We start from the raw sequence: 56,802 nt of genomic DNA, 5'->3' as shown, positions 1-56,802 counted from the left end.
AAACTTAGTTCCTGCTATCAAAGAGCCCAAATCAAGTTGTATAATTCTTTTGTTTTTTAAAATCTCAGGAACATCTCCAGCTACTATCCTCTGAGCTAATCCTTCTACGATGGCTGTTTTACCTACACCTGGCTCTCCGACCAACACCGGGTTATTTTTGGTTCTTCTACTTAAAATATGCATAACCCTTCTTATTTCTTCGTCTCTTCCTATCACAGGGTCAAGTTTTCCGGCTTTGGCAAGAGCAGTAAGGTCTCTACCAAATTTTTCTAAAGATTGATATTTTTCTTCTGGATTTTGGTCAGTAATCCTTTGTCCTTTTCTTATTTTGTTGATAACCTCTTTTGTGTTGCTAAAGGTAACCCCACGTTTTCTTAAAATTTCTCCTGCTTTAGTTGGACTATCTATGATAGCCAAAAATAGATGTTCTGTTGAAACATACTCATCTCTCATTTCTCGGGCTAATCCCTCGGCTTTATCTAAAATTTGCTTAAGATTTAAAGAAAGATATAGCTGATAAGCTCCTTGGGTAAGTTTGGGAAATTTATCTAAAATTTCCTCAAGCTCAGAAGCAATGATTTTGGAGTTTACCCCCAGCCTGTCCAGGATGGTAGGGATAATCCCACCTTCTTGGGTAACCAAAGCTAATAAAAGGTGCTCTGGTTCTAACTGAGGATTGTTTTTAGACTCGGCTAACTTTTGGGCTTCTTGTAAAGCCTCTTGAGCTTTAAAAGTATACCTATCAAGCTTCATTCTTTGACCTCCAAATGTTAGTATTTATTAGTTAAAAATTAAATACGATATTTTGACTTTCAACAGTTATCACAGATTTTTTTATTGAAATTTTTTTATAAACGGATACTTGAAACTTTTAAAGTGTATACTTATTTTTAATTTTGAAAATAAAAAAATAAAGTAAAAAGGAGGTGATAACTATGGCAGATTTAATCCTTTGGCGTCCATTACAAGACTTAAAAAAGGAAATGGATCGTATATGGCAAGAATTTTTTGGTAAAGAATTGTTAACAGAAAGATGGGAAGGTATAAGTTGGGCACCTGCTGTAGATGTTTCGGAAACAGATGATAAAGTTATCGTAAAAGTTGATGTACCAGGTGTAAATCCTGAGGATATGGAAATTAGCTTGATGGAGAATGTTTTGGTTATTAAAGGAGAAAAGAAAAGAGAAGAGGAGGAGAAAAAAGAAAACTTCTATAGGATTGAAAGATTTTATGGAAGTTTTATGAGGTCTATACCTATTCCTTGTGAGGTTGAAGAAGATAAGATAGAAGCTACCTATAAAGATGGTGTTTTGAAGATAATTTTACCTAAAAAACCTGAAGAAAAGAAAAAACTTATCAAGATCAACGTAGAGAAATAATCCTTTAGGAGGGTAACCTCCGGGGGGGGACCCTCGGGGGTTTTTTATTAAGTTATTTTAAGATTAAAGTGGTCAAACCCTTTGGGTTTTAGCTTTAATCTTTCTTTTTTTTCGTTAACCAAATATAGATTCTTTTCAGGCAAAATTTTTCCTATGCAGAAAAACTTCCTTTTTAGTTTGGTTTCGATTTCACCTATTTGGTGTAAGTTAGAGGGAGAAACAGTAAAAAGAAGGGCATAGTCTTCTCCTCCTGAAAGGGCATCTTCTAAGGTAGCTCCGGGCTCTATAGGTATAGCCTCTTGTAATAATTCAGCCCCAACTGAGTTTTCTTCACATATCCTCCAAAGGTCAAGTAAAAGACCGTCGGAGATATCTATGGCTGAGGTAGCTAAATTTTTCGAAGAGAGTTCTTTACCTAAGATTATTTCTGGTTCTGGGTAAAGATGGGCTTTTTTGAGATTTTCAGGTATTTCTTTTAAAGGAGAGGTTTTAACCATTCTTAAAAAAGCAGAACTTCCTCCTAAGGGTCTTGAGACAAAGATCAAATCTCCTTCCTTTGCTCCTTTTCTTAAAATAGGGAAGTTGGTTTTACCAAATAAAGTTAGGTTAAAGAAAAAGAAGGGACTTTTAACTGTGTCTCCACCTACCAAATGGGCACCAAACTTATTTAAGCTTTGATTAAGTCCTTGTAAAAACGGCTCTGCCCAGTTAACATCTACAGGGATCGGACTTCCTAAGGTAAGGAGAGCCCATTCAGGCTCCCCTCCACAGGCAGCGATGTCGCTTAAATTAGAGTTAGCTAATTTAACGCCTAAGTCAAAAAAAGAGTAATAATCTAATTTAAAATGGATTGTTTCTACTAGCGCATCAGTTGTAATAAGTAAAAATTCCTGCTCCTCTTTTTGAATAACAGTACAGTCTTCATTATAGGTTTTAAAAACAGGAGGTTTTTCAAAAAGATGTTTTTTTAAATAAGTTATCCATTCCTTTTCAGTCATTATTCAGCGCTGAGAAGTTCATACTCACTAAAGAAAAATGGTATTTCCTTAGCGGCAGATTCAGGGCTGTCAGAACCATGAACGGTATTTTTTTCCTTGTCTATCGCAAAAAGTTTTCTTATGGTACCTTCTTGAGCTTCTTTAGGGTCGGTTGCTCCCATGATTTCACGTACCCTTTTTATAGCCTGTTCTCCTTCTAAAACCATAGCCACCACTGGACCAGAACTCATGTAATCTGTTAGACTTTCAAAAAAAGGACGTTCTTTGTGTACGACATAAAATTGTTTTGCCTGCTCCTTAGATAGTTTAACTTTTTTTAAAGCAACCACCCTGAGACCCTTTTCTTCAAAAATACTAATAACCTTTCCTATAAGGTTTCTCTGGACCCCGTCAGGTTTAATCATAACCAACGTTCTTTCCATCTGATCCCTCCTCCTCATAACTAATTTTTGCTCCATTATAAAACCTTTTTGTTATTTTCCAACAACAGAAAAAACCTTTATTTTTTGGCAATTTATAACGATTAAGGTATAATTATACTTTAGCTCTTTTAGAGAGAAATTTAAACAGGAGGTAATTATGGCACAAGATAAGATTGTATTTGTTTACATAACTTTTCCCAATTCAGAGGAGGCTCAAAAAGTTGGAAGGATACTCCTTGAGAAAAGACTTTGTGGTTGTGTTAACCTTTTTACTAACATTAACTCTATGTATTGGTGGGAAGGTAAGATAGAAGTTTCTCAAGAAGCTGTTTTAATAGTAAAAACCCGCGAATCTCTTTATCCTGAGGTAGAAAAAGAGGTACTTAAAAACCATTCTTATTCTTGCCCTTGTATCGCAAAAATAGAGGTTTCTGAGGTTACCCCCTGTTTTTATAGATGGCTTTTACAAGAAACAGGGGTTGAAATTTAAAAATTTTTTATTATTTTACTGCGAAGCTAAATTTAAGGATATAGGAGGGGAAGGGTATGCCTATTTATGAATTTAGGTGTTATGATTGTGGGAGGATTTTTGAAAAACTTATTTTTAGTAAAACAGAAGAACAAGAGGTAAAATGTCCCTTTTGTGGTTCAGAAAAGGTAGAAAAGGTAGTATCTAATGTATGTGCGATGATGAAAGGGGTAGGTGATTATAAGAAGAGTTCTTGTGGAGGAGGATTTGGTTTTAGCTGAGCTTAAAAAGAGAAAAAGGCAGGTTGCCTTTTAAAAAAGTGTAAAGGGGTTTTACATGTTAAGTAAAAGAATAATCGTATGCCTTGACGTAAAGGATGGTAAAACGACTAAAGGGATAAAGTTTAAAGACAATGTAGAGGTAGGCGACCCTGTAGAGATGGCTGAAAAGTATTATCAAGAAGGGGCTGATGAAATAGTTTTTTACGATATTACTGCCAGTGCAGAACATCGAGGGATCATGATAGACGTGGTTAGAAGGACTGCTGAACGGATTTTTATTCCCTTTTCAGTGGGAGGTGGAATTAAGTCAGTCGAAGACATGAGACAGGTCTTGCTTGCAGGAGCAGAGAAGGTTTCGGTTAATACCGCGGCTGTGCTTAATCCCAAACTGATTTACGAAGGGGCTAAGGCCTTTGGTTCTCAATGTATCGTACTTGGTATGGATGTGAAAAAGGTTGAACCTTCTTCTAAAATCCCCTCTGGATATGAGGTTTGGATAAAGGGTGGAAGACAACCGATGGGAATAGATGCTGTTTGGTGGGCAAAAGAAGCAGAAAACTTAGGGGCAGGGGAGATTTGTCTTAATTCTATAGATGCAGATGGCACTAAAGAAGGTTATGAGTTAACCATTACGAGGATGATAGCAGAGGCGGTAAACATTCCGGTTATCGCCTCAGGTGGTGCAGGTCACCCTGAACATTTGTATCAGGTTCTTACCGAAGGTAAAGCTGATGCAGCGCTTATAGCCTCTATGGTTCACTATGGAATGTATACCGTGAAAGAAATCAAGGATTACTTAGCTAAAAAGGGGGTAAAGGTAAGAACTAAGTGGTAGGATCTTTTTCTAACCAACCTTCAATTCTTTTTTTAATCACCAAAAAAATTAAAAAAACTATAACAAAAGTGAAAGTTACTAAAATTATACTTTGAGGATGCCCACCGTATACTACATCCCCCTGAAGGGAAAGGGCAAAAGTGCCTGGTATTCTACCTAAAAAACATACCACCGTGAAACCTTTTAAAGAGACAGGCATAAAACCGAGTAAATAGTTTAATAAATCCTTTGGAAAGCCAGGAAAAAGATAAAGTAAAAACATCCCGGTAAGCCCATGTTTATAAAAAATTTTCTTTACCTTCAAATAGGTTGGAAATTGACAGTATTTTTTAAAAAATTTTTTTCTTAAAAACCTTGCTATATAAAAAGAAATTAAAGATCCTATCATCAAGCCTGCCATACTTAACATAAACCCATAGATCCCTCCGAAAAGAAAACCTGCAAAAAATCCTGTCACTTCTCCAGGGAGGGGGGCTATTATTACTTGTAAAGCTTGTAAAAAAACAAATAAAATACCTCCGGCTATGGGATGATTTTTTACAAAAACCCTTATTTCTTCTCTGCTATCCCAAAGGTTTATAAAATCTTCAAACATAGGATTTTATATTTTTCTACTAAAAGATTTTTTCACAAACTTCTAAAAGCTTTCTACAAGGGATTATTTCTAATGATAGGTTATGCTTAGGAAGGTTTAATCTTTCTGGAACAAAAGCTCTTTTAAACCCCTTCTTTTCTGCCTCTTTTAGCCGTAGGGCTATTTCTCTTACTGGTTTTATCTCACCGGAAAGCCCGATTTCTCCTATAAAAATAGTTTTGTCTGGAAGAGGTTTTTCTAATAAACTTGACACCAAAGACACAGCTACTGCCATGTCTGCAGAAGGGTCGGTTATCTTGAGCCCCCCGGATATTTTAACATAAATGTCTTGATTACTAAAATTGAAATTTAGTTTTTTTTCTAAGATAGCAACAAGTAAAGATAGCCTTATAGGGTCAAATCCAACTGCTGTCCTTCTTGGTAAAGCAAGAAAACTTTTGGCAACCAAGGATTGCACCTCTACCAGCAAAGGTCTGGTTCCTTCTATCACACAAAATACAGCCGCGTTTTCTTCTCCTGATAGAAAGAGGTCTTCACATTGGGAGTGAGGAACCAATCCTTTGGAGGTCATCAAAAAGACTCCGATCTCATTTACCGGACCAAAACGATTTTTAACTGCTCTTAGAATCCTAAATCCTGTTTCTTTCTCTCCCTCCAAATAAAGTACCACGTCTACCAAATGTTCTAAAACTTTTGGTCCTGCAATCAAGCCTCCTTTGGTAATATGGCCTACCACAATTGTTACCACCTCCTGTTCTTTAGCAAATCGCATAAGGAGATTCGCACACTCTCTTATTTGAGAAACCCCACCTGGAGGGCTTTCTAACTCAGGTAAAAAAACTGTTTGGATGGAGTCTACTATCAGAAGGTCAGGTTTTATGGTTTTCAACTCTTCTATTATCGTGGAAAGTTCAGTATCTCCTATAAAAAGGACTTCATCTCCCAACCCCAGTCTTTCAACCCTTAACTTAACTTGTTCAGCAGATTCTTCGGCAGATAGATAAACTATTTTTAGCCCCTTTTCTGCAAGCACACCTGCTACTTGAGTAAGAAGGGTAGATTTCCCTATTCCTGGATCTCCTCCTATAAGGATAAAAGACCCAGGCACAAATCCTCCTCCTAATACCAAATCAAGTTCGCTAAGACCTGTTAAAATCCTTGGTTTTACTTCATACTTTATGTCTGAAAGTTTTAAGACCTTTATCGGTTTATTGCTTATTCTGCTTTTGTTTTTTGGTTTTATCGAGCTTTCTTTTTCTTCTATAAAGGTATTCCATCCCCCACATTCAGGACAGCGTCCTAACCATTTAAGGCTTTTATAACCACATTCCTGACAATAGTAAGCCATGTTTTATCCTTCCTTTTCCCAAATTCCTTTCCAGATAAAAAACTCTTTATAAGTTTTTTGAGATATTTTAACCCGAACTTCACCAAGTTTAACAGGGTTTCTAAGGTTTTTAGGAGGGATAGGGTTCTTTTGGATAAAGATAACCTCTTTTCCTGATAAATCTGAGTCTTTTCTCCATAGATGGTATTGATTTTGTGGGTAAGGGTGCTTTTGTACTACATAAATGTTTTCTGGATGAGACTTTAGATAAAAAGCTAAAGAGGAAGCTATATCTCGATAAGAGACAACGATAGGAGTTTTCCCATCATAAAAGGTCTCAACATAAGAGGCAAGTTCTCTCCATCCTATAAATTTCTTTAAAAGGTCTCGGGTAAACTCTGGAAATCGGTCAAAAAAGGCTCCAAATGACAAGGCCAGTATAAGGAAACAAATACCATAAAGGAGGTTAAACCTGAGAAAAGTGATAAATTTAGGAAAAGGAGGGGTATAAACTACCCAGATTAGTCCTGAAACCATAAAAGGTAAGATCCAGTTTGCGTTTATTTCTACCATAAAAGAAAGCCCCAGGAATAATAAAGACGGAAGCCCAAGAAAATAAATAAAATCTCTGGTTTTGTATATCTCATCTTTTAAGTTTTTTAGTGCCATGAGTATAAAACCTAAAGCTAAAGGGGTATAAAGTAGTAAGGTCTCAAGAATTGTTTTTAGTCCCTTGGATAACTCTATCCCGGTTCTTGAAAAATGTTCCTCTGTATGTTTAAACATAACAAAACCATTTATCCAGTTCCAGTAAAGATTGGGTAGAATCATCAAGAAAGGTAATCCAAACATAAGAAAAGTTACAGGTTTTTTTAAGGCAGGTCTTTTAAACCATAGGATATATCCTATGGCAATCGCTATAAAACCCAACATCGTCTGTTTGGTAAGAAGACCTAAGCCCATAAAAAGACCAGCCAAGAAAGCGTGTCTTACCTTTAGCGTTTCTAGATAATTTATAAAAAAATAGGTAGCTCCAGTCCAAAAAAGTATAAGAGGAGGGTCTATGGTCATGATAAAACTGTATACAGTAAGTAAAGGGATTAAGCTAAGACAGATTAGACCTAAAAAAAGTTCTTTTTCATAAGGAATGCGTTTTTTTAGGATTAGATAAAAAAACAAGGTGGTAAAGGTAATAGAAAAAAGTGCAGGTAACCGGACTGCCCATTCATAATTTCCAAAAAAACCAGTTGAAATCTTAATTAACCATGCAACCATCGGTGGTTTACTGTAGTATCCCCAAGCAAGATTTCTTGACCAGTCCCAATAATAAGACTCGTCATAAGAAAGAGGGAGGTCTAAAAGTAGGAGATATAAAAGTTTTATCAAAAACAAAGAGAATAAGAAGAAAAGTGGTTTAAGCAGAAAGTTTTTTTTCATGTCTTAATTTTTTAAGAAGGGTTTTTACCAAAAGATAAAACGTCCATCCCCAAAAACCACCCCAGAAAAAACCAAACAGCACATCAAAGGGATAATGGTGCCCAAGGTATATCCTTGACCAACCTACCAACAACATAAACAATATCCAGCCCCAGGCAAAAGGAGGATAAAAAAGACTTAAGTAAATGGAAGCAAAAGAGACATTTGAAGCATGATTTGAAGGAAAACTGTAGGAAGTTTCTTTTTTTAAAGGTTGGTTAAGGTAACGATGTTTTTGATCAGAGTAATAATAAAGGTTTTCCTGAGATACAAAAGGCCTTGGTCTTTGGAAATAAGGCTTAAGAATTTTAGCACAACTAAAATCTACCCATACATACCCTAAGATTAAAAAAATCCAGATTATCAAACTTTGTAATAAAGTTTTCTTTTTAAGGATAAGCCATCCAGACGTAACAAAAAAGACATAAATAAGGTCTGGATGGCTAAAATAAGGTAAGGTTAAATCTAATAACCTATGTCTAAATTGGTTGATAACATAAAATAATTTGAGGTCTAACTCACATAAAAACAAGGCAACCCTTAAAACTCAGTCTTTTACAGGATAGAAATATTAGCTTTTTTAGCATCCTCTAAAAATTTAGCAAGACCTATGTCTGTGAGAGGATGCTTAAACATCTGTTCTATTACTTTAAAGGGAATGGTAGCAATGTCTACCCCTAAAAGAGCACATTTTCTTACATGATCTAAATGACGTATACTTGCAGCGATGATTTCAGTTTCAAACCCATAAGCTGCATAAATCTGAATAATTTCTTCCAGGACAGATATTCCATCATAGGAGATGTCATCTATTCTTCCTACAAAGGGAGAAACAAAGGTGGCTCCTGCTTTGGCAGCAATAAGAGCTTGCATAGGACTAAAAACTAAGGTAACATTTGTAGGAATTTGCTCTGCAGCTAAGGCTTGGACAGCTTTTATTCCATCCACAGTAAAGGGGATTTTAATAACTACATTATTTCCCATCTTAGCCAGTTCTTTCGCTTCCTTAACCATGCCCTCAGAGTCAGTAGCTAAAACCTCTAAAGAAACAGGCAAATCTGGGACTTCCTTTAAAATCTCAAGGGCAGCTTCTTTCCAAGGTTTCCCTGTTTGAGAAAGAAGGGTAGGGTTGGTAGTTACTCCGTCAAGGATACCCCATTCTTTAACCTTTCTGATTTCTTCGATCTTAGCGGTGTCAACAAAGATTTTCATGCTTCCTCCTCCTTCGATAGGTTGTAAATTTTTAATCTCAATCCTTGAAGTCTTATAAAACCTTCTGCGTCCTTAGGATTGTATCCTTCTTTTTCTTCAAAACTTACCAAACGTTTTTTATATAAGCTGTTAGGACTTTTCCTCCCTGCTATCATTACATTCCCTTTATAAAGTTTAACTCTTATCGTTCCAGAAACCCTTTCTTGAGTTTGTTCTACCATGGTTTTCAACGCCTGAAACTCAGGACTAAACCAAAAACCATAATATATCATTTCTGCTATCTTAGGCATAAGACTATCTTTAAGCCTCATTACTTCTCTATCAAGGGTAATCTGTTCTAAAGCTCTATGGGCTATGTGTAAGATGGTTCCTCCTGGGGTTTCGTAAATGCCTCTGCTTTTAAGTCCAACAAACCGGTTTTCTACCATATCGATTCTGCCAATCCCATGTCTTCCTCCTATTTCATTGAGTCTCTTTAGAAGGTTGGCAGGGCTTAATTTTTCTCCGTTAACTGCTATCGGTTCTCCTCTTTCAAACTCTATCTCGATATATTCTGGTTTATCAGGTGCCTTTTCAGGAGATACCGTCATAAGAAACATATCTTCTGGTGGCTCAGTCCACAGGTCTTCTAAAATACCTCCTTCATAGCTTATATGGAAAAGGTTGGCATCGATGCTATAAGGTTTTTCTGGGGTTACTGGAATTGGGATACCATGTTTTTGGGCGTAAGCAATCAGGTCTTGCCTTCCTTTAAAATCCCATTCTCTCCAGGGTGCAATCACTTTAAGATGAGGAGCTAAGGCGGAAAAAGTAAGTTCAAACCTTACTTGATCGTTTCCCTTTCCTGTTGCTCCATGGGCTACGGCATCAGCCCCTTCTTCAAGGGCAATCTTTATCTGTTCTTTAGCAATCAGTGGACGAGCAAGAGAGGTTCCCATTAGATACCAGTCTTCATATCTTGCTCCAGCCTTTATGGCAAAAAATACATACTCTTTTACAAATTCCTCTTTAAGGTCCCTTATGATAACCTTTTCAGCTCCACAACTAAGTCCTTTTTGTTTAATCTCTTCCCAGTCTTCTTCTTGTCCAAGGTCTGCACAAAAAGCAATCACCGGACATTGATACCTTTCTATAAGCCATTTTAAAATTACTGAAGTATCAAGGCCACCAGAATAAGCTAAGACAATTTTCTTAGGCATCTGAGAAAGACCTCCTTCTTAGACAGTACTTAAAGGTTCGTTGATCTTCTTTTGTACCGATTCGACTTTTCCTTTGATACGACCTGATTTGCCTTTTCTGTAGTCGATTTTTATGTTAACGATGATCCTGTTGCAATCTACTTCCAAAGCTTTGAAACACTCTTCGGCAAGCTTCAAAGCCTCTTCTATCGATTCTGTTTCTACCACCGTTTCCATAGGAGTAACTACATAAGGATAGTTATACTCTTTTATTGTCTTTACAGCCCGAGCTACAAAACTACTTAAACTTTCTCCCTTATCTACCGGAAAGATGCTTATCGCCATCAACACACTCATGATTAAAAATCATTTTACCACAGGTTTTTGAGATAGCAACTCAATCTGTTTGCTTTTAGCAGGCTCCACAGAGTTTACATTTCCCAGGATGGCAAAAACCAGTTAGTTTTAAGTTTTTTGCCTTTTGCCATTCATTCCATAGGAACTCTTTCTTTACCCCTAACTCAATCTTATCCCATGGGAATTCTGTCTCTAACGAATCTTGTGGACATAAACTTTCTAAAACCTTAGGCATACTTTTTATAACCTTTTTTAGATTTTGACCTTGAGCTAAACTAATTAAAAAATCTTTTAATTCTTTGCTACCTCGGGCTATCAAAGTTTGTAAAAGTGCTTCCTCTGGAGGTTCAACCTTTAGGTTTTTAACATGCCCTAATTCTTTTTTTATCCATTTCTCTTTTTCTTTTAAATTTTTTAAATCTGAAAGTTCTGCCCATTGGAAGGGGGTATGAGGTTTAGGAACAAAGAAAGAAAAGGTAAAAGAAAGATTAAGGTTGTATCTTCGTGCGAGTATCTTTTTTATAAATTTCACCGTTTCTTCTAAATCCTCTTGGGTTTCAAAGGGTAATCCTAACATAAAATAAAATTTTATGTTTTTTAAACCCCTTTGCTGGAATTTTTCTAACACCTCAAAGATTTCTTCGTGGGGTAGGTTTTTGTTGATAACTTTTTTAAGTTTTTGAGACCCTGTCTCAGGTGCAATGGCAACACTTTTTGTTCCTTTTAAAAGTTCTAAAAAATCTTCGTTTAAAGCATCTATCCTAAGAGAAGAAAAGGTAAGGATACAACTTTTTTCTAAAAGTTTTTTTCCAAACTCAAGGATTTCTTGTTTATTAGCAAATTCAAGCCCCACTAAACCAACTTTAGAGTTTTCTGGTATGTTTTCGAGTACGTCAGATAGAGATTTTTCTGGATAACCTCTGGGAGGACGATATATAAAACCTGCTGCACAAAATCTACAACCTCTCCCACAACCTTTGGCTACTTCTATGAGATAGGTTTCAGAAAATATTGCTTTTTGACTGATAAGATCTGAATAGACCACCTTTTCTGGTTTTTTTATTTTGGCTACTTTTATTTTCTTCTGGTCAGAGGACAAAGGAAGGTAAACAAAGTCTAAAGTGCTTAATTTTTCAAGAAGTAATTTTTTGTCGTTAGAATGTTCTATAAAAATAGGAACTACATGTTTTTCTATTTCTTCCCATTCTCCAAGTAAAAAAGCATCAACAAAAGAAGCGATTGGCTCTGGATTTAACCAAGTAGCCACTCCTCCTGCTAACACAGGTTGTGTCCTTTGAGTAGGGTTTAACCCAAGTTCTCCTTTTTGTAAGATTTTTACCACGTTTATATAGTCTACTTCAAAGGGTATGGAAAAAAGTACAAGGTTAAAATCTTTAAGAGGACGAGAACTTTCAATAGACCTTATTTTTTCATCTTTTTCTGGTAAAAAAACCCGTTCGCATACTATTTCTTGATAAAAGTTGAGTCTTTGATATACATAAAGAAATCCTAAGTTAGACATACCAACCTGATAATGATTAGGAAATACTAAAGCTATAGAAATTCTTCCTGTCCATTTTTTACGGAAAAAGTTTTTTTCAAACCTTGTATAGTCCATAAGATTTTTCATAGGGTTGCAAGTATGTCAAATTGATTATAAAATACTTTTTAAAAAATTGAATTTCTAAGAAAGGTAATGGTTATGAAGAACAGGTTTTTAATCATAGCAGGGCCCTGTGTTTTAGAAGACCTTGAGTTGACCCTTTACATAGCCAAGGAGCTTAAAGATCTTCTTACTAAGTATGATTTTGAGTTTGTGTTTAAGGCCTCTTTTGATAAGGCTAACAGGACCTCTATTTTTTCCTACCGAGGACCTGGGCTTGAAAAAGGTCTTGCCTGGTTATACGAGGTAAAAACCCAAATAGGAGTTCCTGTTACTACCGATGTACATGAAACCTGGCAGGTTAAACCTGTAGCTGAGGTAGTGGATGTTATTCAGATTCCAGCCTTTCTCTGTAGACAAACTGACCTGATAGTGGAAGCAGCAAAAACTGGAAAAGTGGTCAACATCAAAAAAGGTCAGTTTGTTTCGCCCTGGGATATGAAATACGCAGTAGAAAAGGCTAAGCAGTTTACTTCTCAAGAGGTATGGACTACCGAACGAGGCTATACCTTTGGGTACAGAAACCTGGTGGTAGATTTTAGAGGTATTCCTATAATGCAGAGATTTAGTGATAAGGTTATTTTTGACGCTACCCACAGCGTTCAGCTTCCTGGAGGAGGGGAAGGTAAATCTGGAGGGGAAAGAGAGTTTATCCCTTATTTGATGAGGGCTTCAGTAGCAGTAGGAGTAGATGGGATTTTTATGGAGGTTCATCCAGAGCCGGAAAAAGCCCTTTGTGATGGAGCCAATTCTTTACCTCTTAGTTGGTTAGATCCTCTACTTTCTCAAATTAGAGACTTAAGAGAGGTGTTAAAAAAACATGGACTTTCCTCAAGAAATTCTGCAAAAAGCGAAGAAAATTAAGTTGCTTTTGTTAGATGTAGACGGTGTGCTTACCGATGGAAGGATCATCCTTACCAGCGAAGGGGAAGAGGTTAAACATTTTAACGTACTTGACGGAATGGGGATAAAACTTTTACAAAAAATTGGGGTTGAAGTAGCCATCCTTTCAAGCAGGTTTTCTCAAGTTACCCAGCACAGAGCCAAAGAGTTAGGTATCCTCTTTGTCTCTCAAGGAGAATTAACTAAACTCAAGATATATGAGAAGATCAAACAAGAAAAAGGTCTTGAAGACGAAGAAATCGCCTATGTGGGAGATGATTGGATAGATCTTCCTGTGTTTAAAAGGGTAGGATTAGCTATAGGAGTTCCTAACGGATGGCCTCCGGTAAACGAGTATGTCCATTACATAACAAAGCTCCCTGGAGGGAAAGGGGCTGTAAGGGAGGTCTGTGACCTCATTTTAAAGGCTAAGGGAAAATGGGAAGAGGCGTTGCAATTTTATCTATCTTAGTTTTGTTTTTAGTTTCTCCTTCCTTATCCAAAGATTTTCGTATGGTAGCCAAAGATTTGGAGTACAGTTTTTACAGTAAAGAAGGACTTCTTTGGAAGCTTAAAGCATCTTTCTTTAAACGTGATAAAGAAGGTACTTTTTGGGCAGAGGGTTTAACTTTAATCAGTCCATCCAAAGGAATTAACGTCTCTTCTCAGAGAGGTTATTACTATCCCAAAGAGGATAAAATGGTTTTTCAAGGCAATGTAAAATTGGTTACTGAAAACCATGGAGAAGTATATACCGAAGAGTTGATATTTTTCCCTAAAAAGAACTATCTTTTTACGGAAAGAGAGGTTTTAGTAAAACAAAAGGGCATGTTAGTTAGGGGAAAGGGTATGACCTATCATATAAAAGAAGGGAATTTTCAGGTTCACGGAAGGGCTCAATTTCAGATGAGTTTTTAACCTGATTATTTTCTAACATGTCTGAAAAGAGATATTCTCAGAAAATTTTGATAGAGGCTTATGAAAAGGCAAAAGGACACAGATCCAGGGTAAAAGAACGTTTTCTTAAAGAAGGGCCAAAAAGTTTTACCGACGAAGACTTGCTTGAGCTTCTCTTGATGTTTAGCCTTCCTTACAGAGATACCAGAAAACTTGCAAGAGCTCTTTTAGAGCAATATAAGACTTTAGACCAAGTACTTGATGCTCCTTTAGAAGAACTTAAAAAGTTTAAGGGACTTAAGGAAAAAGCTATTTTACCTTTAAAGGTTATCCATGAGGTTGCTCGAAGGTATCTTCAGAATAGGGCGACAAAGTCAGAATATCTAAGGTCTCCACAAGAGGTATATGAATATCTCAAGTATGAAATGCAAAATTTGGACCGAGAGGTTTTAAAAGTTCTTTTTCTTGATGCTAAGTCTAAGTTTTTAGGAGGAGAAACCCTTTTTGAAGGAACTCTACATGAAAGCGCGGTATATCCAAGAGAAATCTTTAAAAAAGCGCTGGAGAAAAAGGCCCTTTCCATAGTGTTAGTGCATAACCATCCTTCTGGAGATCCTACCCCTTCTAAAGAAGATTTAATGCTTACTAAAAGACTGGTTTTGGCAGGAGACCTTCTTCAGATTAAAGTGCTTGATCATGTTATCGTAGGTAAAAATGGATACTACAGTATGGCTGAAAAAGGAGATATAGAGAGGTTAAAGGCAGAGATAAGGAGAGAAATCTTATGAAGATAAAAATCGCTAAGAAAGCTGGGTTTTGCATGGGTGTAAGAAGGGCGGTAAATTTAGTATTAAAGGCTTTAAACGAGAAAGAATCATATATTTATACTTACGGACCACTAATCCATAATCCTCAGACCTTAAAACTTCTTGATATTTTTGGAGTACAGGTGTTAAAAGACCCTAACGAAAACCTTCCCTCAGGGGTAGTAATTATTCGTGCTCATGGGGTGCCTCCAAAGGAATATAAAGTGTTGGCAGAAAAACATAAGGTTATAGATGGTACTTGTCCAAGGGTTCTTAAGGTTCAGGCCTTGGCTAAAAAAGCTGTATCAGAGGGAAAAGAGGTAGTGATCATAGGAGATAAAGATCATGCAGAAGTTAAGGGTATTCTTGGTTATTGTGAAGGTAAAGGATATGTGGTTTCCTCAGAAGAAGACGTTGTAAACCTTCCCCCTTTTAAAGATTATGTCATCCTCTCTCAAACTACCCAAGACGAAAAACTGTTTAACCATCTTTCTAAAAGGATAACGTCTCTTTATCCTAACGGAAAGATCATCAATACCATCTGTAATGCTACAGCAGTCAGACAAAACGAGGTTAGAAAACTTTGTGAGGAATGTTCAGCTATCGTGGTTATAGGTGGAAAGTTTAGTGCAAACACCAACCGTTTAGCAGACGTAGCTAAAAAAGAAAATAAAGATGTTTTTCTTGTCGAAAGTCCTGAAGAACTTTCTTGGGAAGATTTAAAGAAACACAAAACAGTAGGTATAACCGCAGGAGCCTCAACACCAAACTGGTTAATCAATGAGGTAGTCGATTTTTTAAAAAATAGAACTTCTTTTTTTTATAAGTTTTTAAAAGCTATGTGTTTTTCTTCGGCTACCTGGTCGTTAACCCTATTTTTAATTTTTCTTGGGCTGTTGTTAGGGATTAACCATCCTTTAAACTCTAAGTTTTCTTATCTTCTTTTATGGTTTTTAAGTTTTAGCCTTTTTAGAAACCTTTTAAACCAGAGTCTTTTAAAAGAAAGTTTTAAGTTTTTCCTTCCGATAAAACACAGGTTTCTTTCTCAAAATCAAAAAAAACTTTTGTTTTTTGCTGTGCTAACGGGTTTTTTTACCTTAATAACCGCTTTTCTTTATAAACCAAGGATAATAAGTTTGGTGATAGCACTTTTGTTGATTGACTTTCTTACCTATCGAAGTGCATTAACCTTTTTTTGGGAGATACTTTTCTTGTCAGCCCTTTCTCTTTATCTATATCCCTTTTGGACTTTTAGTTTTGGAGTCGTTTTTTTGCAAGCTGTTCTTGTGATTTTATACCTAAAACTTTATTTAGAGATCGTTTACTTTCAGACAGATGGCTTTTTGCCGAAAAATTTTTTGCTTTCTACCTTTTCGTATGAGCCTAAAATTTTCTTTAAAATTTTGAACTTAACTATCTTAATAGGACTATTGATAACCAGCTTAACAACTCTTTTTCATTACAAATTTGGAGTATTCTTTTTGGTTTGGGGAGTAGCTTATTTTCTTGGTTTAGTAGTTAAAAAGAGACCTCTTGGGCAGGTAGTATACTTAGAAACCTTAGTTTTTATAGTTTCTTTAGCTTTTTTAGCGTGTGGTTTTTTTGTTAGAAGTTTAGGGTAGTATAAAAATGTTTAAAGAAGAAGACCTATTTTTTATGGAAGAGGCCCTTAAAGAGGCTTTAAAGGCTTTTGAAGAAGATGAAGTACCTGTTGGGGCAGTGATAGTTTCTCCTAAGGGGGAAATCATAGGTAGAGGAAGAAACCAAATTCTAAAACAAAACGACCCAACCGCGCATGCCGAAATCTTAGCCATAAGAGAGGCCTGTCAAAGGATTGGTAATTTTAGACTTTTGGGATGTAAGATGTATGTGACTCTTGAGCCCTGTCCGATGTGTGCCTATGCTCTTGTGCTTGCAAGAATAGAAGAATTGATCTTTGCTACCCGAGATGAAAAAACAGGAGCTTGTGTTAGCCTCTATCAAATAATCAGTGATCTAAGGTTAAACCACAGGATTAAAATGAAAGAAGGTTTATTGAGACAACAAGCAGCTCAACTTTTAAAAGAATTCTTTAGACTAAAAAGAGAGACTATAAAATAGGGCTTATCTCACAAAAATCCTGTTTTTCCTCTAACCTTAAAACTTCAACCCGGTTTTTACCTAACTGTTTTGCCCGATAAAGCGCTTGATCAGCTAAAGAAATGTATTCCATTATGTTTTTTTCTCCTCTGTATTCACATCCCCCTAAACTGATCGTAACCTTTAGATTAGGATTAGTTTCAAAATTTATTTCCATAACCCGTTCTCTCAACCTTTCCCCCACCATTTTTACCTTATCTAAATCACACCTGTAGAGGATGATTAAAAATTCTTCTCCTCCGTATCTTATAACCTCATCACTTATTTTTACGTTTTTTCTCAAGGTTTGGGCAACTACCTTTAAAACTTCATCTCCTATCAGATGTCCATAGAGGTCGTTTATGTTTTTAAAGTTGTCTATGTCTGCCATAATAAAACCAATAGGACCTTTAGTTCTTTTAAGTTTAGGGATTAGTAAATCGAGGTAAAGTCTGTTGTTTAGCCCAGTAAGATGGTCTATATACATCATGCTAGGTACAGACTTTATTATGTCTTTTAAGCTTAGAAGACCTACCAGTTTAGAATTATCATCAACTACCGGAAGATGGCTTATGTTAAACCTGGCCATAAGGTTTATGGCTTCTATAAGGGGCATTCCAACTTTAACAGTTATAAGAGATTTCTTGTCTTTACCTAAAGTCTGGAGAATTTCTTCTACGTTAGAAGGTGTTGGGGCAAATAAGAAAATTTTAGGCAGGTCTCTTAGAGTAATAATCTGGATGGGTTCTTGTTGTTGATCTACTACAACCACACTTCCGATCTCTTTATCTATAAAACAAGAAACCAATTCTAATAGGCTACTTTCAGGGTCAACCTTAAAGACGTCATCGATCATCACGTCTTTTACTAACATGGATTTACCTCTAAATGTTGTTTTTTTATAATTAATAGTAGAAAAGTAGCTTAAAAATTTTTTTTGTCAATAATAAATAGCAAAAAAAATCAGGTTTGAGGACCCGGTGGGTTAGTTATTGTTTTTTTATTTTGGTAAGATAAAATAACCAGTGTTTAAAATATAAGCTTAAAAAACTAAAGGAGATTAAAAAACTAAAGGGGGCTAAACATGAAATTTTACAGGGCCTTTCATCCAAGACCAGCTGTAATCATAGGTAGTGGCAACGTAGAACAAGGACAAGCTAATCTTATGGCTTGTTCCTGGATAACCCCTATCTCTGTGGAACCTCCTACCATAGGTTTTGCTTGTGCAACTAAACATTATACAAAAGAGCTTATCGATAAGTATCAAGCTTTTTCGGTAAACATAACAGAAAACTATGAGCTGATTTTTAACGTAGGTTCTGTCAAGGGAAGAGAAATCGATAAAATTAAAAAATTTGCCATAAAAACCAAACCAAGTCCTAACTTCAAGTTACCTTTGTTAGAGGAGAGTATGGCAACTTTTGAATGTAAAGTGTTAGAGGGCATCAAGGTAGGAGATCATGTTTTTTACATAGGAGAGGTTTTGTTTTGGGAGGCTAAAGCTTTTGACGAAGAAGGGTTTAAAGAGTTTTGGAAGTTACCCTTACATAAAACAGGAAGATTTTTTGTTTTCTGCGATAAGAAGGTTTATATGGTAAAATAAGGAGAAAAAAGAGAGGTAAAATATATGAAAGAACTGGTGTGTTATTGTTTTGGTTTTGCTAAAGAGGATATTGTGAGGGATGTAAAAGAAAACCAGGGACGTTCTGAAATCTTAGAGTTTATCATGGATAAAAAAAGAAAGGGCCAATGTGAATGTTATCTTAGAAATCCCAAGAAGACTTGATGTTTAGGAGACGTCCACAGGATTGTGGAAGAAACTAAGAAATCTTTAGGATTTTTTTAAGTTGTTTATATATTTCAGGGAGCTTTTCAAAAATTATTATTGCCCTTTTCCAAACGTTTGCTTTTATAGCCGGTATTCCTGCTACCTCGGTGTTTGGGGGAACTTCTCCAACTACCCCTGATTTGGCTGCTACTCTTGCGCCTTTACCGATTTTGGCTGAAGGAGCTATTCCTACCTGTCCTGCGATCATCACAAAATCTTCTAAAACAGCACTACCTCCTATGGCAGTATGAGAAACTAAGATGTTTTGTTTCCCAACTTTAACGTTATGCCCCACCTGGACAGAATTGTCAATTTTAGTTCCTTCTCCGATAACAGTAAACCCAAAAACAGCCCTATCAACCGTAGAATTAGCACCTATTTCAACATCATCTTCTATCAAGACCCCTCCAAAATGATGAATTTTAACGTTTTTGTAGCCTTCATCTAAAAGTTCTTGAGCAAACCCAAAACCATCAGCGCCTATGACGACTCCTGCATGGATGATGCAATTTTTACCTATCTTAGAATAGGGATATAGCACGGCGTTAGGATAAACTACTGTGTTTTCTCCAATTTCACAAAAGGCCCCTACAAAAACTCCTGGATAAAGGACTACCCCTTTTTTTATTTTTGTCCCTGATTGTATGTATACATTAGGGTAAATAGCAACCGGTTCTTCTATTTCTACCCCATCTTCTATAAATGCCTTTTCACTTATTCCCCATCTTATAGGAGGTTCCTTTTTAAAAAGTTCAGTAATCTTAGCAAAGGCTAACCTAACCTCCTTTACCTCGACCACAGATTTTTCTTCTAATTGATTGGCCAAACCTTTAGGACAAAGCACAGCTTTTGCTTTAGAGGCTTTAGCCTGAGGTACTTTTTTTAAAGAGTCTATAAAAATTAATTCATCTTCTTTGGCAAGAGGAAGGGCATTAACTCCTCTTATCTCAAGGTCTTCTCCTATCAGTTCTCCGTTTATTTGTTTGGCTATAAAAGATAGTTTATAAGCTTTCAAGTTTTCACCTCCGTGTTTTTTTATTTAAAGATACATTTAAAGATACAATTCTTTATGACAAAATCCAGAGGGGGACGTTAAAATTGTATAAACAGGCTAAAATTTTTTGGTACATTTTTATTTTTTACCTTGACATAAGCCAAAATTTTGTTATTTTAAGGATTAATTAAACTGTAGGCGCGTAGCTCAGTGGGAGAGCGCTTGCTTGACGCGCAAGAGGTCGGCGGTTCGATCCCGCCCGCGCCTACCATTTTTGTTGAAACCTTGAGGAGAAAAGGGTTTAGGTTTGAAAATAGTTATTCAGGACATCGGGGAGTTTGACCTTCAGCCAGGTCAACCTTTAAAAAGAATTTTATCTGAAATCAAAAAAGTTGTCAAAAAACTTCCTGTAGGTTTTAAGTTTCAAGAAGAGTACTTAGATTGGCATACTCCTGTTACCAGCTCTTTGGGAAACGGTGAGTTGGTGGAGCTTATTCCTATCTATCCTGACGACAAGGAAGCTTTATGGTTTTTGAGACATACCGCTTCCCATGTGCTTGCTCAAGCAGTAAAGGAACTTTTTCCAGAGGCAAAGTTGGGTATAGGCCCTGCGATAGAAGATGGTTTTTACTATGATATCTATTATACAAGACCTTTTAATGAGGAAGACCTGGAGAAAATAGAAAAAAAAGTTAAGGAAATCATTCAAAAAAGATTACCGTTAGAAAGAAGGGAGATTAGTAAAGAGGAAGCTGAAAAGTTGTTTTCTTCGTTAAAAGAAGAGTTTAAACTTGAACTTATAAAAGAGATTAACGAAGATACAGTTTCTATTTATTCTCAAGGAGATTTTGTAGACCTTTGTAGAGGTCCTCACGTTCTTTCGACAGGAGACATCAAGGCAATCAAGCTCCTATCTGTATCTGGTGCTTATTGGAGAGGCGATGAAAAAAATCCTATGTTATGGCGTATTTACGGAACTGCTTTTTTTAGTAAAGAAGAGCTTGAGAAATATCTAAAAAGACTTGAAGAAATCAAAAAGAGAGACCACAGAAAATTAGGAAAAGAGCTTGAGCTTTTTACGATAGAAGAAGCCATAGGTCCTGGGTTAGTTATCTGGTTGCCAAAAGGTGCACTTATTAGAAATTTGATAGAAAATTTTTGGAAAGAAGAACATTTTAAGCGAGGATATCAGTTATTATATACACCTCATATAGCTTTAAGAGACCTATGGAAGGTTTCTGGACATTTAGATTTTTATGCAGAAAATATGTTTCCTTCTATGGAGCTTGAAAACAGAGCCTATCAGTTAAAACCGATGAATTGTCCTTTCCATATATATGTGTACAACCAAAAAAGAAGGAGCTACAGAGAATTTCCTATCCGTTTTTGTGAGCTTGGGACGGTATATCGTTTTGAAAGAAGTGGGGTTTTACATGGCCTTTTAAGAGTTAGAGGATTTACTCAGGACGATGCCCATATCTTTTGCCGTGAGGATCAGCTTGAAGAGGAATTGACCAACGTTCTTGATTTGGTGGTTTATTTTCTTAAGGTGTTTGGTTTTTATGAATACAAAATTTTCGTTTCTACCAGGCCAGAAAAGTTTGTAGGAGATCCTAAAGTTTGGGACAAAGCAGAAGAGGCACTTAAAAAAGCCTTAGAAAACAAGGGACTTTCTTATGAAATAGACCCGGGAGAAGGAGTTTTTTACGGCCCTAAGATAGACCTTAAGATTAAAGATGTCCTTGGTCGTTTTTGGCAATGTTCTACCATTCAGGTAGATTTTAACCTGCCTGAAAGATTTGATTTGGTTTATGTAGGAGAAAATAATAAATTTTATCGTCCTATCATGGTGCATAGAGCTTTGTTAGGGTCTTTAGAAAGATTTTTAGGGGTTTTGATAGAAAACTATGCAGGTGCTTTTCCTTTTTGGATCTCACCTGTACAGTTAAAGGTTTTAACCATTACCGATAGAACTATTCCTTATGCAGAAAAGGTAGCTCAAACTTTAGAAAAAGCAGGTTTTAGAGTAGAAAGGGATTTTAGAAGTGAGAAACTCAACTATAAAATAAGGATAGCTCAACAAGAAAAAGTCCCTTACATGGTAATCCTTGGAGATAAAGAAGAAGAAAATCAAGTGGTAAGCCTTAGGTCACGTACAGGAGAGGTTTTAAACAATCTTTCCTTGGAAGATCTTATCTCTAAATTAAAAACTGAAAATCAGCCTTATTATCAACTTAATGAAAGGTCTTAAGTTTTCTCTTCGTCATAAAGTTAAGGTTTTAACATCTCCAAAAATTAAAATTCACTTAGGAGGAAAGTTGTAGTATGCAAAAAGACTTGAAGAAAAAGTATCGGGTTAATGAACAGATTAAAGCTAAAGAAGTAAGACTGATAGGTCCAGATGGTAAACAGATAGGTATTGTGTCGTTAACCGAAGCGTTAAGATATGCCGAAGATTATGGTTTAGACCTGGTAGAAATAGCACCTACTGCTAATCCTCCTGTATGTAAAATAATGGATTTTGGAGAATTTTTATATCAAGAGGCTAAAAAAGCTAAAGAAGCTAAAAAGAAACAGGTTCAGATTGAAACCAAAGAAATTAAACTTAGTCCTAAAACAGATAAGCATGATTTGGAAGTAAAAATTAAACATATTATCAGGTTCTTAGAAGACAAAAATAAAGTAAAGGTGAGAATTGTTTTTAAAGGAAGAGAAATAGCTCATCCCGAAATGGCAGATAAGGTGTTACTAGCTATTTTGGAGGCGGTAAAGGATAAGGCTCAGGTGGAAAGTCCTCCTAAGTTAGAGGGAAAACAGCTGATAACCATCCTGGCTCCTTTGGTCAAAAAATAGGTTTTTAATAATTTTTGTGTTTAATCCTCTTTAAAAGTTATCATTCTGCATTATATTTTCCAACGAATTTTTTCTTCAAATTCACAGGTAAGTTTTGAATTTTGGAGAAGGGGGTTGCTTATGGCTATTTATGAATATGAGTGTTTGGCTTGCGGACACCAGTTTGAGATTTGGCAAAAAATTACTGAAGATCCTCTTAAAACTTGTGAGAAGTGTGGAGGAGAGTTAAGAAGACTTATCGGAAATACCGGTTTTATTTTAAAAGGTTCTGGCTGGTATGTTACAGATTATGCCCGTAAAGAAAAAGGCCAGAAAAGCAATTTTAAAGAAGAGGGTTCTCAAAAAAAATTCTAACGATTCTTAAAAAGATGTTCTTTTAACAGGAACGCTAAATTTTTTATTTCTTCTTGGGCTTGGGGTATCGCCCTTTTGTTGATAAAATCTTCCCATACAAATTCTGGCCCGGTGGCTAAAAGAGTGGTAGCTACACCTTGAGGAACTAAAAACCTTGCACTCTCTTTTTTTAGGTCTTTCATAAAATCTTTGTAATACTTCATCGTATATTCTATGATTTCTTGGTAGGTTTTGATATGGTAGTCGCTAAAATTTTTAGGTAAGATAAACTTATCAACCTCGGTATATCTATGAGAACGTTGATTGAAATTAAGCCAGGTGTGTCTTACGAATTGGTGACTAAAGATTCTTGAAAAGTTATGAACGATTACTCCAACCCAGTTAAAGGGATAAGGTTTCAGTTGTTTTATGATGATGACCTCAGGAATAGCAAAAAAGTTATTATGGTCTTCTTCAACAAGATGGTAAGGGAACTCTAAGAGTGTGCCCTGATATAAGTTTTGGTTATTTTTAAAATAAACAATCTCAATCGAGGTTAAGTCAGGAGGAATTTCTATCAGTTTGGCAAATTGTTCCTCTGAAAGATTTTCTGCAAGATGTCTAAGATTAAACAAGGCCTGTTTTTTAGTTTCATCCCAAAATACTTTAAAGTAAATTTGTGCGAGAAGAAGTTTTTGTTCAACTTCGATGTTTTCGGTGTTGACGAAAACCGGAGTATGGGCAAAAACACTGTAATGTTCCAGTTTTTTTAGATGAAGAAGAAAATTTTTAAAGGTCTCAAAGTTTTTAAACTTTTCTTCAGAAAAAAGGGCCAAAGGATGGGAAGAGGCGTAACATATCCTTGCTCCTAAATAGCTAAAGAAGAGAAAATCTGTTATAGCTTTAATATCAGAATTTTCAACTATTACAGAAATAAATTCTTTTTGAAGTTGTCTTAAGTCCGCGAGGTTCATCTGTAGCCACCTGTTGACCCAAAACCACCTCTGGAAGTTTTTTGGGGTGGTTCTTTAGTTTCTACTATTTCAGGAAATCCCACCTGGATAAATATGGCCTGAGCTACCTTTTCTTGAGCTTTTATAAAAGCAGTCTTTTGGGTGATGTTAACTACAGGTATTTTTATCTCATCCTCAACACCACAGTAATCAAAGTCAATAATTCCTGCTGAGTTAGGAAGGATAAGTCCTTTATTTTTAAAAAGGGAAGAACGAGGGAAAATTAAAAGGGCATAAGGGTAGGGGGCCTTTATTACTAAACCTGTTCTTATAAGTTTAAACTCTCCTGGTAAAATCTCTAAATCCTCCAAAGCGAAAATATCATATCCTACCGAACCCTCGGTACTTCTCTCAGGAAGCTTGGCTCTTTCGTCTTTTTTCCAAACCTCTATCTTCATTTTAACTCCTTTTACGATTACAATTAAAATTTTTATCTACTTAAAAAATAAGATAATTTGGTTAAACCTAAGCTAAACGAAAGGTTTTCTATCCGAACTGAATCATTCCTGGAAAAAAATGGGATTTTGGTTAGGTTTAAAATAGCCTTTAATCCATTATCCAAAAAAGTCTTTATGTAAACCTCTGCGTTTTCTTCTGCGGTAATAACTCCTATGTCTACTTGAATTGCTTTAAACACATAGGAAATCTGGTCTAAGTTGTAAACAGAAATTCCGCTATAGATTCTTCCTATATGCTCCTCTCTGGTATCAAAGGCTGCCATAAAGTAGAAGCCTTCTTTCTGGAGTTCTTTATTTTCTAACAGAAATATCCCTAAGGGAGAAATGCCACCTAATATTAGGTTCCATTCTCGGGAAAGGCCTAAGAATTTTTTTAGATTAAACTTTAATGTTTTAATGTTATAGCCTACACCTTTAGTGCCAAGGGTTCCTAAAAAGTTTAAGTCTTTTCTTAGTTGAGCAGAGGTTACTCCAGCAAGTTCTGCCAACTCTTCAGAAGAAAGTGAAAGGATACCTTTATCTTCAAGGCTTTCAAGGATCTTAAGATAAAAAATCAACCTTTCTAAGGTGTTTTCTGGTAGGTCCTTAATTTTTATTCCCTTTTATGATTTTTGGTATATTTTGGCTGTAAGGAGGATATATCACCCCTTTTTCTGTAATTATAGCAGTAATCAACTTTCCTGGTGTTATATCAAAGGCAAAGTTATAAGCCTTAGCATTTAAAGGAGCAACCCGTGTTTTTCCACAAGAGAGTACCTCTTTCGAAGGCCTTTCTTCTATAGGGATTTCTTCTCCTGAGGAGATTTCTAAGTCGAACGTAGAGGATGGAGCAGCTACAAAAAAGGGTATTTTATGGTAATGGGCAAGGACAGCTAAACTATAAGTTCCTATCTTATTGGCTGTATCGCCGTTTAAGGCTATTCTATCAGCCCCTACTATGATAGCCTTGATTTTTCCTTTTTTGATAAGATATCCCGCTGAGTTATCTGTGATGATAGCATAAGGTATGTTAAGCTTACTAAGTTCCCAGGCAGTAAGTCTTGCACCCTGTAAAAAAGGTCTTGTTTCATCTACGAATACAAAGATTTTTTTATGTTTATAAGCCTCTCTTATCACCCCTAAGGCTGTACCATAACCTCCTGTAGCTAAAGCTCCAGTATTACAATGGGTGAGAACCCCTCCCTCAGGAATAAGATCTTTCCCAAAATTTGCCATGGATAGATTTCCTTTTACATCTTCTTCCCAGATTTTTAAAGCCTCTTTTTCTAAAATAAAGTAAAGCTCTTTTAAAGTTTTTAACGTTATTGGTTCTTTTTCAACCTCTTTAAGAAATTTTTCACAAACCCCTTTCATTCTGTTTACAGCCCATTTAAGGTTAACAGCCGTAGGTCTGGCTGTTTCTAAAAGTAGACTAATTTTTCCTATTTCTTCGGTGATACGCCTGATAGAAAAATTCTTATTTCTTTCTAAAAAGTTTTTAAATCCTATGGTAAATCCTATGGCAGCACATATTCCGATAGCAGGAGCCCCTCTTACTACCAACTCTTTGATCGCCTTTCTGACTTTATTTAGGGTATTACAAAAAACGTATTTTTCCTCTAAAGGAAGTTTTCTTTGGTCTAATAAAAAAAGTCCTTCTTCATTCCAAATCCAGGCCTGGATTATGTCTGCTTGACTGGGGGTTTTTATGTCGTTTTTTTTCTTTTTCATTTTTCTAACAACTCCTCCAAAAGTTTATTAACTACTTTAGGATTGGCTTTTCCTTGGGTTTTCTTTAAAACTTGTCCTACAAAGAAACCAAGTAATCCTTTCTTTCCTGCTTTATATTTTTCTACCTCTGCAGGATTTTCTCTGATTACTTCTTCGCAGATAGCTTTTAATTTTTCTTCTGAACTTTCTTGGACTAACCCTTTTTCTTCTACCAGTTTTTTGGGGTCAACACCCTTTTCGTAAACCTCTGGAAAGATTTGTTTGGCTATGGTTATAGAAATAAGGTTATCTTCAACCAACTTAAGAAGTTGGGCTAAGTTTTCAGGGGTAAGTTTTGACTGAGTAATGGTTATGTTGTCTCGATTTAAATAACGTAAAACTTCTGTTAACATAAAATTAGAAACCATCTTTGGGTTAGGATAAATTTCTAAGGTTTTTTCAAAAAATTCAGCAAAATCTCTTTCTTCTATCAAAATTTCTACTTCATAAGGGGTGAGTTGATACTGAGTTAAAAATCTCTGTTTTTTCACATGAGGAAGTTCTGGAAGTTCATTTTTTACCTTTTGTAACATGTCATCATCAATCTGGATTTCTATCAGGTCAGGGTCAGGAAAATAGCAGTAGTCATGGGCTTCTTCTTTTCCTCTCATCGGATGGGTAGTTTGGGTAGCTTCATCATAAAGTCTGGTTTCTTGAACTATGGTTTTACCTTCGAGAAGCAATCCTATCTGTCTTTTTATTTCGTAGGATAAGGCCTTTTCTACATGTTTAAATGAGTTCATGTTTTTAAGTTCTACTTTAGTACCAAATTTATCACTTCCTTTAGGTCTAACCGAAACATTAGCATCACATCTTAAACTTCCTTCTTCCATATTTCCATCACAAATACCCAAATATCTTACGATTCTTCTTAAAGTTTTAAGATAAGCTACCGCTTCTTCTGGGGAAGAAAGAGTGGGGGTACTTACTATTTCTAAAAGTGGAGTTCCGCACCGGTTAAAATCTACATAAGAAAAGGGTTGTTTCTCGTCATGGATTAGCTTACCCGCATCTTCTTCCATATGAATCCTAACTAAAGGTATGATTTTTCTTGTTCCATTTACCTCAATTTCTATTTCTCCGCCTTCAGCTATGGGAAGTTCGTACTGAGAGATTTGATATCCTTTGGGTAGGTCTGGATAAAAATAGTTTTTACGAGCCATTACAGAGTTTTTGTTGATTTTACAACCAAGGGCTAAACCTAATTTTATGGCAAATTCTACGGCTCTTTTATTGATTACTGGAAGTACCCCTGGCTGTCCTGTACATACCGGACAAACTTGAGTATTAGGAGGGTTACCAAACTTGGTGGAACATGAGCAAAACATCTTAGTTTGGGTGTTAAGCTGAGCATGGACTTCTAATCCTATTACTGCCTCAAATTCCATAAATCACCCCTTTAATGGAAGTTGATAGTGAGAATATAAATGTTATCATACAATTTTTTTATTCTGTGTCAATATTAACCTGTAGAAGATGTTTTTAAAATTTCCTTTTGTCTATGATTCGTTAACAAATTATTCTATAGTAAAATAGAGAGTTAACAAAAAACAATCATCTCTTGTTTCATGAAAATTTAAAGGGATCTAATTTTATATTTTAAAAGGGGGCAAAAGGGATCAGGAAGAAAATAGTTATGTAAAAAATAGTAGAAAGATTTTCCGAACACCTTCTCCATAGGAGAGAGTTGACAAAAATTTTTATATGTTATAGTATAAACATTAAAAGAAATTGTAGATGTGTAGACAAATTTTTGAGGAGAGGTTATGAAAGTTAGATTTTATGATATTAGCATTTTACCTGTTATCTTTTTAGGCAGTCTTTTGGTTGCTTATTCCTATCATAAATTAGAACTTGCCGCTGAAGATTTTAAATGTTTAAAATGTCATAAAGGAAGTAAGAGTCTCCCTAACATAGTAAAGGAGAAAAATATCAAAACAGCAGAAGAATTGAGGTTTTATATAAGAAAAGGCCCAAAGTCAGGTCTTCATGTAACCGTACCTGAAGAAGACTTAGAAAAAGCTATTCAGTATTTAAACCTTAAGTAATCTAAATGTCTTCTAAAAAGAAAAAAAAAGGTTTAACTAAAAAAAAGGGAAATAAAGGTCATCGTTTTAAAGATAAACTTCAAGAGGACCTCCTTAACCTGTTAAAATCAGTAAAAAAGCCTTTGTTACTAAGAGAGATTTACCATCTATTGAAACTTCCGAAAGAAAAAAGACCAGAAGTTAGAGAGGCCTTGAGACTTTTAGAGGCCCAAAATAAGGTTATTCAATTAAAAAAGAGAAAGTATGGTCTTCCAGAGCATGTTTCGTTTTTAAGAGGAAGATTGAGAGTTCATCCTGATGGTTATGGCTTTGTAGAGACAGAAAAAGAGCGTGTTTTTATCCCTCCTCGGTTTATAGGTAAGGCCTTAGACGGAGACATAGTGTTAGTTAGGATAGACAGGGTAAGTTTAAAAGGTCCTGAAGGTAGGATTATCGAGGTTGTTGAAAGAAAAAGAAAAAATTTAGTGGGATACTTAGTAAAGAGAAAAAAGGCCTATTTTGTAGAACCAGAAGATCCGAGGATACCTTTTGAGATTTATATCCCAAAAAAAAGGCTTAACAAAGCTCAAGTAAACCATTTAGTGGTCTCAAAAATTATTCAACCTACCTCAGAGTATGGATTTCCGGTAGGGGAGATAATTAAAGATTTAGGAGACCCTCTTAATCTCGAATCTCATACCTGGGCGGTGGTGTATACCTATGACCTTCCTCATTTATGGACCGAAGAATTGATGGCTGAACTTCAAAAATTACCTGAAGAAGTCATGTTAGAAGATAAAAAGGGTAGAAAAGATTTGACCAGGATTCCTTTGGTAACCATAGATGGTGAAAATGCAAGGGATTTTGACGATGCGGTTTGTGTTCAAAAGACTAAAAAAGGCTATAAACTTTGGGTTGCTATTGCTGATGTAGCTCATTATGTAAAAAAAGGTTCTTTTTTAGATCAAGAAGCCTATCTTAGGGGAACCAGCGTTTATTTTCCTACCATGGTTATCCCTATGTTTCATGAAAAACTTTCTAACCATCTATGCAGCTTAAAGCCTAAGGTAGATAGATTAGCTATGATAGTAGAGATAGATTTTAGTCATGATGGAGAGGTGATTAACCAGAAATTTTATGAAGGGGTGATCCATTCTCATGCCAGGTTGACCTATACAGAGGTAAAACAGATGGTCGTTGATCACGACCAAGAGATCATTCAAAAATATCGAGACCTTTATCCTATGCTTGATACTGCAGCCGAGCTTGCCTTTATTTTAAGAGAAAAAAGACTAAAAAGGGGTAGTTTAGATTTTGATTTGCCTGAGCCAGAAATAATAATTAACATCAAAGGAGAGGTGGAAAATATAGTAAAAAGAGAGCGAAATTTAGCTCATATGTTGATAGAAGATTTTATGATCGCAGCTAACGAAGCGGTGGCAAGTTTTTTAACTCAAAAAGACTATCCATTTCTATATAGAGTCCATGAAACGCCGGATATAAACAAATTAAAACAATTGTCTGAAATTTTCCTCTCTTATGGGATAGAAGTAACTTTTCCAGAGGAAGTAACCCCTCAGTTTTTTCAACGATTGATCTCTCAGTTTAGCGGAAAACCTTATGCCTATTTTTTTAATCATCTATTATTAAGGTCCTTAAAACAGGCTAAATATACGCCTGAAAACATAGGTCACTTTGGTTTAGCCTCCACTTGTTATTGTCACTTTACCTCTCCTATAAGGAGATACCCAGACTTATTAGTCCATAGAACTTTAAAAGCTGCTTTAAGAAGAAAAAAGCCTGTTTACAAAGAAGAAGAATTAGAAAAAATGGGTAAACATCTTTCTGAAAGAGAAAGAACTGCCGAAGAAGCAGAAAGAGAGGTTTTAAAGAGATTTCAATGTTTCTTCATGAAGGATAAGATAGGAATGACTTTTAACGGAATTATTACCGGAGTTACTGCTTTTGGTTTTTTTGTAGACCTGTTAGAGTATATGGTAAGTGGGGTGGTTAGGGTAATTGATTTGGAAGATGACTTTTATGTGTTAGATGAAAAAGGAATTGCTTTGATAGGACAAAACACAGGCAAGGTTTTTCAAATAGGACAATCTGTAACGGTAAGGGTCAAAGAGGTAGATTTAAGGAGGTTTTATATTAATTTTGTGCTTGCTTAGAGGAACTATGCCCCCTAAGCAAGCCTTTTAAAGGAACTTTTATTTAGGCCAAAGTCCAAATTCTTTTAACTTTAATTCTTTTCGTTTGATCTTCCCGCTAACAGTTTTAGGAAGCTCCTCTACAAACTCAATCTTACGTGGATATTTGTAAGGAGCGGTTTCTGTTTTGACAAAATTTTGTAATTCTTTTATTAACTCAGGAGAGGGTTTAAACCCATCTTTTAAAACAATAAAAGCTTTGACCACCTCCCCTCTTATTTCATCAGGGCTTGCTACTACAGCAGATTCTTTTACTGCGGGGTGTTTGATAAGAACACTTTCTACTTCAAAAGGAGAAATCCTATATCCTGAACTTATGATTATATCATCTTCTCTTCCTAAAAACCAAAAGTAGCCGTCTTCATCTTTATATCCTCTGTCTCTGGTAAAATACCACTCACCTTTGAAGGCAGCTGCCATTTCTTTTTCGTCTCCTATGTATTCTTTAAAAAGACCTACAGGTCTTTCAGGATGGATTTTAATGGCTATGTTGCCTTCTTCATAAGGTTTTAAAATATTTCCGTTGTCATCTACTATTTCTACATTAAACCCTGGAGTAGGAAGCCCCATAGCACCCTTCCGCATAGGGATAAAAGGAAACATGGCTATGGTGTTAACAGTTTCTGTCTGGCCGTAGCCATTATAGATGTATTTTCCAGTAGCCTCTTTCCATATGTCGATTACCTCAGGGTTAAGTGGTTCTCCTGCTGAGACAAAATGGTCAACCGTGGGGAAAGACAGATCTTTTAAGGGAACTTCTTTGATTAACATTCTGTAAACAGTGGGTGGAACACAAAGAGAGTTTACTTCGAAATGTTTTAAAGTTTCTATCATAACATCTGGAGTAAACTTTTTTCCTCTTCGCCTTACAAAAATGGTTGCCCCTGTATTCCATGGGCCAAAAAGACTTGACCAGGCAGCCTTAGCCCAACCTGTATCAGATAGATTCCAGTGTATTATGCCAGGCTTTAGGTTTAACCAAAACTTTCCGGTAATAACATGGGCTAAAGGATAGGAAACTTGAGTATGTCTTACCATTTTAGGTGGTCCTGTAGTACCTGAAGTAAAAAAGATGATAGATGTATCCTCTGAAAAAGTCCTTTCTCCTACAAAAGGGTCAAACTTAAAAAGCTCACTATACTTTTCCCAGCCAGGAATATCATCGATGTTTATAAGAATAGCCTTAGAATTTGTAATATTTACCGCTTCTTCTACTTTTTTAGCATTCTCTTCATCTGAAATGATAGCCTTAATTTCTAAAGATTTAAGTCTATACTCTAAATCTTTTACCGTTAACATCACGGTAGAAGGAACGATAACAGCGTTTAGTCTCATTAAAGCTAATACTGTAATCCACCATTCATATCGGTTAGGTAAAAACATTAAAACATTGTCTCCTTTACCTATACCTAAATTTTTTAAACCTCCTGCCAATTTGCTCGAAAAAGCAGTAAGCTCCTCAAAAGTAAATCTTTTAACTTCTTTACCATCTGTCCAAATTAACGCAGGAAGGCTACCCCATTTGTCAAACACGTCTAAGGGAAATGAGAATTTTTCAGGAACCTGTAGCTTAAAATTTTTAACTACTTCATGATAATATTGTAACTCTTTTTGCATAAAATACCTCCAGCTAATTTCTCAAATACTCTGAAAAAAAGAGAATGTAAAAAAAACACTAAAAGACAATAAATAAAATAAAAATTTCACAAAAATAAAATAAAAAAATTAAGAAGGAATACTTTTTCCTAAAGTAGTTAGAGCTAAGTTTAGATGAAGTACACCTTTTTGGGCTTGAATTTTATCTGCTAAATCCTTGATCTCGTTAGCCTTACCTCTAACCAAAATTATTTCTAAGCATCTGTGGTGGTCTACGTGAAGGTGTTGGGTTGTAATAATTTTTTCATAATACTCGTGTTGAATATCTACTAATTTATCGGTAAGCTCCCTTTTGTGATGGTCATAAAGGTAGGTAATCACCCCCACTACTTCTTCTTTAGACTCTTTCCACTCTTCTTCTACTAGTTTCTGACGAATAAGGTCTCTGATAGCTTCAGAACGGTTGGCATAATGTTTACGTTCTATATAGTCATCGAAGGCTTTGAGTAACTCCTTAGGAATAGAAATTCCAAAACGTGCTAACTCTTCCATAATATTCCCCCTTTTTATTAAGATTTATGTAGCTTATTTATTCAAATTTATCGACAAATATAATAATTTTTATACTAACAAAAACCTACAATTTGTAAAGATAGATTAAAATTTTTCTTCAAAAATAAAATTAAATTCCTAAAAAATATTAAATAACGTTGAAAATTTTATTTTTTACTACAAGGAAAAAATCTGGACAAGGTCGTCCTGTGGAAATATGATGTTTAAAAAGTTTGGTTAATTTATTGGGAAACAGATATCTCAGCTTGTAAAAACAAGAAAGACCCCGGAGGTTTTAGATCAACTCCTTATCTTCCACCTACTGTGTAAGATACATTTTATGCTTTGGAGATTTTTGGGTTTTAGAAAAGTTTTTTAGAATCTACCTATTATGCGGTAAAAAGCTTTGAAAGTATTGCACAAATTTAAGCTAACTTATACTTTTGTGTGTTCCAGGTAAGATCCTGTTAGAGTTTTTTCTCAACAAAAATAACTTTTAAGCTTCCTAAGTTTTCTCTTGCCGAAAAGGGTTTTAGATGTTAATTTTTTAAAATAAACAGTTTTATTCTATCGAGAGGAGGCAGTTTTATGCCTGATGAAATAAGAAGTAGTCTTGAGATCGCTTTAGAAAAGGCAGAAAAAATAGGAAAGGCTTCTAAGGAAGAACTAAGACTACTTGAACTACAGGAAGAGGCTCAAAGGCTTGCGGCTAAATTTTTGAGAGAAGAATCGTCAGATTTTCGCGAAGAATTAGAAACAATGCTTAAAGATAGAAAACCACAAGAAAAAAAGGCCATCCTTAAAGGGGTAGTTCAAGTTTTTTTAAGAAACATAGTTTTACCTTTGAATGAGCATCAACTGCAAGATGCCAAAAATGCTCTAAAAGGTTTAAAGCTGGTTTTTGAAAAGATGCCTGAGATGGATCGTCTTTTAAAGGAAATTGAGAAACTTTTAATCCAGTATAATACCCACAAAGAAACTATTTATCAACAAATGGTTGAACGTTTTTCTGCAGAAATAGAGATGATCGAACAGGCTTTATCCAGTCAGTTAGGGGCAGAGGTACATGTAGATCCAGAAAATCATCCTAAATTTAAAGAAGAGTGGAGAAAAATTAAAGAAAAACTGGACGAAGAATATAACAGGCAATTAGAGTATTTAAAAGGTATTTTTAATAAAATCGTCAGTTAAAAGGAAGGAATATGGGTTATCAGGTATTATTATATCCTCAAACTTTTTTAGGCGTGGAACAGGTTGAAAAAGTTATAACATTAATAGAAAGGTTGCTAGTGTTAGATCTTGGTACAACTAAGGAAAATTGGCTTAAATTTTATCATGAAAAAACAGATTTAAAAGAAAAAGTTGTTTTTTTAGGTTTTAAACCAGACTTAGAGATTGACCTTGAAGAAGTCAAAAAAGAGGTAGCCCATTTAGAAGAATGGGGGGCTAACTTTAGAACTCCAGAAAATTTGAGATATTTTAGCCAGTTTAGAGATGTATTTGAAAATTTTTTGGAGGATCTTTTATATGCTATAAAGGGTGTAAAAACATTACAAGAAGATAAGTTTATGGTAAAATCGCAGATTATAACTCTTATGTTAGCTGAGAAACTGGATGTTTCTACTTATGAAATAAAAGTTGATTTAGAAAGTTTAGAATTAAAATATCAAGAAGTGTTTAAAGAAAAAATAGTAGGAGAGGACTTTTCTTTTAAACCCTTAGAAGAGTTAAATCGTTTAGTATTATCCTCTATAGAAGTTCAAGAAAGTTTACTTAATCTTGAACAAAGAATCAAAGCTTGGCAGACTTTAGGTCCTTATATAGATTTTAATCATGCTTCAGGGTTAGACGGGTTGATAATTACCTCTTCAGAATTATTAGAATCATGGCAGGAAAAACATACTTATTCTGTAAAGGATGAAGGGAAGTTCCAAGTTTACGAATTTAAAACAAAGATAGAAGATCTTTTAGGTTTTTCAATCCCTTTAAATGCTGATCAAAAAAGCTCTTTTGTGATATACCTTAAAGTATAAATGATCGAGCTTTATTTTTTTCTTATTTTATTTTTTTTGTTAACCTCGATGATTTTGACGTATTCAGAAGCAGCTATTTTTTCTATCTCCAGGATAGAACTTGCAAATTTACGGGTTTCAGGGGTTTCTCAAAAGCTTTTGGATCTGCTAAAAAGACCAGAGGATTTATTAGTAGTTCTTATTGCTGGAAATGAAGTAGTTGATTTTTTTGCCAGTTTCCTTGGGTCTAAGTTATTTTCTTCTCTTTTTCCTGATAAAGGAAAGGCCATAGCTTTCTTTGCTTTAAGCTTTTTGATGTTTTGGCTGGGAGATTTTTTCCCTAAGGTAATAGGTTTTAAGGCTAAAGACTGGCTTATAACTAAAGTAATATACATCATTTATATTTTGTATTGTATTTTTTGGCCAGTTAGGAAAATTTATAGGTTCATTTATCAAAGTTTAGAAAAAATTTTCCCGGTAGAAGAAATCTATTCTACAACGTTTTCTAAAGTAGAGCAAATTATAGTTTATGTTATTGAAAAAGCTTATCTACAGGGAAGGATTACTGAGAAGGAAAAAACTTTTATCAAAGGTGTATTTCTTTCTGAGAAAATATCGGTTTCAGCTATCTTAACTCCACGTTCTGAAATGGTAGCCTTTGAAGATAGGGATATTACCCTGGAATTTTTAGAAAAAATTAAATATATGCCCTACAACAAATTTCCGGTTTACGAGGATTCCTTAGATAATATCATAGGGATATTGTACGTAAAAGATATCATTCAAAATTTTTCACCCGAGCTCTTAGGAAAAACTAAGCTTTCTGATTTAGTAAGACCGGTATTTTATGTGCCAGAAAATTTTAAGGTAAGAGATTTAATTTTTGAATTTCAAAAAAAACATCTTAAAATCGCCATCGTGGTAGACGAATATGGTATGGTTAAAGGATTAGTTACCCTTGAAGATGTGTTAGAGGTCCTTTTTGGAGAAATATACGAACAAAAAGAAGCTAAAGTAGATTTGATTCAGAAAATAGGAGAACAAAAATGGTTGGTTCATGGAAAAGTACTTATGGAAAACTTAAAGTCTATGTTAGATTTAGAATTAGACGAAGAAACCTTAAGAGACATCAAGATCTTAAACGGATTTTTGTTATCCCTTTTTAAAGAGATTCCTAAAGAAGGTCAAACCATAGTTTATGGTGGATACAGGTTTACGGTAAAAAGGGTTAAAGGAAGAAAAATTCTTTGGGTTGAGATAGAAAGAATTCCCCAGGGAGAGGTTTGATGTTGGGTGTTTTTTCTTTTCTTTTTTTTCTCTTAGGGGAGGCTTTTTTTGCCTGTAGCGAGATTTCTTTTATTTCTGTAGAAAGATATTTCATGGAAAAGTTGGCTACAAAAGAAAGGGCAGCCAAGATTTATCTTAAGTTCTGGGAAAACCCTGAAAGGCTTTTTACCACAACCCTTATGGGAATTACCTTTTGTATCGCAGGCAACGGTGTTTTTACTTCTTATTTTCTAATCAAAGAGTTTGGAAACATAGGAATAGTAATATCTTCAACTATACTTCCTTTTTCCATGGTAGTTTTTGGACAGATTATACCAAAGACCATCGGTAAAAAGTTTGCTTATCCTCTGATTCTTTATTTACTCCCTTTGGTTTATGTCATTTCTTTTATTTTTTGGCCTTTAGTATATATCAATACTTTTTTAGCCCAGAAATTGCTTAAACCTCAAGAAAAAAATCCCATTTTTTTAACTAGGTTTAGGGAAGTTTTTCTTAATTTTATAAGATATGAAGAAGAAATAGACCTTACAGAAAAAGATTTAATGCATAAAATCATAGATTTTGCAAAGAAAAAGGTTTCTCAGGTTATGATTCCGATAAGTCAAGTAAAGGCTTTACCTTTAGAAGCAACGGTAAAAGATGGTATAGAATTCAGTAAAAAATATAATTTTTCCTACATACCACTCTATGAGGAAGATATTCATCACATAAAATATATCGTAAAGGTACAACATTTGTTAGGTAAAACTTTGTTAGAAGAGGAAAAACCCTTAAAAAATATTGCTTATTCCCCTCTTTTTTTCCCTGAAGTTGCTCGGGCTCATGAGGTTCTTTCAACCCTTCAAAAGTCTGGTATGGAAATAGCGGTTATTGTTGATGAATATGGGCTCACCACAGGAATCGTAACCATAGAAGACTTGGTGGAAGAGGTTTTAGGAGAGTTTAGAGATGCTCTGGATTATTATGTACCCGAATATCAAAAGATTAATGAAAACACTTATAAATTTAAGGGTTTTATAGAGATAGAAAAATTACAACAAATGGGTATCCCTATTCCTTCAGGAGATTATGAGACTTTAAATGGTTTTATTTATTCTGTTACAGGAAAAATTCCAGGAGAAGGAGAGGTGATTTGCTATGATAACTTAGAAATTAAAATTTTAAAAGCCAGTCCACAAACAGTTGATGAGGTTCTGATAAAAATTAGACCTATCAAAAAGGAAAAATCAAAACTTAAGTAATTCTTTCTGTCCCTCATTTTCTAAATGTTTTTGATAAAACTTAGGGTCCCAAAGGAGTTCTTTTACAGAGTTTAGACTTTTAAACTTCCAAGATACTTCAAAACCTTTCACTTCAACCTTAACTTTTCCTTGTCCAGAATTTTTGTCAAAACTATATTTTATAATACCATGATTAGGAACTTCCCATGTTTTTTCCTGTTCTTTTATTCCTAAAAAATATTGAGGAAGGTCTTTAGGATTAAAACCTTTAGGAAAAGAAATAACCAGTATTTTATGATGGTATAAGTCGTATATTTTTATCTGTTCTTTTTCCTCTTTATTCCAAACCAAAACCCCTAAAGTTGTCCCAAAGGGGTCTTTTAGCCTTAGATAAAAAAACTTAGCACTTAACTGAAAATCTCCGTAAACTGTATTAATTTCTTGTTTTTCTCTTTGATTAATCTCTATCGTAATCCATACGTTCCCGGTGTAGATGCTATCAGATAGGGTTTCAGGCAAAAAATAGACAGGTTTTTTACTACAAGCAACCAAGAAAAAGGGTAAGTATAACCAAAAGAGAATTTTAGTTAGAGTAGAGGCTTTATTCACAACCTAAGGTTTTTATTTTATTTTTTATCCTTTCAGTATCCCTGATATGAAAAGAGGCATTGAGGGCTCTTTTATAAAGATTGCATGCCCTTGGTGATTCTTTTTTAACCACCAGCAGGTCAGCTAAATGCTCCAGGATAACTGCTTCTTCTTCAGACAAGTTGTTTACTGCTTTTTCTAAATACTGGTAAGCAAGGTCAATTTTTCCCATCTTATAATAACACCAGCCCAAACTATCAAGGATGTAAGGGTCATTAGGCTTAAACTGTAAGGCTTTTAGAAGTAGTTTTTCTGCCTCTTCAAGATTTTTCCCTAATTCTACATAACTATATCCCACAAAATTTAAAACATGAGGATTTTCTGGCATTTTACTTAACCATGGAAGGGTAAGGTCTAAAACCTTTTGATAGTTTTCTAAACAGGCATAGTTAGACGCTAAACCAAGGATTATCTCTAAATCATCTGGATATAGTTTGAAGGCTTCTTCTCCGTAATGCACTCCCTTTTCACAAAGATCTAAGGCCTCAGCTGAGCTTATCAACAGCTTATACCATGATTTATCTTTTTTGGTTTTTTCTTCTAAGGTTTTGAAATAATCTAAAGCTTGTTTCCTATCCTTTTTTCTCAAGATAAAAACTATTCTCTTAGAAGCCTCTAATCCCCATTCATTCTGAGGTAAGATTTTTTTATAAATTTCTAAAGCCTCGTCTAATTTTTTCTGGTTCTCTAAACAAAATCCTAAGAAAAAAAGCATTTCAGGTTTATCTTTTAGACCTTCTGGGATGTCTTTGAGAAGTTTTTCAGAGTTTTGCCAGTCTCCTTTTTCTACATAAAAACCTAACAAGAGCTTGATAAGGTTCTCATCTGTAGGATATTTTTGAATAAGCACCTTTAAAATCTCTTCTAACTGTTGGTCTTCTTTATTTTCTTCTAAAAATTTTAGGAGTTCAATCAAAATCATTCTGTTATCAGAAGAAGCTTTTAAAGCATTTAAATAAGCCTCTTTAGCTTCTTTTGTCCTCTTTAATTCTTTTAAGACTCTACCTTTAAACAACCAAGCGACGTAATTATTAGGGTCTATTTTTAGTAATTTTTCTAAGTGAGATAAAGCAGAATTCCAGTCTTTTTTTTCAAGATAAATGTTTATCAATAAACTTAAAATCTCTTCATTTTTAGGTTCTTTTTCCAGGAGGTTTTCAAGTAGGTTAGCTGCCTTATAAGGTCTATCTTCAAAAAGATAAATTTTGGCTAAAATTAAGGTAAGTTCTTTTTCATCGGGATGCTCAGAAAGGAGCTGTTTTGCTAAACTCTCTGCCTGTTTAAACTGTTTGTTTTGAAGATAATATAAAATTAACTGTTTTTGTAGATAAAGGCTTTTTTTGTCAAGTTTTATGGCTTTTTTTAGATATTGTTCTGTTTTTTCTGGGTTTTCCTGTCTTAAGGCTAAAAGAAAGTAGTAATAAGCTAAGCCTTTGTGATTAGAAGCAAAGGAGCAGGCAGGAATAAAAAGACAGAAGAGAACAAATATCAGAGATAAACTAAAGATTTTCTGGAAGTGCCAGGGTGTAATATTGAACATCAGGGAGCCTCTCTTCAAGAAATTTTTTAAGGTTTTTAATAACTTTTTCTTCTATTTGTCTAACCCTTTCCTTAGAAATCCCTAACTTTTGAGAAAGTTCATTCAAAGTTTTAGGGTTTTCGGTAAATAGTCTTTCGTGAAAGATAACATAATCTTTGCCAGATAAAGTTTGCGCAAACTCTTTTAAAAGCTTTCTAAACTTTGAAAGCACCTCTTCTTTGGCATAGATTTCTTCCGGAGTAGGTCTATGATCTTTAAGAAAACTGGCTAAGGTATCTTCAGAGTCGTGCCCTATCGGTGCTTCAAGACTTAGGTCTTGAGAAAACATTCTCTGTTCCATTTCTTCTACTTCTTTTTCTTTAACTCCTAAACGTTTAGCTATCTCTACAGAAGTTGGCTCAAAACCTAAGGCTGCAAGTTTTTCTTTTTCCTTACGAAGTTTATAAAATAACTTTCTTTGAGCTTGGGTAGTCCCCATTTTAACGAGCTTCCAATTATCCATGATGTACTTAAGAATGTAAGCTTTTATCCAAAAAGAGGCATAATAAGAAAATTTAACCCCTTTATAAGGGTCAAATTTTTTTACGGCTTGAATTAACCCAAGATTACCCTCTTGGATAAGGTCTAAGAAGTTGTGAGCCCAAAATTTCTGAAATTCTAAGGCTATTTTTACCACTAATTTAAGATTTGAGACCACCAATTTATAAGCTAATCGAGGGTCCTTAGTTTCATAATAAGCTTTAGCTATCTGTTCTTCTTCCTCTCTGGTAAGTACCGGATATTTACTGATTTCTTTCAGATATTTTTGGAGAGGGTCAAATTTAGCAGGGAGACTTTCTTCAGCGATTGCAGGCAGTTGAGATAAAACTTCGGTTGTTTCTTTTTCTAAAACATTTAAATCTTGTTCTTTCATAGTGATTATTTTAACACAAAAATATAAAATCTACAATTTAAATCGTATAGATTTATTTTAGGTTTAAAATTTTGTGCAGTTGAAGTTGTAATCTTATAGGTAGTTTGATTTCTAAAAGCCAGTTAGCAAGGTCTTTAGGAGAAAGCTTTCCAAATACCGGAGAAAAATACACTTGGGTTTTAGAGATAAGGTCAAAAGTTTTAATTTTATCTAAAGCAAACTCGAAATCTTTTCTGTCTTGTATTACAAACTTTATGACGTCCTTTGGGCTAAGAAAGTCGATGTTTTCATATAGATTGTGGTCTGCCATTCCAGAAGAGGGAGTTTTTAGGTCCATGACTTTAATCACTTGAGGATGGAGGCGCTTAATAGAGAGGCTTCCGTTGGTTTCTATACAAACTATACATTTTTTATTCAAAAATCTATCTATTAAAGGATAGACTTCTGGTTGAAGTAGGGGTTCACCACCTGTGATAGCGATGTAGGGGATTGAAGAATAGTGGTTTTCCCATAACTTAATTATCTCTTCTAAGGTTATGCTTTGGTATTTATCACTTTCTCTTGCATAAAGGGTATCACACCATGTACATTTTAGGTTACACCCAAAAAGTCTTACAAAAAACGTAGGATAACCTGCAAAAGGACCTTCCCCTTGGATAGAGAAAAAGGTCTCAGAGATTTTAAGGTTCAAAGTAGGTGGCACAGGCCTTTTCTGTTTCAAAAACAGTTACTTCTTTAATCTTTAAGTTTGTATATAAAGAAAGTTTTTTCTTGAGGTCTTGAAAGATATATTGGGCAATCCTTTCAGATGAAGGGTTAACCTCCAAAAAATAGGGGAGGTCGTTTAAAAGACGATGGTCTAAGCTTTTCAAAGTTTCTTTTAGGGCTTTTTTTAGCTCTTTGAAATCGATGAGTATATCAAGCTCGTTTAAACGTTCTCCTTCTACTACCACCTCTACCTTCCAATTATGTCCATGAAGTTTTTCACATGGACCTTCGTAGTTTCTTAAGAAGTGGGCTGAAGAAAAAGAATCTTGTACTTTTAATCTGAACATAATTAAAAGTGATATAAAAAATAAAGGCGGCGCGGGGATTCGAACCCCGGATTCACGGCTTTGCAGGCCGTCGCCTTACCGCTTGGCTACGCCGCCAGCTAAAACTTAACTCCTCCAAGTAAACTCTATTTCAAATTCTTTTTTGTCCTCTTTAACCTTATACTTCAGTTCACATTCAAAATTGGCAGGCAAATCTATTTCCACCTGTTCAATCTTTATCTTACCTTTTTCTACTTCCTCGGCAATTTGACGAAGAAGCTGGGCTGCTTCTTGAGGAGTGGTAATCTTTTTTACCTCAACCTTATCCTTCATAGTCTTTCTTCCAAGATTTAATTTAGTGGCGGCGGAGGGACTCGAACCCCCAACCCTGTGGATATGAGCCACATGCTCTAACCTGTTGAGCTACGCCGCCATATTTAACAAGTTTTTTATATTATTTAAACATCTTTACCAAGGTTGTCAAGGCCTTTTTTGGAGGTATTTTAACCTACCCAAACGGTTTTTTTGAAATAAAACATACCTTCTAAGTAGATGTCTGTGCCACCTCTTTTCCCGACTTTGAGTTGATCTTCTAAACCATAGTATTTTAAACAGGTACCACAAGAATAGATTTCAACCCCTTTTTTCTCAATCTCCTTTAGTAAAGATATTATTTCTTCGTCCTTTGTAGTTAAAAATACCCCTTTGTTCATAAAAAACATTCTGTCTGGTAAAAGGTTTTGTACAAGCATGGTCTCAAAAAAGCCTTTTATCAATATCTTACCTAAAGCCTCATCTTTACCGATTACATCATTGGTTAGAATAACAAAAAGCTCTTTTTTTTCTAAATTTGTTTCGCATGAAAAATGAGCAAGCTCTTCATCTTTTACCTTTACTTCATAACCTTTTTTTTCTACCACCAATAAAATTTCTTCTCCTTTTTCTACCTCAGAAATGATTTTGTGTCCCTGGGAATTTAAAAATTTTTTTACATTATTAGCTGACGTTTGACTGTCTAAAACTATCTGAAAAACCTCTCCCTCTTCTAAACTTTCTAAAAAATCTTTTGTTTGAATAACAGGTTGAGGACAGGGAAGCCCTTTTACGTCTAACGTTTTCATCATATGCCCCCTTTTAAAATTTTTTCAAATTTCTAAGTTTAACACCTTAGCCTAAACCATCTAATAGAAAAAATAAATAAAATTATTTTAAAAATCTCTATAAATCTGCCTTTTCTAAAAATTTAAAGAAAAACTTTTGAGGATCTAAGCAAGGCCTTTCAGAACAGGTCTTAGGGAAACAGGGACTACAGGTTAAACCTAAGGTTATGATGGTATGGTTAGGGCCTATCGGACGCCATACAATATGGTCTGTGGGGCCAAAAAAGATAAAACTTTTTACTCCTAAATAACTTGCCAAGTGTGATATCCCACTGTCAAGCCCTATAAACCCTCGAGCGGTTTTTAAAGCCTTAGCTAAAACCTCAATGTCCTCTACTTCCCAAAAATTTGAGGTAAAAGCCTTTATCCACTTGTCAGCCTCTCCTACTATGTAAATATAGTCAAATTTTTTTTCTTTTAAAAATTTTTCTATCATCGAAAAAAGCAAAAAATCAGGGATTTTTTTAGAGGAACCACTTCCTGGATGAAGGACTACCTTGTTTTTTAGGATGCTTTCAGTTGATCCTTCGACAGGTAAAATTTGAGAAAACTTTTTAGGCAGGTTTAAACAACCAAAGTAATAATCTATCAACCAGATTCTTTTTGAAGGGAAAGGGTCAAATCCTTCTGTTTTAGAGAAGAAAATTTTTAAATCATAGGGTTGGTTTAACACCTGCGGATAAAGGTCCTCATAGATCTCGTCTACCCATCCTACTTTTTGAGCTAACTGATAATAGGCCTTAACCCCTATGACAGTTATTTTATAACCTTGACTTTTTAAAACCTCAAGAACCGGAAACGTAAGAAGGGTATCACCTAATCCTCCTCTTCGGTAAAAAAGTAACCTTTTCATCAAGTAAGTTCAAGGTTTTTGTGATTGTTTAGTAAAGGGTTGTTTTATCTAATCAAATAAAGTATAATAACTAAGATTTTTTAAGTAAAGGGGAGAAAAAATGGAGGTTCCTTTTTTAGACCTGAAAAGAGGATATCAAAAATATGGACAAGAGATAGAGAAAGAAGTTATTAACGTTTTAAGAAGTGGGGTTTATTTGAATGGACCTTATACAAAAGAAATAGAAAGAACTTTAGCTTCTTTTTTAGATATTCCTTATGCTATAGGAGTTTCTTCAGGGACAGAGGGTTTATACTTAATACTCAAGGCCTTAGACCTACCTCAGGGAAGTTATGTGTTAGTACCATCTTTTACTTTTATTGCTACTTCTGAGGTAGTAGTACGGGCTGGACTTATTCCTTATTTTGTTGACATAGAAGAATCTAACTTTAATGTTTCCTTAGAAACGTTAAAAGAGGCTTATCTTTATCTTACGAAACGAGGTAAAAAGGTCTCTGCAGCCATAGTAGTAAGTTTATTTGGTATTCCTGCTGATTTAGAAAGGATTGAAGTGTTTTGCCAAGAAAAAGGGATTTTACTTATAGAAGACATTTGTCAAGCCTTTGGGGCTAAGATACTTGATAGATATGTTGGAACCTTTGGGGTTGCTTCTGCCACTTCCTTTTATCCTACCAAACCTCTTTCCACCTTTGGAGATGGCGGGATGGTTTTTACTGCAGACGAAGGGATAGAAAAGAGGGTTAGAATTTTAAAAGAACATGGACAGACCAAACCTTATTTTTATGAATATCACGGTATAAACGGAAGAATAGATGAAATCCATTGTGCTATTTTGCTTGTAAAATTCAAATATTTTAAGGAAGAATTAGACCTCAGAAAAAAATATGCTTTAGCTTATATAAAAGGATTGCAAGATCTTGAGCCTGAGCTTTTTCTACCTAAAATTCCTAAAACCTATACCCCAAGCTGGTCTCTTTTTACTGTAAGGACTCCTTATAGAAAGGACCTACAGGAATTTCTTAAGGAAAAAGGGGTTACAACCAGGATTTATTATGAACATCCTTTACATCTGCAACCAGTCTATCAAGATTTAGGTTTTAAAAAAGGTATGCTTCCTGTAACAGAAAAAGTTGCCCAAGAAGTTTTAAGCCTTCCGTTTTTCCCATATCTAACCTCAGAAGAAATAGACTATGTAGTCTACTGGGTAAGAGAATTTTTTAAAAGAGGATAAAAATGAGACCGTTGGTTTTTGTTTCCATTCCTTTTAACCTTTTAAAAGAAAAGTATCTTTCTTTGGTTTTAGAGAATAGAATAAACGTAGAAGTATCTTTAAACGCTTTTTCTTTGGATAATTACTCTTACCATACTTTTAAAGAAGTTGCTAACCTGATTAAGGAAGAAGGGCTTTTAACTACCGTTCATCTGCCTTTTATAGATCTTTCTATAGGGTCTGTTGACCTGTGGATAAGAGAGGTTAGCCTGAAAAGGATTTTTCTTGCCATTGAAAGGGCCTCTCTTTTCCAACCCTTAAACCTTGTTCTTCATTCTGGTTATTCCTATAATTATCACGAATTAAAAGAAGAATGGCGTTCTATATTTATAGAAAATTTAAATAAATTATTGGAATTTATCCAGGAAGAGAGGTTGTCTCTATCTTTAGAGAATGTTTATGAACCTACTCCTGAGTTTATGTTACCTATTTTTGAAGCTTTTTCCGGAAGGGTTGGCTGGTGTTTTGACCCAGCACATGCAAGGGTGTTTTCTAAAAAGGACGAACTTGATTGGTTAGACATCCTTTATCCATATCTGAAGGAAATTCATTGCCATGATAACTTAGGGGAAGAAGACGACCATTTAGCCTTAGGGAAAGGGGTATTGAAGTTTAACGCCATTTTTAAGTTTTTAAAGGAGAAAAAGATAGTTCCAATCTTGACTTCAGAAGCTCACAACGAGGAAGATACCTATCTAAACTTGAAGGTTCTAACCGATGAATGGGAAAAATTACAAGAGTAAAAGGTTTAAAGTAGTTATTAGGTGGTTTTTAACCATAGTTTTAATGGTTTTTCTTGGGTTAAGCTGGAATTTACCTGTTTTTTCTCAAAATATCAACCCACAAGACGAAGAGGTTTATGAAGTTTTAGAAGAACTTCCTCCTAAGGTTATTAAAAATTTACCTCAAGACATAAACGATCAAGTAGCTTATTTTATAAAATATTTTACCAAGGATAAAAGGGAAGTTACTGAAAGATGGCTTAAACGCTGTAGTCCTTATCTTCCTTATTTTAAAACTATCTTTAGAGAGTATGGAGTCCCTGAGGATCTTGTTTATATTGCTTTTATAGAAAGTGGTTGTAATCCTTTTGCGATTTCAAGGGCAGGGGCGGTTGGAATCTGGCAATTTATGGAAAAAACCGGTAGATCTTACGGATTAAAAATAGACTACTGGGTAGATGAGCGAAAAGATTTTATCAAGTCTACCCATGCGGCAGCTCGTTATTTGAAAAGACTCTATGATATCTTCGGAGACTGGAGGCCTGCGGTAGCAAGCTATAACCTTGGAGAAGGTAGGCTTTTAAGGATTTTAAGGGCTAAAAACTTTATAGATTATTGGCAATTATTAAACTCAGGTAGCCTCCCTTTAGAGACAGCGGCTTATCTCCCTCAGTGGATGGCTATTACCTTTATCATTAAAAATCCCCAAAAATACGGATTTCAACCCTTAGAGCCTAAGGCTTTGGAATATGAAGAGATGGAGGTTAACGGAGGGGTTGACCTTAAGGTATTTGCTGTAGCTGGACAGATAAACTATGACCTGCTTTTGATGATGAACGCAGAGCTTAGAAGACAGATAACACCACCGGGCAAACCCTATTTACTCAAAGTTCCTCAAGACAAAAAAAAGGAAATACAGGCTAACCTAAATCGTCTAAAATTAAAGTTGATAGAAAAAACAACTACAGACGGAACTTTTTACATCGTAACCCTTGCTAATTCTGAATTGTCAGAAAAAGATTTAATTTTAGAAAACTCAACTCAAAATCAATCTTTGTCCATTACACGAAATAAACAACCTCGAAAGGTTGCTAAGAAGTCTAAACAAATCAAGTCTTCTAAAAAAAATTCTAATAAAAAGAAAAAAGCCAAATCTACCTCTCAACATACCAAAAAATCGAAAAAAAGATGATATAAACAAACAAGTTCTTGTTTTTCACAAATTTTTTAATATAATTTTTATCAGTTTATCAACTTATCTTGGGGAGTTAAAATGGATAAATTTTTAAAGATTTACTATCCCTTTTTGTTGCTATTCGTTGTTGTTTTCTGGGGACTTTATATAAGATTTGAAGACAAAAATTTTTGGCACTCTAATCAAGCCCTTTTTTACTACAAAGATAAGCCTATTTACAGCGAATATGATTCTTTCTATTTTGCGAGGTTAGCTGAAGACATCAAACAGGGGGTTTTCAGAACTGGAGAGATAGACCACTATCGAGTATTCCCAGATAATTCATCTTCAGCCAAACTGGATGAAAAAAACGTATTTTATGCTAAATATCAGGTGCCTGGTGTTTTTATTAGTGTGACCTGGGCTTATCTTTCAAAATGGTTTAACCTTTCTCTTGAGACTTTAACTTTTTATCTAATCCCAATTTTAGCTGTTTCGGTAGTGCTTCCACTTTTCTTTTATTTTAAAGACCTTGGATGTGCCTATGCAGGTTTGCTCGGGGGGTTGGTAGCCATTGCTTCTCCTATGTATTGGGGAAGGACCAATCTCATGAGGTTGGACCAGGATATTCTTAATCTCACCCTACCTTTTTTAGCAGCTTATTTTTTTTATAAGTTTTTTTCATCCGTTAAAAACAGGGTAAAGTATTTATGGATTAGCCTTGCCTCTCTGGTAGTTCTTTTCTATTATCTTTGGTACGGTCATCCTAATCTGTGTTTTGTGTTGATTTTTATGTTTCTGATAAGATATCTATGGGATAAAAAGCTAAAACTCACGAAGGAAGATTATCTTTATTTAGCTATCCTAATTGTTCCTCAAATCTGGTATATCTACGAAGGCCCTTACCATCTTTTTATACAGGTAAAAACCCTTGTTTTTAACCTCAAAACTACCACCAGCGCAGAACAACTTTTTAAAGATTTTCCCAATGTTTTTATGTCTATCTCTGAGTTGCAAAGAGAAAGCTTTGATAAAGTTCTTGAAACAGCTGTTTATAGTCCTATATTAGGGATTTTAGGAATTATAGGGGTAATTTTATGCTTTGGTTATTATTTTAAAAACTTATTCTTTCTACTTCCTTTCTTAGGGATTGGGTTTTTATCTTTTGTCTCAGGTGCAAGGTTTATCATGTATCTCTCGCCTTTTATAGGGGTTGGGATAGGTTTTTTGGTACATTTTCTTTTTGAAAAAGCCCTTGGGTATTTAGACCTTTTTAAGCATAAGGAAAAACAGGTTATTACAGTAAACCTGATAGGAAGTTTATTCTTATGTTTATTGTTTTTGGTACAAAAACCTGTCATAAGTTGGGCAAGTTATCCTAAGGTTTTTAGCCCTATCGTAAAAGACATGGATTATCTAAAACAAAAAACTCCTCAAGGTTCGGCTATCTGGACTTGGTGGGACTATGGTTATGCTTTTCAGTATTATTCAAGAAGACCTACCTTTCATGACGGAGGTTCACAGGCTTCTCCTAAAACCTATTTTATTGCAAGAAGCTTTACTACCAGCGACCCAAAAGAAGCCTGGTTCATTACCTCTTTTATTACTAACTATGGGTTAAAAGGGATTGCCGAAGAATTAAAAAAGGGGATATCCGCCAAAGAACTGGTTAAAAAGGTTCAAGAAGGATACTTTAGTAAAGACATAAAACATCCTGTTTATTGGGTTTTTACCGAGGACTTGATACCCAAATTTGCCTGGATTCATTATTTTGGTAGCTATGATTTTGATAAAAAACAGGGAATTCATGGAAACATCATAGCTCCTGAAAAATGCTCTATGAGCACAGCCAACGTGCTTGATTGCCAGGATATAGGCGCTAAATTAGACCTAAATGTAGGAGTTGTCACTGCTGGTAACCAGAGTATTCCTATTAGAAAGTTAGTTGTAAAAGACCCTAAAGGAATGATAGAAAAGAAATTTTTTGAAAATGGAGTAATAGTTGAGATAGTAAAGTTTAAAGAGAATCACGCCGCCCTTTTTATCCTTAATCCTATGTTAGCTGAAACCTTATTTAATAAGATGTATCTTCTTAGAAGTTATGATCCTGCTTATTTTGAGTTGGTGTTAGATGATTTTCCTCATATGGTAGTTTATAAAGTAAAGGAAAAAATACAGTAATGAAGGAGGGGCAGATGGGAGTTAAAATTAACATAGCTGATGTTGAGATGAACCCTCATCCTAAGTTTGATGGGGTAAAAATAGGTTTTGTGGTTACCAAAGACGTATGTTGTGAAGCAAGTATAACCATTCTTGAAATTCCTGGTGAAACAGAACTCCCTATACATACCCACGAAAAAGAGGCTGATACCATCTTTGTGCTTCAAGGAGAAGGAGAAATTTTTATTAATGGAAAGTGGGAACCTATCAAGGCTGGAGATATCGTAACCATACTTCCTAAAGAGGAGCATGGTTTAAAGGTGAAAGGAGAAATTCCTATGAGATGTTACATTATTCATGCCCCTGCTCTTTGGTAAGGAGTTTCTACTATGGAGATATTAGAAAAGGCAAAGATACTTATCTCGGCTTTACCTTATTTTAGAGAGTTTTATAAAAAAATCATGGTTATTAAATATGGCGGTCATGCCATGGTAGATCCATCTCTTAAACAAAATTTTGCTCAGGACATTGCTTTGATGAAATATGTAGGGATTTGTCCTGTGATAGTCCATGGAGGAGGACCTCAGATTAATCAAGTTATGGAACGGATGGGGTTGAAACCTGTGTTTATAGAAGGACAGAGGGTTACAGATGAAGAAACCATGAACGTGGTTGAGATGGTGCTGGTAGGGACGGTGAATAAAAACATCGTGAGTTTGTTAAACCGAGCTGGAGTAAAGGCAGTAGGACTTTCTGGAAGAGACGGAGAGCTTATCGTTGCAGAAAAAATGAAGGTTTATAAATACAGAGGGGAAGATAGACCTCCAGAAATCATAGACATAGGAAGAGTAGGGAAAGTAAAAGAGGTTAATCCTCAGGTCCTTTTTACTTTGATAGAAAAAGATTTCATTCCGGTTATTGCTCCAGTAGGAATAGGCCCAGACGGAGAGGCTTATAACATAAACGCAGATTTAGTGGCAGGAGCCTTGGCTGTTGCTCTTAAAGCCGAAAAATTGGTTTACCTTTCTGATGTAGAAGGAGTTAAGGATGAAAAAGGGAACTTAATTTCTACATTAACCATAAAAGATATAGACCGATTGATAGAAACAGGTATCGCAAAAGGAGGTATGATCCCTAAGTTAAAGAGTGCCAAAAAGGCTTTAGCAGGGGGAGTCAAGAAGGTACATATCATAGACGGAAGAGTGCCTCATAGCTTAATCATAGAACTTTTTACCGACGAAGGGTTAGGCACTCAGGTAGTTTTTACTGAACAATAGTAATTGAGTTGGTAAGACTATAGAAGAAAACGATAAAAGGAGGGAAGGGCTTTGATCGAGTTGAACCTTGACAAAAGTTATGATCCTAAAAAAGTAGAAGACAAATGGTATAAAGTATGGGAAGAGAAAGGGTATTTTGAACCATCTTTTGACAAGAATAAACCAAAATTTTCTATAGTTATCCCTCCTCCAAACGTAACAGGGGTTTTACATATAGGTCATGCCTTAAACAACACCATACAAGATGTGTTAGCACGTTATAAAAGAATGGATGGATACGATGTTTTATGGGTTCCGGGGACTGACCATGCAGGAATAGCTACCCAAAACGTGGTAGAGAAAGAAATCGCTAAAGAAGGTTTGACCAGACAAGCCTTAGGAAGGGAGAAATTTATAGAAAGGGTTTGGCAATGGAAAGAAAGATGTGGAAACATCATCATAGACCAGTTGAAAAAGTTAGGGGCAAGTTGTAGTTGGTCATACCAAAGGTTTACGATGGACGAAGGTCTTTCGAGGGCAGTTAAAGAGGTTTTTGTAAACCTTTGGAAAGAAGGTCTTATCTATCGGGGGGATTATATCATAAATTGGTGCCCTCGTTGTGGCACTGCTCTTGCTGATTTAGAGGTAGAGATGAGAGAAACTCAGGGAAAACTCTGGTACTTAAAGTATCCTTTAGAAGATGGTAGTGGTTTTGTGGTGGTAGCTACTACCAGACCTGAGACCATGTTAGGGGATACTGCGGTTGCTGTAAATCCTGAGGATGAAAGATATAAAGGATTAATCGGTAAGTTTTTGGTTCTTCCTTTAATAGGAAGAAAAATACCGATAATAGGAGATAAAGCAGTAGACCCTGAGTTTGGAACAGGTGCGGTAAAGGTTACCCCAGCCCATGATTTTGCAGATTTTGAAATGGCTAAAAGACATAACCTACCTTTAGTAAAAGTAATAGGTGAAGATGGTTTTATGACAGAAGAAGCTGGGCCTTATAAAGGACTGGAAAGATATGAAGCGAGAAAAAAGGTATTGGAGGATTTAAAAAATCAGGGGTTTCTTGAGAAAGAGGAAGATTATAAGCTTATACTAGGACACTGTTATAGATGTGATACGGTAATAGAACCTTTGGTTTCTAAACAGTGGTTTGTGGCTACCAAACCTTTGGCTCAACCTGCTATAGCAGCTGTAGAGTATGGGTTTATAAAGTTTATACCAGAAAACTGGACGAATCTTTATTTTGATTGGATGAGGAACATAAGAGATTGGTGTATCTCTCGTCAAATATGGTGGGGACATCGTATACCTGTTTGGTATTGTAAAGACTGTGGGGAAACCATCGTCAGTAAGGAAGAAGTGGTAGAAAGATGTCCTGTGTGTAATTCTGAAAAGATTTATCAAGATGAAGATGTGCTTGATACCTGGTTTTCTTCAGCTCTCTGGCCTTTTTCTACGATGGGGTGGCCTGAAAAAACTCAAACCTTAACCACCTTTTATCCAACCTCTGTCTTGGTTACCAGCTTTGATATCATTTTCTTTTGGGTAGCTCGTATGATCATGATGGGAATTCATTTTATGGGACAGATACCTTTTCAAAAAGTTTACATACATGCTTTGGTGAGGGATGAAAAAGGTCAAAAGATGAGTAAAAGCAGGGGTAATGTGATAGACCCCTTGTTAATGATAGAAAAATATGGGGCAGATGCCCTAAGGTTTACCCTGATAGCCCTTGCTGCTCAAGGTAGGGATATAAAGCTTTCTGAGGCAAGGATTGAGGGGTTTAAACACTTTATCAACAAGATATGGAACGCAAGTAGGTTTGTCCTTATGAACATTGAAAGAGAGTCTGCTGAAGTAGAAATAGAACCAGCCAAACTTCCTTTGTGGCACAAATGGATACTTTCTGAACTTCAGAGAACGGTTAAAAAGGTCAGAGAAAAACTGGAAGAATTTGAGTTTGATCAGGCAGCTATGGAGGTTTATCACTTTTTCTGGGGTAAATTTTGTGATTGGTTTTTAGAAGTAGCCAAAGTTTACCTTAAAAAAGAAGAAACAAAACTTCAAACACAAAAGGTATTGTTAGAGGTGTTAACCACTTGTCTAAAATTACTTCATCCTTTTATTCCTTTTGTTACTGAAGAAATTTGGGCTCACTTGCCAAAAAAAGATACAGAACATATAATAAAAACTAATTACCCTGTCTTTAAAGAAAATTTGTTAGATGAGTTGGCAGAAGAAAAAGTTCAATTTTTACAGGAGTTAACGGTTGGGATAAGAAATATTAAAGCAGAATATGGTCTTACGGCTAAGACAGATCTAAAAGTTTTTTATCATTGTTCTGAAGATCAATATTTAAATCTTCTATCTCAAGAAAGCGAGGTAATAGAGTTTTTGGCTAAAGTAAAGAAAATTGAGGGCGTAAAACAACATATTAAAAGTAAAGGAGAAGTATCCTATATTTTATCTAAAGGGGAAGTTTTAATAAACTTAGAAAACCTTATAGATTTAGAAAAAGAGTTGCAAAGGTTAACCAAAGAAAAGGAAAAACTTGAGTCTAAGTTAAAACAAATAGAAAAAAAACTTAACAACCAGGAATTTTTAGAAAAAGCACCTAAGGAGGTGGTAGAAAAAGAAAGAGGAACCTATCAAGAGCTTATGGATAGGCTTAAAGTCGTCTTGCGTTATATAGAAGACCTGCAAAAAAACTGAAAAGAGTTTTTTATGTATGAAAAAGATAAAAGATATTATACGCGTTATAGGATTCGTTTGGAGGGCAAGGTTGCTACAGAGAAAGGGCAGGTATTTCCGGTAGAGATTTTAGATTTAAGCATAGAAGGTGCTCGCCTAAAAACCGATAGAGATATACCTTTGTATGAAGGAGACATTATCAATTTATTGATAAAATGGAAAAGTTCTATCAAATGTAAGGCAGAGATTAGGTGGATAAAAACCGAAAGGTTTAACACCGAATTTGGGGTAAAATTTATCGAAATGTCTATGAAAGATAGAGAAACTTTAACTTCTCTTATCTCTGAGCATGCTTTAACCAATCTTCTTGATACCTATCTTCGTTAACCCTTTCAAAGGGTTTTATGATAAAAACCTTAGAGATTCCCCTTTCTTCCATGGTTACCCCTAAGAGGGTATCTACTTCTTTCATCACGTTAGGATTATGGGTTACAAGAATAATCTGAGAATTTTTCTTTATAAGATTTAATAGCCTGATGAATTTAAGAGAATTTTTTTCGTCAAGTGGTGCATCCACCTCGTCAAAAATACAGAATGGTCCTGGTTTTACCAGATAAAAAGCTATCAAAATTGCCAATACACACAGAGCTTTTTCCCCTCCGGAAAGCATGTTTAGATGTTTTATGTTTTTTCCTGGTATTTTAACTTGAAAATCAAGTCCCGCGGTTAAAAGGTCATCTCCATTAAAGATAAGTTGAGCATCTCCTCCCTTAAAAATCAGGGAAAAAATTTCAGATAGCTTTTGGTTTACTTCTTGTAAAGTAGTTTGGATTTTTTCCTTAGAAAGCTGTTTGAGATTTTCGAGAATTTCTTGAAGTTTTGAGATGCCTTTTTCTAAATCTTCTTTTTGATTAAGGAGTTGATGGTATCTTTCAGAAATTACTTCAAATTCTTTGATACTGGCTAAATTTATTTCTTGAAAATTTTTTAAATCTTCTTTTAACTTTTGAATTTCTTTTTCTAAAAGATTTAAATCTATTTTATTATCCAGTTTTTCGTTTTCAAAAGAATAAGGATCAAACTCTACTCCTTCTAAAGCTTGTTTTAGATTTTCTAACAAAAGTTTTTTCTCAGTAAGCCTTATTTCCAAGTTATAGATTTGGGTTTCTAAGTTCTTAATCTCTTTTTCTTTTTGTTTTTTTTGTTGCTCTAAAGAACGTAAGTTTTTTTCTACTTCAATTTTTTGTTGATTAACTTTGTCTAAATCTTTTTTTAAACCTTCTATCTCTTTTAAATAAGAATCTTTTTTTTCTCTGACTTCTTTTAATCTTTCTTTTATATGTAGGAGTTGTTGTTGAAGGAGGTCTATAGAATTTTGATATGTTTTTAGATTATTTTTTAGTTTTTCAGTCTGTTTTTGAATCTCTGTTTTTCTTTGTAAAAGGCTATCTCTTTTGGTTTTTATTTGGATTGTTTCTTGGAGAAGTTTGTTTAACGAAGTTTCTATGTCTTTAATTTGTTTTTCTAAACCAGTTATTTCTGCCTTGGTTTTTTGATAGGTTTCTTTATTTTTTTCTAATTCATTTTTAACGAGATGGAACTGATTTTCAATTTCTTCTTTTTCCTGGTTAAGTCTATTAATCTCTTGACTGATTTGATTCAGTCTTTCTTTAACATTGCTTTCTTTTTCTTCGATTTTTACCCATGAAAGCTGAAAATTTTGTTTTTGTTTTTGTATGTTTTCTATCTCAGCTTTTAGCTTTTTTATTTCATTTAAAAATTGATTGCGTTTGGTTTGATAAGAAGATAACCTTTCTTTTAGGTTTTGTTCCTCTAACGTTAAGGCTTTAAGTCTATCTTCAACCTGTATTTTTGCTTGATAAAGTTCTTCTAATTCCTTTTGAAGACGAATCTTACCTTCATTTTTTTTCTTTAAAATATAAATAAACCCAAATGGAGTAAAAAGTAAACCTTCTTTTTTAACGTAAATAAAACGAGGATTTTTGGCATAACTTTCTAAAAGTACCTCTGTAAGCTCTCCCTCTTTTTCTATTTCAAAAAACCTTATAAACTTTGGATTTTTAAGGAAAAGGGGGGTATTTTCTTTTACATATCCTGAAATCGTTTTGATATGAGGGATTCCCTCTATTAAAAGAGCGTTTAGGTCTTCTTTAAACACTATTTCTAATAAGTCCAAATCTTCCTTTTCTTTTACATTCAAAAAATTTGGCAAAAAATCAACATGAAAGGGTAATTTTTTAAAAGAGTTTTTATCTTTGTTAGGTAATAACCTGTTGATTAATAAAATTCTTTCTTCTATAGATTTTTTTTCTCCCTTTAGGTTTTCGACAGCAAGTTTTAGCTGGTTGGATTTTTGTGTTAGGTTTTCTATTTCTTTAGATAGAAGTTCTTCTTCATGCGTTAATTTTTTTAGTTTTTGCTCTTTTTCATCGATTAAATTATCCCATAAAGTACTTTCTTTTTCTAATTTTTCTTTTTCTAACTTTAAATTTTGATAGAACTTTTTAGCGGATTCTTTTTCTCTGGTTAAATTTTGAATTTCTCTCTCAAGAAGGTGTTTTTTTTCGTTAAATTTTTCTACCTCTTTTTGCAACCTGAAGAAAATTTCTTCTTGTGTTTTAAATTGGGATATTTTTTCTTCATACAGGTTTTTAAGTGTTTCTTTTTGAGTTTTGAGTTTTTCTAACTGAGTTTTTAATTTTTCTGCCTGGTTTTTTAGTTTGTTTAGGATTTCTTCTATGTTATGATTTTCTCTATCTAAGGCTTCTAACTGCCTTTTTTCAGTTTCTTCTTTTACTTTTTCTTTGTCAATCCTATGCACAAGGTCTCTTTCTTCTCTTAGTAGGTTGCCAAACCTCATTTCCCAGTCTTTATAGATTTTTTCTTTACTTTCAAGCTCTTCTCTCAAGCTTCTTATGGTATTTTCTAAACCTAAAAGTTTTTGAGAAAGAACATGCTCTTCGGTTTCTAAAACCTCTATTTGTTTTTCTGCTTGAGAGATTTTTTCTTTTAAACCTAAGATGTTAGTTTCTATTTCCTTTTTTTCTTGATGGTTTTTTTTCCAAAGATATAGGTTTTTTTCTGCTATTAGTTTTTCTAACCTTTGTTTAAGATTAAGGTATTGTTTGGCTTCTTCAGCTTGTTTTTTAAGATGATGATATTGATTTTCTACCTCCTTTAACACATCGTTTAATCTGATTAGGTTTTCTTCAGTAAGTTTTAGGTTTTTTTTGGTTTCTTCTTCGGTGATTTTAAACTTAGAAACCCCTGCCAAGTCTTCTAAAAATATTCTTCTTTCTTTAGGTGAAAGTTCTATAAACTTAGATACTTCTCCCTGGTCTATGATACTATAAGATTGGGTGTTGATCCCTAATTCTAAAAACAAAAACTGGATGTCTTTAAGTCGGCAAGGCTTTTGATTAATAAAAAATTCACTTTCTCCGTTTCGGTAAAATCTTCTGGTAATGACTACCTCCGGAAAATCTTTGTATTTTTCCCATACCGGAGGGTCATGGTTTATGGTCATCCTTACTTCAGCAAAATCCACCTTTTTTTTGGCTTCATTACCTGCGAAGATAAGGTCTGAAAGCTCCTTAACTCTGAGTTTTTTAGGACTTTGTTCCCCTAAGACCCATTTAATCGCATCAAGGACGTTGCTTTTTCCAGCTCCGTTTGGCCCTACTATCCCTGTAATTCCTGGTGAAAATGGAATGGTAACTTTGTAGGGAAAGGATTTAAACCCGTAGATTTCTATTTTTTTTAGAAACACAGATGTATTATATCATCGATTTAAGAAATTGCACCACCTACCTTGATTGGTTCATTAGTTTTACTGCTTAAATATTTACAAAAATTTCAAGAAAGAGTATATTGAAGAATAGATGAAGGATAGGTTTAAAGAAGTAAATAGGAGGTTTCATGGTTGCAAATGAAAAAGAGGTTCATTTAAAAGATATTGCTGAGGCTATCTTAGAGGCCCCTTCGGTAGGGGTGCTGATTTATCAGGAAAACATAGTTTATGCTAATAAGTTTTTCTTAGAACTTACCGGATATTCCTTAGAAGAACTAAACAGGATGAGTATTTTGGATATTTTTCCAGCTGAAGAAAGAGAATATCTTAAATCTGTAGTGGAAAGAAGACTTAGAGGGGAGAGGTTTACAAGGGTTTATAAGGAGTTAAAAATTTTAAGGAAAACTGGGGAGATAAGGTATACCCTTACTTTTGCTAACACCATCACCTATCAGGGTAAGCCAGCAGGTTTTGTGGTTTTGATAGACATTACCAGGCAGAAGAGGCTTGAAAACATAGTTTTGATGCTTA

At 34.9% G+C, this 56,802-nt stretch carries 59 protein-coding genes and 3 tRNA genes (1 of these 62 only partly in view); 31 read left to right on the top strand and 31 right to left on the bottom strand.

What is annotated here, in order from left to right:
* Positions 1 to 753 carry the beginning of an ATP-dependent chaperone ClpB gene (gene clpB / locus H529_RS0105600; protein WP_022855551.1) on the bottom strand. It extends 1,839 nt beyond the left edge of the window, so the window shows 753 of its 2,592 coding nt (coding positions 1-753); it begins with the start codon at positions 751 to 753; its stop codon lies beyond the left edge, outside the window.
* Positions 754 to 935: 182 nt separating this feature from the next.
* Between clpB and H529_RS0105595 the strand changes: the two genes are divergently transcribed.
* Positions 936 to 1,379: an Hsp20/alpha crystallin family protein gene (locus H529_RS0105595; RefSeq protein WP_022855550.1), complete on the top strand. Its 444-nt coding sequence runs from the start codon at positions 936 to 938 to the stop codon at positions 1,377 to 1,379.
* A 47-nt stretch (positions 1,380 to 1,426) separates the two neighbouring features.
* On the opposite strand, the gene thiL is transcribed toward H529_RS0105595, so the two are convergent.
* Both thiL and ndk read right to left on the bottom strand, forming a co-directional pair.
* Positions 1,427 to 2,377 (bottom strand): thiamine-phosphate kinase, encoded by a 951-nt coding sequence (thiL, locus tag H529_RS10315; RefSeq protein WP_022855549.1) that lies wholly within the window; start codon positions 2,375 to 2,377, stop codon positions 1,427 to 1,429.
* Complete coding sequence (gene ndk / locus H529_RS0105585; RefSeq protein WP_022855548.1) at positions 2,377 to 2,799, bottom strand: nucleoside-diphosphate kinase; 423 nt, start codon at positions 2,797 to 2,799, stop codon at positions 2,377 to 2,379. Before ndk ends, thiL begins: the two co-directional genes overlap by 1 nt.
* 157 nt (positions 2,800 to 2,956) lie before the next feature.
* Between ndk and cutA the strand changes: the two genes are divergently transcribed.
* The 3 genes from cutA to hisF are packed head-to-tail and all read left to right on the top strand — an operon-like array spanning position 2,957 to position 4,384.
* Positions 2,957 to 3,289, top strand: a complete 333-nt coding sequence (gene cutA, locus H529_RS0105580; protein ID WP_022855547.1) for a divalent-cation tolerance protein CutA — start codon at positions 2,957 to 2,959, stop codon at positions 3,287 to 3,289.
* 56 nt (positions 3,290 to 3,345) lie between these two features.
* On the top strand, positions 3,346 to 3,549 hold the full coding sequence (locus H529_RS0105575) for an FmdB family zinc ribbon protein (RefSeq protein WP_022855546.1): 204 nt from the start codon (positions 3,346 to 3,348) through the stop codon (positions 3,547 to 3,549).
* Positions 3,550 to 3,604: 55 nt separating this feature from the next.
* A complete protein-coding gene (gene hisF / locus H529_RS0105570) occupies positions 3,605 to 4,384 on the top strand; it encodes an imidazole glycerol phosphate synthase subunit HisF (RefSeq protein ID WP_022855545.1) in 780 nt (259 codons plus the stop codon).
* Here the strand turns inward: hisF and H529_RS10310 are convergent.
* The 8 genes from H529_RS10310 to H529_RS0105530 all read right to left on the bottom strand — a co-directional run bounded on the left by H529_RS10310 (position 4,374) and on the right by H529_RS0105530 (position 12,159).
* The gene (locus tag H529_RS10310; RefSeq protein ID WP_022855544.1) at positions 4,374 to 4,979 is read right to left on the bottom strand and encodes a TVP38/TMEM64 family protein; all 606 of its coding nucleotides are present in this window, start codon (positions 4,977 to 4,979) and stop codon (positions 4,374 to 4,376) included. The genes hisF and H529_RS10310 overlap by 11 nt on opposite strands.
* Positions 4,980 to 4,998: 19 nt before the next feature.
* Positions 4,999 to 6,327, bottom strand: coding sequence for a DNA repair protein RadA (gene radA / locus H529_RS0105560; protein ID WP_022855543.1), 1,329 nt, complete (start codon positions 6,325 to 6,327; stop codon positions 4,999 to 5,001).
* Positions 6,328 to 6,330: 3 nt separating this feature from the next.
* Entirely contained in the window at positions 6,331 to 7,743 is a 1,413-nt protein-coding gene (locus H529_RS0105555) for an ArnT family glycosyltransferase (RefSeq protein ID WP_022855542.1), read from the bottom strand.
* On the bottom strand, positions 7,721 to 8,314 hold the full coding sequence (locus H529_RS0105550) for a phosphatase PAP2 family protein (protein WP_022855541.1): 594 nt from the start codon (positions 8,312 to 8,314) through the stop codon (positions 7,721 to 7,723). Before H529_RS0105550 ends, H529_RS0105555 begins: the two co-directional genes overlap by 23 nt.
* Before the next feature lie 23 nt (positions 8,315 to 8,337).
* The gene (gene fsa, locus H529_RS0105545) at positions 8,338 to 8,994 is read right to left on the bottom strand and encodes a fructose-6-phosphate aldolase (RefSeq protein ID WP_022855540.1); all 657 of its coding nucleotides are present in this window, start codon (positions 8,992 to 8,994) and stop codon (positions 8,338 to 8,340) included.
* On the bottom strand, positions 8,991 to 10,193 hold the full coding sequence (locus H529_RS0105540; protein WP_022855539.1) for an argininosuccinate synthase: 1,203 nt from the start codon (positions 10,191 to 10,193) through the stop codon (positions 8,991 to 8,993). Before H529_RS0105540 ends, fsa begins: the two co-directional genes overlap by 4 nt.
* Positions 10,194 to 10,211: 18 nt before the next feature.
* Entirely contained in the window at positions 10,212 to 10,517 is a 306-nt protein-coding gene (locus H529_RS0105535) for an MTH1187 family thiamine-binding protein (protein ID WP_245540272.1), read from the bottom strand.
* A gap of 67 nt (positions 10,518 to 10,584) precedes the next feature.
* On the bottom strand, positions 10,585 to 12,159 hold the full coding sequence (locus H529_RS0105530; RefSeq protein WP_022855537.1) for a radical SAM protein: 1,575 nt from the start codon (positions 12,157 to 12,159) through the stop codon (positions 10,585 to 10,587).
* Positions 12,160 to 12,231: 72 nt separating this feature from the next.
* Here H529_RS0105530 and kdsA point away from each other — a divergent pair, with 72 nt between their 5' ends.
* The 6 genes from kdsA to tadA are packed head-to-tail and all read left to right on the top strand — an operon-like array spanning position 12,232 to position 16,877.
* A complete protein-coding gene (kdsA, locus tag H529_RS0105525) occupies positions 12,232 to 13,056 on the top strand; it encodes a 3-deoxy-8-phosphooctulonate synthase (RefSeq protein ID WP_022855536.1) in 825 nt (274 codons plus the stop codon).
* Positions 13,013 to 13,546 (top strand): KdsC family phosphatase, encoded by a 534-nt coding sequence (locus tag H529_RS0105520; protein ID WP_022855535.1) that lies wholly within the window; start codon positions 13,013 to 13,015, stop codon positions 13,544 to 13,546. Before kdsA ends, H529_RS0105520 begins: the two co-directional genes overlap by 44 nt.
* The gene (gene lptC, locus H529_RS0105515; RefSeq protein ID WP_022855534.1) at positions 13,513 to 13,992 is read left to right on the top strand and encodes an LPS export ABC transporter periplasmic protein LptC; all 480 of its coding nucleotides are present in this window, start codon (positions 13,513 to 13,515) and stop codon (positions 13,990 to 13,992) included. The genes H529_RS0105520 and lptC overlap by 34 nt, the downstream gene beginning before the upstream one ends.
* Positions 13,993 to 14,009: 17 nt before the next feature.
* Positions 14,010 to 14,759: a RadC family protein gene (gene radC / locus H529_RS0105510; protein WP_022855533.1), complete on the top strand. Its 750-nt coding sequence runs from the start codon at positions 14,010 to 14,012 to the stop codon at positions 14,757 to 14,759.
* Positions 14,756 to 16,399, top strand: coding sequence for a 4-hydroxy-3-methylbut-2-enyl diphosphate reductase (gene ispH, locus H529_RS11470; protein WP_022855532.1), 1,644 nt, complete (start codon positions 14,756 to 14,758; stop codon positions 16,397 to 16,399). Before radC ends, ispH begins: the two co-directional genes overlap by 4 nt.
* A gap of 7 nt (positions 16,400 to 16,406) precedes the next feature.
* Entirely contained in the window at positions 16,407 to 16,877 is a 471-nt protein-coding gene (gene tadA, locus H529_RS0105500) for a tRNA adenosine(34) deaminase TadA (protein WP_022855531.1), read from the top strand.
* Here the strand turns inward: tadA and H529_RS11240 are convergent.
* A complete protein-coding gene (locus H529_RS11240; RefSeq protein ID WP_022855530.1) occupies positions 16,867 to 17,769 on the bottom strand; it encodes a diguanylate cyclase in 903 nt (300 codons plus the stop codon). The genes tadA and H529_RS11240 overlap by 11 nt on opposite strands.
* Positions 17,770 to 17,979: 210 nt before the next feature.
* Here H529_RS11240 and H529_RS0105490 point away from each other — a divergent pair, with 210 nt between their 5' ends.
* On the top strand, positions 17,980 to 18,498 hold the full coding sequence (locus H529_RS0105490) for a flavin reductase family protein (protein ID WP_022855529.1): 519 nt from the start codon (positions 17,980 to 17,982) through the stop codon (positions 18,496 to 18,498).
* 24 nt (positions 18,499 to 18,522) lie between these two features.
* Positions 18,523 to 18,681: a bacterioferritin-associated ferredoxin gene (locus H529_RS10295; protein WP_033396864.1), complete on the top strand. Its 159-nt coding sequence runs from the start codon at positions 18,523 to 18,525 to the stop codon at positions 18,679 to 18,681.
* A gap of 34 nt (positions 18,682 to 18,715) precedes the next feature.
* On the opposite strand, the gene lpxD is transcribed toward H529_RS10295, so the two are convergent.
* Positions 18,716 to 19,738, bottom strand: a complete 1,023-nt coding sequence (gene lpxD / locus H529_RS0105480) for a UDP-3-O-(3-hydroxymyristoyl)glucosamine N-acyltransferase (protein ID WP_022855528.1) — start codon at positions 19,736 to 19,738, stop codon at positions 18,716 to 18,718.
* A gap of 175 nt (positions 19,739 to 19,913) precedes the next feature.
* Here lpxD and H529_RS0105475 point away from each other — a divergent pair.
* The 4 genes from H529_RS0105475 (at position 19,914) to H529_RS0105460 (ending at position 22,924) form a co-directional block, all read left to right on the top strand.
* Positions 19,914 to 19,988 (top strand) — tRNA-Val (locus tag H529_RS0105475).
* A 36-nt stretch (positions 19,989 to 20,024) separates the two neighbouring features.
* The gene (gene thrS, locus H529_RS0105470; protein ID WP_022855527.1) at positions 20,025 to 21,968 is read left to right on the top strand and encodes a threonine--tRNA ligase; all 1,944 of its coding nucleotides are present in this window, start codon (positions 20,025 to 20,027) and stop codon (positions 21,966 to 21,968) included.
* A 74-nt stretch (positions 21,969 to 22,042) separates the two neighbouring features.
* Positions 22,043 to 22,570: a translation initiation factor IF-3 gene (gene infC, locus H529_RS0105465; protein WP_022855526.1), complete on the top strand. Its 528-nt coding sequence runs from the start codon at positions 22,043 to 22,045 to the stop codon at positions 22,568 to 22,570.
* Between the two features lie 120 nt (positions 22,571 to 22,690).
* Positions 22,691 to 22,924: an FmdB family zinc ribbon protein gene (locus H529_RS0105460; RefSeq protein WP_022855525.1), complete on the top strand. Its 234-nt coding sequence runs from the start codon at positions 22,691 to 22,693 to the stop codon at positions 22,922 to 22,924.
* Here H529_RS0105460 and H529_RS0105455 read toward each other — a convergent pair.
* Genes H529_RS0105455 through gatB form a run of 5 tightly spaced genes read right to left on the bottom strand, consistent with a single transcriptional unit; the run spans position 22,921 to position 27,511 of the window.
* On the bottom strand, positions 22,921 to 23,877 hold the full coding sequence (locus tag H529_RS0105455; protein ID WP_022855524.1) for an FAD-dependent thymidylate synthase: 957 nt from the start codon (positions 23,875 to 23,877) through the stop codon (positions 22,921 to 22,923). The two genes, H529_RS0105460 and H529_RS0105455, sit on opposite strands and share 4 nt — an antisense overlap.
* On the bottom strand, positions 23,874 to 24,314 hold the full coding sequence (gene dut, locus H529_RS0105450; RefSeq protein ID WP_022855523.1) for a dUTP diphosphatase: 441 nt from the start codon (positions 24,312 to 24,314) through the stop codon (positions 23,874 to 23,876). The genes H529_RS0105455 and dut overlap by 4 nt, the downstream gene beginning before the upstream one ends.
* Positions 24,315 to 24,346: 32 nt before the next feature.
* Entirely contained in the window at positions 24,347 to 24,964 is a 618-nt protein-coding gene (locus H529_RS0105445; protein ID WP_281166818.1) for a redox-sensing transcriptional repressor Rex, read from the bottom strand.
* Entirely contained in the window at positions 24,960 to 26,084 is a 1,125-nt protein-coding gene (gene mtnA, locus H529_RS0105440; protein ID WP_022855521.1) for an S-methyl-5-thioribose-1-phosphate isomerase, read from the bottom strand. The genes H529_RS0105445 and mtnA overlap by 5 nt, the downstream gene beginning before the upstream one ends.
* Positions 26,081 to 27,511 (bottom strand): Asp-tRNA(Asn)/Glu-tRNA(Gln) amidotransferase subunit GatB, encoded by a 1,431-nt coding sequence (gene gatB, locus H529_RS0105435; protein WP_022855520.1) that lies wholly within the window; start codon positions 27,509 to 27,511, stop codon positions 26,081 to 26,083. The genes mtnA and gatB overlap by 4 nt, the downstream gene beginning before the upstream one ends.
* 378 nt (positions 27,512 to 27,889) lie before the next feature.
* Here gatB and H529_RS0105430 point away from each other — a divergent pair, with 378 nt between their 5' ends.
* Together H529_RS0105430 and rnr are read left to right on the top strand one after the other, a co-directional pair.
* Complete coding sequence (locus H529_RS0105430; protein ID WP_022855519.1) at positions 27,890 to 28,171, top strand: hypothetical protein; 282 nt, start codon at positions 27,890 to 27,892, stop codon at positions 28,169 to 28,171.
* A 5-nt stretch (positions 28,172 to 28,176) separates the two neighbouring features.
* Positions 28,177 to 30,324 (top strand): ribonuclease R, encoded by a 2,148-nt coding sequence (rnr, locus tag H529_RS10290; RefSeq protein ID WP_022855518.1) that lies wholly within the window; start codon positions 28,177 to 28,179, stop codon positions 30,322 to 30,324.
* A gap of 39 nt (positions 30,325 to 30,363) precedes the next feature.
* On the opposite strand, the gene H529_RS0105420 is transcribed toward rnr, so the two are convergent.
* Together H529_RS0105420 and nikR are read right to left on the bottom strand one after the other, a co-directional pair.
* Positions 30,364 to 31,980, bottom strand: coding sequence for an acyl--CoA ligase (locus tag H529_RS0105420; RefSeq protein WP_022855517.1), 1,617 nt, complete (start codon positions 31,978 to 31,980; stop codon positions 30,364 to 30,366).
* 108 nt (positions 31,981 to 32,088) lie between these two features.
* Positions 32,089 to 32,511, bottom strand: a complete 423-nt coding sequence (gene nikR, locus H529_RS0105415) for a nickel-responsive transcriptional regulator NikR (protein ID WP_022855516.1) — start codon at positions 32,509 to 32,511, stop codon at positions 32,089 to 32,091.
* Between the two features lie 588 nt (positions 32,512 to 33,099).
* Between nikR and H529_RS0105410 the strand changes: the two genes are divergently transcribed.
* From H529_RS0105410 to H529_RS0105395, 4 genes are read left to right on the top strand one after another with little or no spacing between them, the layout of a single operon-like run.
* Positions 33,100 to 33,702, top strand: a complete 603-nt coding sequence (locus H529_RS0105410) for a DUF6657 family protein (protein WP_022855515.1) — start codon at positions 33,100 to 33,102, stop codon at positions 33,700 to 33,702.
* 11 nt (positions 33,703 to 33,713) lie between these two features.
* Entirely contained in the window at positions 33,714 to 34,544 is an 831-nt protein-coding gene (locus tag H529_RS0105405) for a DUF488 family protein (RefSeq protein WP_022855514.1), read from the top strand.
* Positions 34,545 to 35,810, top strand: coding sequence for a hemolysin family protein (locus H529_RS0105400; RefSeq protein ID WP_022855513.1), 1,266 nt, complete (start codon positions 34,545 to 34,547; stop codon positions 35,808 to 35,810). It abuts the gene before it with no gap.
* Positions 35,810 to 37,051, top strand: a complete 1,242-nt coding sequence (locus tag H529_RS0105395) for a hemolysin family protein (protein WP_022855512.1) — start codon at positions 35,810 to 35,812, stop codon at positions 37,049 to 37,051. The genes H529_RS0105400 and H529_RS0105395 overlap by 1 nt, the downstream gene beginning before the upstream one ends.
* Here H529_RS0105395 and H529_RS0105390 read toward each other — a convergent pair.
* The 10 genes from H529_RS0105390 to H529_RS10275 form a co-directional block, all read right to left on the bottom strand.
* The gene (locus tag H529_RS0105390; RefSeq protein WP_022855511.1) at positions 37,037 to 37,639 is read right to left on the bottom strand and encodes a hypothetical protein; all 603 of its coding nucleotides are present in this window, start codon (positions 37,637 to 37,639) and stop codon (positions 37,037 to 37,039) included. The two genes, H529_RS0105395 and H529_RS0105390, sit on opposite strands and share 15 nt — an antisense overlap.
* Positions 37,632 to 39,218, bottom strand: coding sequence for a tetratricopeptide repeat protein (locus H529_RS0105385; protein ID WP_022855510.1), 1,587 nt, complete (start codon positions 39,216 to 39,218; stop codon positions 37,632 to 37,634). The genes H529_RS0105390 and H529_RS0105385 overlap by 8 nt, the downstream gene beginning before the upstream one ends.
* Positions 39,178 to 40,131, bottom strand: a complete 954-nt coding sequence (locus tag H529_RS10285; protein WP_022855509.1) for a sigma-70 family RNA polymerase sigma factor — start codon at positions 40,129 to 40,131, stop codon at positions 39,178 to 39,180. The genes H529_RS0105385 and H529_RS10285 overlap by 41 nt, the downstream gene beginning before the upstream one ends.
* 52 nt (positions 40,132 to 40,183) lie before the next feature.
* Positions 40,184 to 40,852 (bottom strand): 7-carboxy-7-deazaguanine synthase QueE, encoded by a 669-nt coding sequence (locus H529_RS0105375; protein ID WP_245540271.1) that lies wholly within the window; start codon positions 40,850 to 40,852, stop codon positions 40,184 to 40,186.
* Complete coding sequence (gene queD, locus H529_RS0105370) at positions 40,812 to 41,186, bottom strand: 6-carboxytetrahydropterin synthase QueD (RefSeq protein ID WP_028843074.1); 375 nt, start codon at positions 41,184 to 41,186, stop codon at positions 40,812 to 40,814. Before queD ends, H529_RS0105375 begins: the two co-directional genes overlap by 41 nt.
* Positions 41,187 to 41,210: 24 nt before the next feature.
* A tRNA-Cys gene (locus H529_RS0105365) sits at positions 41,211 to 41,282 on the bottom strand.
* Between the two features lie 9 nt (positions 41,283 to 41,291).
* A complete protein-coding gene (locus H529_RS0105360) occupies positions 41,292 to 41,498 on the bottom strand; it encodes an amphi-Trp domain-containing protein (protein WP_022855507.1) in 207 nt (68 codons plus the stop codon).
* Between the two features lie 26 nt (positions 41,499 to 41,524).
* Positions 41,525 to 41,598 (bottom strand) — tRNA-Met (locus H529_RS0105355).
* Between the two features lie 70 nt (positions 41,599 to 41,668).
* Entirely contained in the window at positions 41,669 to 42,286 is a 618-nt protein-coding gene (gene yedF, locus H529_RS10280) for a sulfurtransferase-like selenium metabolism protein YedF (protein WP_022855506.1), read from the bottom strand.
* 97 nt (positions 42,287 to 42,383) lie between these two features.
* Complete coding sequence (locus H529_RS10275; RefSeq protein ID WP_022855505.1) at positions 42,384 to 43,178, bottom strand: glycosyltransferase family 9 protein; 795 nt, start codon at positions 43,176 to 43,178, stop codon at positions 42,384 to 42,386.
* 100 nt (positions 43,179 to 43,278) lie between these two features.
* Between H529_RS10275 and H529_RS0105340 the strand changes: the two genes are divergently transcribed.
* The 8 genes from H529_RS0105340 to H529_RS0105305 all read left to right on the top strand — a co-directional run bounded on the left by H529_RS0105340 (position 43,279) and on the right by H529_RS0105305 (position 52,847).
* Positions 43,279 to 44,409, top strand: a complete 1,131-nt coding sequence (locus H529_RS0105340; protein WP_022855504.1) for a DegT/DnrJ/EryC1/StrS family aminotransferase — start codon at positions 43,279 to 43,281, stop codon at positions 44,407 to 44,409.
* A gap of 2 nt (positions 44,410 to 44,411) precedes the next feature.
* A complete protein-coding gene (locus H529_RS0105335) occupies positions 44,412 to 45,191 on the top strand; it encodes a sugar phosphate isomerase/epimerase family protein (protein WP_022855503.1) in 780 nt (259 codons plus the stop codon).
* Positions 45,166 to 46,362 carry a lytic transglycosylase domain-containing protein gene (locus H529_RS11235; protein WP_022855502.1) on the top strand — a complete coding sequence of 399 codons (1,197 nt, stop codon included), beginning with the start codon at positions 45,166 to 45,168 and terminating at the stop codon, positions 46,360 to 46,362. The genes H529_RS0105335 and H529_RS11235 overlap by 26 nt, the downstream gene beginning before the upstream one ends.
* A gap of 81 nt (positions 46,363 to 46,443) precedes the next feature.
* The gene (locus tag H529_RS0105325; RefSeq protein WP_022855501.1) at positions 46,444 to 48,525 is read left to right on the top strand and encodes an STT3 domain-containing protein; all 2,082 of its coding nucleotides are present in this window, start codon (positions 46,444 to 46,446) and stop codon (positions 48,523 to 48,525) included.
* Between the two features lie 14 nt (positions 48,526 to 48,539).
* Entirely contained in the window at positions 48,540 to 48,881 is a 342-nt protein-coding gene (locus tag H529_RS0105320) for a cupin domain-containing protein (RefSeq protein ID WP_022855500.1), read from the top strand.
* A 12-nt stretch (positions 48,882 to 48,893) separates the two neighbouring features.
* Positions 48,894 to 49,781 (top strand): acetylglutamate kinase, encoded by an 888-nt coding sequence (gene argB / locus H529_RS0105315; protein ID WP_022855499.1) that lies wholly within the window; start codon positions 48,894 to 48,896, stop codon positions 49,779 to 49,781.
* 51 nt (positions 49,782 to 49,832) lie between these two features.
* Positions 49,833 to 52,481 (top strand): valine--tRNA ligase, encoded by a 2,649-nt coding sequence (locus H529_RS0105310; RefSeq protein ID WP_022855498.1) that lies wholly within the window; start codon positions 49,833 to 49,835, stop codon positions 52,479 to 52,481.
* Between the two features lie 12 nt (positions 52,482 to 52,493).
* On the top strand, positions 52,494 to 52,847 hold the full coding sequence (locus tag H529_RS0105305) for a PilZ domain-containing protein (protein ID WP_022855497.1): 354 nt from the start codon (positions 52,494 to 52,496) through the stop codon (positions 52,845 to 52,847).
* Here the strand turns inward: H529_RS0105305 and H529_RS0105300 are convergent.
* Positions 52,798 to 56,250: an AAA family ATPase gene (locus H529_RS0105300; protein WP_022855496.1), complete on the bottom strand. Its 3,453-nt coding sequence runs from the start codon at positions 56,248 to 56,250 to the stop codon at positions 52,798 to 52,800. The two genes, H529_RS0105305 and H529_RS0105300, sit on opposite strands and share 50 nt — an antisense overlap.
* Before the next feature lie 149 nt (positions 56,251 to 56,399).
* Between H529_RS0105300 and H529_RS10265 the strand changes: the two genes are divergently transcribed.
* Positions 56,400 to 56,802, top strand: a 403-nt coding sequence (locus H529_RS10265; RefSeq protein WP_033396863.1) for a PAS domain S-box protein, incomplete at its 3' end; no start/stop codon positions are given.

This window comes from Thermodesulfobacterium thermophilum DSM 1276 (assembly GCF_000421605.1).
Lineage (GTDB): Bacteria > Desulfobacterota > Thermodesulfobacteria > Thermodesulfobacteriales > Thermodesulfobacteriaceae > Thermodesulfobacterium > Thermodesulfobacterium thermophilum.
The sequence above is the reverse complement of the archived record's forward strand: the minus strand, read 5'-3'. Positions and strand labels throughout refer to the sequence as shown.

Coding starts and splice junctions, on each gene's coding strand:
- dut (WP_022855523.1), bottom strand. CDS start 24,314: ATGAAGATAGAGGTTTGGAAAAAAGACGAAAGAGCCAAGCTTCCTGAG.
- H529_RS11235 (WP_022855502.1), top strand. CDS start 45,166: ATGAATGGGAAAAATTACAAGAGTAAAAGGTTTAAAGTAGTTATTAGG.
- H529_RS10310 (WP_022855544.1), bottom strand. CDS start 4,979: ATGTTTGAAGATTTTATAAACCTTTGGGATAGCAGAGAAGAAATAAGG.
- H529_RS0105535 (WP_245540272.1), bottom strand. CDS start 10,517: ATGGCGATAAGCATCTTTCCGGTAGATAAGGGAGAAAGTTTAAGTAGT.
- H529_RS0105460 (WP_022855525.1), top strand. CDS start 22,691: ATGGCTATTTATGAATATGAGTGTTTGGCTTGCGGACACCAGTTTGAG.
- ndk (WP_022855548.1), bottom strand. CDS start 2,799: ATGGAAAGAACGTTGGTTATGATTAAACCTGACGGGGTCCAGAGAAAC.
- H529_RS0105385 (WP_022855510.1), bottom strand. CDS start 39,218: ATGTTCAATATTACACCCTGGCACTTCCAGAAAATCTTTAGTTTATCT.
- H529_RS0105540 (WP_022855539.1), bottom strand. CDS start 10,193: ATGCCTAAGAAAATTGTCTTAGCTTATTCTGGTGGCCTTGATACTTCA.
- rnr (WP_022855518.1), top strand. CDS start 28,177: ATGTCTTCTAAAAAGAAAAAAAAAGGTTTAACTAAAAAAAAGGGAAAT.
- radA (WP_022855543.1), bottom strand. CDS start 6,327: ATGGCTTACTATTGTCAGGAATGTGGTTATAAAAGCCTTAAATGGTTA.
- H529_RS0105360 (WP_022855507.1), bottom strand. CDS start 41,498: ATGAAGGATAAGGTTGAGGTAAAAAAGATTACCACTCCTCAAGAAGCA.
- H529_RS0105555 (WP_022855542.1), bottom strand. CDS start 7,743: ATGAAAAAAAACTTTCTGCTTAAACCACTTTTCTTCTTATTCTCTTTG.
- H529_RS0105410 (WP_022855515.1), top strand. CDS start 33,100: ATGCCTGATGAAATAAGAAGTAGTCTTGAGATCGCTTTAGAAAAGGCA.
- H529_RS10275 (WP_022855505.1), bottom strand. CDS start 43,178: ATGAAAAGGTTACTTTTTTACCGAAGAGGAGGATTAGGTGATACCCTT.
- H529_RS0105340 (WP_022855504.1), top strand. CDS start 43,279: ATGGAGGTTCCTTTTTTAGACCTGAAAAGAGGATATCAAAAATATGGA.
- H529_RS0105325 (WP_022855501.1), top strand. CDS start 46,444: ATGGATAAATTTTTAAAGATTTACTATCCCTTTTTGTTGCTATTCGTT.
- H529_RS0105420 (WP_022855517.1), bottom strand. CDS start 31,980: ATGCAAAAAGAGTTACAATATTATCATGAAGTAGTTAAAAATTTTAAG.
- H529_RS0105405 (WP_022855514.1), top strand. CDS start 33,714: ATGGGTTATCAGGTATTATTATATCCTCAAACTTTTTTAGGCGTGGAA.
- H529_RS10295 (WP_033396864.1), top strand. CDS start 18,523: ATGAAAGAACTGGTGTGTTATTGTTTTGGTTTTGCTAAAGAGGATATT.
- H529_RS0105595 (WP_022855550.1), top strand. CDS start 936: ATGGCAGATTTAATCCTTTGGCGTCCATTACAAGACTTAAAAAAGGAA.
- H529_RS0105530 (WP_022855537.1), bottom strand. CDS start 12,159: ATGAAAAATCTTATGGACTATACAAGGTTTGAAAAAAACTTTTTCCGT.
- H529_RS0105305 (WP_022855497.1), top strand. CDS start 52,494: ATGTATGAAAAAGATAAAAGATATTATACGCGTTATAGGATTCGTTTG.
- H529_RS11240 (WP_022855530.1), bottom strand. CDS start 17,769: ATGTTAGTAAAAGACGTGATGATCGATGACGTCTTTAAGGTTGACCCT.
- H529_RS0105395 (WP_022855512.1), top strand. CDS start 35,810: ATGTTGGGTGTTTTTTCTTTTCTTTTTTTTCTCTTAGGGGAGGCTTTT.
- gatB (WP_022855520.1), bottom strand. CDS start 27,511: ATGGAATTTGAGGCAGTAATAGGATTAGAAGTCCATGCTCAGCTTAAC.
- ispH (WP_022855532.1), top strand. CDS start 14,756: ATGAAGATAAAAATCGCTAAGAAAGCTGGGTTTTGCATGGGTGTAAGA.
- H529_RS0105455 (WP_022855524.1), bottom strand. CDS start 23,877: ATGAACCTCGCGGACTTAAGACAACTTCAAAAAGAATTTATTTCTGTA.
- radC (WP_022855533.1), top strand. CDS start 14,010: ATGTCTGAAAAGAGATATTCTCAGAAAATTTTGATAGAGGCTTATGAA.
- queD (WP_028843074.1), bottom strand. CDS start 41,186: ATGTTCAGATTAAAAGTACAAGATTCTTTTTCTTCAGCCCACTTCTTA.
- thiL (WP_022855549.1), bottom strand. CDS start 2,377: ATGACTGAAAAGGAATGGATAACTTATTTAAAAAAACATCTTTTTGAA.
- cutA (WP_022855547.1), top strand. CDS start 2,957: ATGGCACAAGATAAGATTGTATTTGTTTACATAACTTTTCCCAATTCA.
- kdsA (WP_022855536.1), top strand. CDS start 12,232: ATGAAGAACAGGTTTTTAATCATAGCAGGGCCCTGTGTTTTAGAAGAC.
- H529_RS0105430 (WP_022855519.1), top strand. CDS start 27,890: ATGAAAGTTAGATTTTATGATATTAGCATTTTACCTGTTATCTTTTTA.
- nikR (WP_022855516.1), bottom strand. CDS start 32,511: ATGGAAGAGTTAGCACGTTTTGGAATTTCTATTCCTAAGGAGTTACTC.
- yedF (WP_022855506.1), bottom strand. CDS start 42,286: ATGAAAACGTTAGACGTAAAAGGGCTTCCCTGTCCTCAACCTGTTATT.
- H529_RS0105335 (WP_022855503.1), top strand. CDS start 44,412: ATGAGACCGTTGGTTTTTGTTTCCATTCCTTTTAACCTTTTAAAAGAA.
- H529_RS0105575 (WP_022855546.1), top strand. CDS start 3,346: ATGCCTATTTATGAATTTAGGTGTTATGATTGTGGGAGGATTTTTGAA.
- H529_RS10285 (WP_022855509.1), bottom strand. CDS start 40,131: ATGAAAGAACAAGATTTAAATGTTTTAGAAAAAGAAACAACCGAAGTT.
- hisF (WP_022855545.1), top strand. CDS start 3,605: ATGTTAAGTAAAAGAATAATCGTATGCCTTGACGTAAAGGATGGTAAA.
- H529_RS0105520 (WP_022855535.1), top strand. CDS start 13,013: ATGGACTTTCCTCAAGAAATTCTGCAAAAAGCGAAGAAAATTAAGTTG.
- fsa (WP_022855540.1), bottom strand. CDS start 8,994: ATGAAAATCTTTGTTGACACCGCTAAGATCGAAGAAATCAGAAAGGTT.
- lptC (WP_022855534.1), top strand. CDS start 13,513: ATGGGAAGAGGCGTTGCAATTTTATCTATCTTAGTTTTGTTTTTAGTT.
- argB (WP_022855499.1), top strand. CDS start 48,894: ATGGAGATATTAGAAAAGGCAAAGATACTTATCTCGGCTTTACCTTAT.
- H529_RS0105490 (WP_022855529.1), top strand. CDS start 17,980: ATGAAATTTTACAGGGCCTTTCATCCAAGACCAGCTGTAATCATAGGT.
- H529_RS0105320 (WP_022855500.1), top strand. CDS start 48,540: ATGGGAGTTAAAATTAACATAGCTGATGTTGAGATGAACCCTCATCCT.
- tadA (WP_022855531.1), top strand. CDS start 16,407: ATGTTTAAAGAAGAAGACCTATTTTTTATGGAAGAGGCCCTTAAAGAG.
- H529_RS0105400 (WP_022855513.1), top strand. CDS start 34,545: ATGATCGAGCTTTATTTTTTTCTTATTTTATTTTTTTTGTTAACCTCG.
- mtnA (WP_022855521.1), bottom strand. CDS start 26,084: ATGAAAAAGAAAAAAAACGACATAAAAACCCCCAGTCAAGCAGACATA.
- infC (WP_022855526.1), top strand. CDS start 22,043: ATGCAAAAAGACTTGAAGAAAAAGTATCGGGTTAATGAACAGATTAAA.